The sequence below is a fragment of the Armatimonadota bacterium genome (genome assembly GCA_031459765.1).
GTDB lineage: Bacteria > Sysuimicrobiota > Sysuimicrobiia > Sysuimicrobiales > Kaftiobacteriaceae > Kaftiobacterium > Kaftiobacterium secundum.
Window position 1 is genome coordinate 337965 of sequence record JAVKHY010000002.1, and the last position, 48864, is coordinate 386828.

50 protein-coding genes (1 of these 50 cut by a window edge) are annotated in these 48864 nt (G+C 69.7%); 15 read left to right on the plus strand and 35 right to left on the minus strand.

Going from position 1 to position 48864, the window contains the following annotated elements; genetic code table 11:
• The 17 genes from QN141_04430 to QN141_04510 form a co-directional block, all read right to left on the minus strand.
• Positions 1-62: the start of an alcohol dehydrogenase catalytic domain-containing protein gene (locus QN141_04430; protein ID MDR7557717.1), read on the minus strand. It extends 985 nt beyond the left edge of the window; 62 of the gene's 1047 nt are visible here — the first part of the coding sequence; its start codon is at positions 60-62; its stop codon lies off the left edge, out of view.
• Positions 59-763 carry an ABC transporter ATP-binding protein gene (locus tag QN141_04435; GenBank protein ID MDR7557718.1) on the minus strand — a complete coding sequence of 235 codons (705 nt, stop codon included), beginning with the start codon at positions 761-763 and terminating at the stop codon, positions 59-61. Before QN141_04435 ends, QN141_04430 begins: the two co-directional genes overlap by 4 nt.
• Before the next feature lie 15 nt (positions 764-778).
• The gene (locus QN141_04440) at positions 779-1543 is read right to left on the minus strand and encodes an ABC transporter ATP-binding protein (protein ID MDR7557719.1); all 765 of its coding nucleotides are present in this window, start codon (positions 1541-1543) and stop codon (positions 779-781) included.
• Between the two features lie 11 nt (positions 1544-1554).
• Entirely contained in the window at positions 1555-2280 is a 726-nt protein-coding gene (locus tag QN141_04445; GenBank protein MDR7557720.1) for a cysteine hydrolase, read from the minus strand.
• Between the two features lie 22 nt (positions 2281-2302).
• Positions 2303-3559 (minus strand): ABC transporter substrate-binding protein, encoded by a 1257-nt coding sequence (locus tag QN141_04450; GenBank protein ID MDR7557721.1) that lies wholly within the window; start codon positions 3557-3559, stop codon positions 2303-2305.
• A 37-nt stretch (positions 3560-3596) separates the two neighbouring features.
• Positions 3597-4634 (minus strand): branched-chain amino acid ABC transporter permease, encoded by a 1038-nt coding sequence (locus tag QN141_04455; protein MDR7557722.1) that lies wholly within the window; start codon positions 4632-4634, stop codon positions 3597-3599.
• 3 nt (positions 4635-4637) lie between these two features.
• On the minus strand, positions 4638-5492 hold the full coding sequence (locus QN141_04460) for a branched-chain amino acid ABC transporter permease (protein ID MDR7557723.1): 855 nt from the start codon (positions 5490-5492) through the stop codon (positions 4638-4640).
• Between the two features lie 71 nt (positions 5493-5563).
• Entirely contained in the window at positions 5564-6823 is a 1260-nt protein-coding gene (locus QN141_04465) for a Xaa-Pro peptidase family protein (protein ID MDR7557724.1), read from the minus strand.
• Positions 6824-6825: 2 nt separating this feature from the next.
• Positions 6826-7842: an amidohydrolase family protein gene (locus QN141_04470; protein MDR7557725.1), complete on the minus strand. Its 1017-nt coding sequence runs from the start codon at positions 7840-7842 to the stop codon at positions 6826-6828.
• A gap of 11 nt (positions 7843-7853) precedes the next feature.
• The gene (locus QN141_04475; GenBank protein ID MDR7557726.1) at positions 7854-9074 is read right to left on the minus strand and encodes a pyruvate carboxyltransferase; all 1221 of its coding nucleotides are present in this window, start codon (positions 9072-9074) and stop codon (positions 7854-7856) included.
• 3 nt (positions 9075-9077) lie between these two features.
• Positions 9078-10064 carry a C-terminal binding protein gene (locus QN141_04480; GenBank protein MDR7557727.1) on the minus strand — a complete coding sequence of 329 codons (987 nt, stop codon included), beginning with the start codon at positions 10062-10064 and terminating at the stop codon, positions 9078-9080.
• Between the two features lie 53 nt (positions 10065-10117).
• A complete protein-coding gene (locus QN141_04485) occupies positions 10118-10825 on the minus strand; it encodes a GntR family transcriptional regulator (GenBank protein MDR7557728.1) in 708 nt (235 codons plus the stop codon).
• Positions 10822-11691, minus strand: coding sequence for a branched-chain amino acid ABC transporter permease (locus QN141_04490; GenBank protein MDR7557729.1), 870 nt, complete (start codon positions 11689-11691; stop codon positions 10822-10824). The genes QN141_04485 and QN141_04490 overlap by 4 nt, the downstream gene beginning before the upstream one ends.
• Before the next feature lie 3 nt (positions 11692-11694).
• Complete coding sequence (locus QN141_04495; GenBank protein ID MDR7557730.1) at positions 11695-12660, minus strand: branched-chain amino acid ABC transporter permease; 966 nt, start codon at positions 12658-12660, stop codon at positions 11695-11697.
• A 28-nt stretch (positions 12661-12688) separates the two neighbouring features.
• Complete coding sequence (locus QN141_04500) at positions 12689-13405, minus strand: ABC transporter ATP-binding protein (protein ID MDR7557731.1); 717 nt, start codon at positions 13403-13405, stop codon at positions 12689-12691.
• Between the two features lie 4 nt (positions 13406-13409).
• Entirely contained in the window at positions 13410-14186 is a 777-nt protein-coding gene (locus QN141_04505; GenBank protein MDR7557732.1) for an ATP-binding cassette domain-containing protein, read from the minus strand.
• A 111-nt stretch (positions 14187-14297) separates the two neighbouring features.
• Positions 14298-15539 carry an ABC transporter substrate-binding protein gene (locus tag QN141_04510; GenBank protein ID MDR7557733.1) on the minus strand — a complete coding sequence of 414 codons (1242 nt, stop codon included), beginning with the start codon at positions 15537-15539 and terminating at the stop codon, positions 14298-14300.
• Positions 15540-15858: 319 nt separating this feature from the next.
• Between QN141_04510 and QN141_04515 the strand changes: the two genes are divergently transcribed.
• Genes QN141_04515 through QN141_04530 form a run of 4 tightly spaced genes read left to right on the plus strand, consistent with a single transcriptional unit; the run spans position 15859 to position 19547 of the window.
• The gene (locus QN141_04515) at positions 15859-16743 is read left to right on the plus strand and encodes a xanthine dehydrogenase family protein subunit M (GenBank protein ID MDR7557734.1); all 885 of its coding nucleotides are present in this window, start codon (positions 15859-15861) and stop codon (positions 16741-16743) included.
• Positions 16733-17218 (plus strand): (2Fe-2S)-binding protein, encoded by a 486-nt coding sequence (locus QN141_04520; GenBank protein MDR7557735.1) that lies wholly within the window; start codon positions 16733-16735, stop codon positions 17216-17218. The genes QN141_04515 and QN141_04520 overlap by 11 nt, the downstream gene beginning before the upstream one ends.
• Positions 17215-18522: a xanthine dehydrogenase family protein gene (locus QN141_04525; GenBank protein ID MDR7557736.1), complete on the plus strand. Its 1308-nt coding sequence runs from the start codon at positions 17215-17217 to the stop codon at positions 18520-18522. The genes QN141_04520 and QN141_04525 overlap by 4 nt, the downstream gene beginning before the upstream one ends.
• Positions 18522-19547, plus strand: coding sequence for a nicotinate dehydrogenase medium molybdopterin subunit (locus QN141_04530; GenBank protein ID MDR7557737.1), 1026 nt, complete (start codon positions 18522-18524; stop codon positions 19545-19547). Before QN141_04525 ends, QN141_04530 begins: the two co-directional genes overlap by 1 nt.
• Positions 19548-19558: 11 nt before the next feature.
• On the opposite strand, the gene QN141_04535 is transcribed toward QN141_04530, so the two are convergent.
• From QN141_04535 to QN141_04550, 4 genes are all read right to left on the minus strand, one after another.
• Positions 19559-20836, minus strand: coding sequence for a TRAP transporter large permease (locus tag QN141_04535; GenBank protein MDR7557738.1), 1278 nt, complete (start codon positions 20834-20836; stop codon positions 19559-19561).
• A gap of 33 nt (positions 20837-20869) precedes the next feature.
• The gene (locus tag QN141_04540) at positions 20870-21427 is read right to left on the minus strand and encodes a TRAP transporter small permease subunit (protein ID MDR7557739.1); all 558 of its coding nucleotides are present in this window, start codon (positions 21425-21427) and stop codon (positions 20870-20872) included.
• Between the two features lie 65 nt (positions 21428-21492).
• Positions 21493-22518 (minus strand): TRAP transporter substrate-binding protein, encoded by a 1026-nt coding sequence (locus QN141_04545; GenBank protein MDR7557740.1) that lies wholly within the window; start codon positions 22516-22518, stop codon positions 21493-21495.
• A 99-nt stretch (positions 22519-22617) separates the two neighbouring features.
• On the minus strand, positions 22618-23304 hold the full coding sequence (locus QN141_04550) for a Crp/Fnr family transcriptional regulator (GenBank protein ID MDR7557741.1): 687 nt from the start codon (positions 23302-23304) through the stop codon (positions 22618-22620).
• Between the two features lie 381 nt (positions 23305-23685).
• Here QN141_04550 and QN141_04555 point away from each other — a divergent pair, with 381 nt between their 5' ends.
• The 10 genes from QN141_04555 (at position 23686) to QN141_04600 (ending at position 33615) form a co-directional block, all read left to right on the plus strand.
• Positions 23686-24888, plus strand: a complete 1203-nt coding sequence (locus tag QN141_04555; GenBank protein MDR7557742.1) for a Gfo/Idh/MocA family oxidoreductase — start codon at positions 23686-23688, stop codon at positions 24886-24888.
• A gap of 7 nt (positions 24889-24895) precedes the next feature.
• Positions 24896-25693, plus strand: coding sequence for an SDR family NAD(P)-dependent oxidoreductase (locus QN141_04560; protein ID MDR7557743.1), 798 nt, complete (start codon positions 24896-24898; stop codon positions 25691-25693).
• 22 nt (positions 25694-25715) lie between these two features.
• The gene (locus tag QN141_04565; protein MDR7557744.1) at positions 25716-26651 is read left to right on the plus strand and encodes a sugar phosphate isomerase/epimerase; all 936 of its coding nucleotides are present in this window, start codon (positions 25716-25718) and stop codon (positions 26649-26651) included.
• A gap of 15 nt (positions 26652-26666) precedes the next feature.
• The gene (locus tag QN141_04570) at positions 26667-27008 is read left to right on the plus strand and encodes a cupin domain-containing protein (GenBank protein MDR7557745.1); all 342 of its coding nucleotides are present in this window, start codon (positions 26667-26669) and stop codon (positions 27006-27008) included.
• Positions 27009-27216: 208 nt separating this feature from the next.
• Positions 27217-28551, plus strand: a complete 1335-nt coding sequence (locus tag QN141_04575; protein ID MDR7557746.1) for an extracellular solute-binding protein — start codon at positions 27217-27219, stop codon at positions 28549-28551.
• Between the two features lie 26 nt (positions 28552-28577).
• Entirely contained in the window at positions 28578-29537 is a 960-nt protein-coding gene (locus QN141_04580; protein MDR7557747.1) for a sugar ABC transporter permease, read from the plus strand.
• A complete protein-coding gene (locus QN141_04585) occupies positions 29538-30389 on the plus strand; it encodes a carbohydrate ABC transporter permease (protein ID MDR7557748.1) in 852 nt (283 codons plus the stop codon). It abuts the gene before it with no gap.
• 11 nt (positions 30390-30400) lie between these two features.
• Entirely contained in the window at positions 30401-31345 is a 945-nt protein-coding gene (locus QN141_04590; GenBank protein ID MDR7557749.1) for a tripartite tricarboxylate transporter substrate-binding protein, read from the plus strand.
• A 33-nt stretch (positions 31346-31378) separates the two neighbouring features.
• Positions 31379-31864: a cupin domain-containing protein gene (locus tag QN141_04595; protein ID MDR7557750.1), complete on the plus strand. Its 486-nt coding sequence runs from the start codon at positions 31379-31381 to the stop codon at positions 31862-31864.
• Positions 31861-33615 (plus strand): CocE/NonD family hydrolase, encoded by a 1755-nt coding sequence (locus QN141_04600; protein MDR7557751.1) that lies wholly within the window; start codon positions 31861-31863, stop codon positions 33613-33615. The genes QN141_04595 and QN141_04600 overlap by 4 nt, the downstream gene beginning before the upstream one ends.
• Here the strand turns inward: QN141_04600 and QN141_04605 are convergent.
• The 14 genes from QN141_04605 to hisZ all read right to left on the minus strand — a co-directional run bounded on the left by QN141_04605 (position 33602) and on the right by hisZ (position 48234).
• The gene (locus QN141_04605; protein MDR7557752.1) at positions 33602-35623 is read right to left on the minus strand and encodes a prolyl oligopeptidase family serine peptidase; all 2022 of its coding nucleotides are present in this window, start codon (positions 35621-35623) and stop codon (positions 33602-33604) included. The genes QN141_04600 and QN141_04605 overlap by 14 nt on opposite strands.
• A gap of 23 nt (positions 35624-35646) precedes the next feature.
• A complete protein-coding gene (locus QN141_04610) occupies positions 35647-36519 on the minus strand; it encodes an ABC transporter permease (GenBank protein ID MDR7557753.1) in 873 nt (290 codons plus the stop codon).
• Positions 36512-37498, minus strand: a complete 987-nt coding sequence (locus QN141_04615) for an ABC transporter permease (GenBank protein ID MDR7557754.1) — start codon at positions 37496-37498, stop codon at positions 36512-36514. The genes QN141_04610 and QN141_04615 overlap by 8 nt, the downstream gene beginning before the upstream one ends.
• Before the next feature lie 44 nt (positions 37499-37542).
• On the minus strand, positions 37543-39078 hold the full coding sequence (locus tag QN141_04620; GenBank protein MDR7557755.1) for an ABC transporter substrate-binding protein: 1536 nt from the start codon (positions 39076-39078) through the stop codon (positions 37543-37545).
• 236 nt (positions 39079-39314) lie between these two features.
• Positions 39315-40652 (minus strand): MFS transporter, encoded by a 1338-nt coding sequence (locus tag QN141_04625; GenBank protein MDR7557756.1) that lies wholly within the window; start codon positions 40650-40652, stop codon positions 39315-39317.
• Between the two features lie 53 nt (positions 40653-40705).
• Positions 40706-41320, minus strand: a complete 615-nt coding sequence (gene hisIE / locus QN141_04630; GenBank protein ID MDR7557757.1) for a bifunctional phosphoribosyl-AMP cyclohydrolase/phosphoribosyl-ATP diphosphatase HisIE — start codon at positions 41318-41320, stop codon at positions 40706-40708.
• The gene (hisF, locus tag QN141_04635; GenBank protein MDR7557758.1) at positions 41317-42087 is read right to left on the minus strand and encodes an imidazole glycerol phosphate synthase subunit HisF; all 771 of its coding nucleotides are present in this window, start codon (positions 42085-42087) and stop codon (positions 41317-41319) included. The genes hisIE and hisF overlap by 4 nt, the downstream gene beginning before the upstream one ends.
• Complete coding sequence (hisA, locus tag QN141_04640) at positions 42081-42791, minus strand: 1-(5-phosphoribosyl)-5-[(5-phosphoribosylamino)methylideneamino]imidazole-4-carboxamide isomerase (GenBank protein ID MDR7557759.1); 711 nt, start codon at positions 42789-42791, stop codon at positions 42081-42083. The genes hisF and hisA overlap by 7 nt, the downstream gene beginning before the upstream one ends.
• Positions 42791-43420 carry an imidazole glycerol phosphate synthase subunit HisH gene (hisH, locus tag QN141_04645; GenBank protein MDR7557760.1) on the minus strand — a complete coding sequence of 210 codons (630 nt, stop codon included), beginning with the start codon at positions 43418-43420 and terminating at the stop codon, positions 42791-42793. Before hisH ends, hisA begins: the two co-directional genes overlap by 1 nt.
• A gap of 11 nt (positions 43421-43431) precedes the next feature.
• Positions 43432-44013 carry an imidazoleglycerol-phosphate dehydratase HisB gene (gene hisB / locus QN141_04650; GenBank protein MDR7557761.1) on the minus strand — a complete coding sequence of 194 codons (582 nt, stop codon included), beginning with the start codon at positions 44011-44013 and terminating at the stop codon, positions 43432-43434.
• Complete coding sequence (hisC, locus tag QN141_04655) at positions 44010-45068, minus strand: histidinol-phosphate transaminase (GenBank protein ID MDR7557762.1); 1059 nt, start codon at positions 45066-45068, stop codon at positions 44010-44012. Before hisC ends, hisB begins: the two co-directional genes overlap by 4 nt.
• Complete coding sequence (gene hisD / locus QN141_04660; GenBank protein MDR7557763.1) at positions 45065-46360, minus strand: histidinol dehydrogenase; 1296 nt, start codon at positions 46358-46360, stop codon at positions 45065-45067. Before hisD ends, hisC begins: the two co-directional genes overlap by 4 nt.
• Before the next feature lie 6 nt (positions 46361-46366).
• Positions 46367-47005: an ATP phosphoribosyltransferase gene (gene hisG, locus QN141_04665; protein ID MDR7557764.1), complete on the minus strand. Its 639-nt coding sequence runs from the start codon at positions 47003-47005 to the stop codon at positions 46367-46369.
• Positions 46993-48234 carry an ATP phosphoribosyltransferase regulatory subunit gene (gene hisZ / locus QN141_04670; GenBank protein ID MDR7557765.1) on the minus strand — a complete coding sequence of 414 codons (1242 nt, stop codon included), beginning with the start codon at positions 48232-48234 and terminating at the stop codon, positions 46993-46995. Before hisZ ends, hisG begins: the two co-directional genes overlap by 13 nt.
• 185 nt (positions 48235-48419) lie before the next feature.
• Between hisZ and QN141_04675 the strand changes: the two genes are divergently transcribed.
• Positions 48420-48770 carry a hypothetical protein gene (locus QN141_04675; GenBank protein MDR7557766.1) on the plus strand — a complete coding sequence of 117 codons (351 nt, stop codon included), beginning with the start codon at positions 48420-48422 and terminating at the stop codon, positions 48768-48770.
• Positions 48771-48864 lie beyond the last annotated feature (94 nt).

Genomic DNA, 48864 nt, shown 5'->3' on the forward strand with positions numbered 1-48864 from the left:
GGCCGATCTGCGGGGACCAGCGGCTGGCCGAACCGCTCCACCACCATGCTGCGCACCGTCACACCCCCAGATACCGTTGCCTGATCTCGTCTTCGGCCTGCAGGCGCTCGGGATCTCCGTCGAAGACGACCCGCCCCTTGCTCATGACGTAGACGTGGTCGGCCAGGCGTAGCGCCAGGGCCAGGTTCTGCTCCACCATGAGCATGGAGAGGCCCTGCTGCTTCAGCTCCAAGAGGATCCGCGCCAGATCCTGGACCAGCAGCGGCGCCAGGCCCTCGGAGGGCTCGTCCATGATCAGGAATCGCGGGTTCGTCATCAGCGCCCGGGCGATGGCCAGCATCTGCTGCTCCCCGCCGCTGAGCTTGTTGCCCCGGTGGTGGGCGCGTTCCCGGAGGCGCGGGAAGACATCGAAGATATGCTCGAGGGTCCACCCGTCCCGGGCGCCGCGCCGCGCCGCCACGGTGAGATTCTCCAGCACGCTCAGGGAGGGGAAGATCCGGCGCCCCTGGGGCACGAGCCCGATACCCTGCTGGGCGATGGCGTGGGAGGGGAGCGCGGTGATCTCCCGGCCCTCGTAGTAGATGGCTCCCCGCCGCGGCGGCGTGAAGCCCATCACCGAGCGGATGAGGGTGGTCTTGCCCATGCCGTTGCGCCCGAGGACGGCGACGAGCCGGCCGGGGAGGACCCGCAGGGAGACGCCCTGGAGGATGTAGCTCTCCCCGTAGTAGGTGTGGATCTCGTCCACCTGCAGGGCCGCCGTCATCGTCCTACGCCGCGCTCACAGTCCGGCTCCAAGATAGATCTGCTGCACGTCGGCGTTGGCCTGGATCGTGCCCGGTGTTCCTTCGGCCAGCACGCGTCCCAGGTGCATGACGGTGATCACCTCCGCCACCTCGAAGGCCACGTCCATGTCGTGCTCGATGAGCAGCACCGTGATCCGGGGATCGAGCCCCCGCACGAGGCGGGTCAGCACCCGGGCCTCGGCGGGCGACAGGCCGGCCGTGGGTTCGTCGAGGAGCAGCAGCTTCGGCCGACCGGCCAGGGCCAGCAGGACCTCGATCTGCCGCTGCTCGCCGTGGGAGAGGCTGCGCACGGTCTCGCCCCGCCGTTCCCACAGCCCGGCGGTATCCAGCAGCCGCCGGGCATCGTCCACGAGGTCACCGTGGGCATGGACGGGGCGGCGGGGATCGTATTTTCTCCCGTCGGTGCCCAGCAGGGCCAGCAGGACGTTCTCCAGGACGGAGAGGCGGGGGAAGAGGGTCGTGATCTGGTAGGTCCGTCCCAGGCCCAGCGCCGTCCGGCGGTAGCTGGGGAGCCCGGTGATGTCGCGACCGAAGAAGAGGATCCGGCCCGCGCTGACCGGCAGTTCCCCGCTGATGAGATGGAACAGCGTCGTTTTGCCCGCGCCGTTGGGCCCGATGATGGCCCGGCGCTGACCCTGCTCCACACGAAGGTTGACGCGGTCCACGGCCCGCAGCCCGCCGAAGTCCTTCGTCACGGACTCCAGGACAAGGCAGGGGGCGCCCTGCGCCCCGGTGGCCATCCTCCGGCCTCCTATCCCTCCGCCGCCGCCCGGGCCCCGAGCACCTCCAGGATCTCGTCGGTGGTCAGGACCCACCCCAGGCAGCGGCTCACGTTCTCCAGCCCGAAGCGGTGCAGGTCGGGTCCGTACATGCTGGCCACGGCGTCGCGGGCCACGATCACCGCGTAATCGCGGTTGAAGGCGTCGAAGGCCGTGCACAGGACGCAGGTGTTGGTGTTGATGCCGGCGAGGATCACCGTCCGAATGCCGCGCGTGCGGAGCACGAACTCGAGATCGGTGCCGTAGAAGGCCGAGAGCCGCTTCTTGCTCCGGATCACGTAATCGGCCGGCTCCGGCCCCAGCTCGGGGAGGATCTCGGTCTGCACGCTGCCTTCCAGGTTGTGGCCGCGGATGGTGCTCCGCCGGCCCGGGGTGAGCGTCTGCGCCGCCTCCTCCACCGCCCGCCAGAAGGGGTTGGTCATGCTGTCGGCGCCGGGATACGGGATGCGCCGGTGGGTCATCACCACATGCACGACCGGCACTCCCGCCGCGCGCGCCCCCCGGACCAGACGGGCCAGGGCGCCGCGCACGGCGGGAACCTCCTCCGGTGCCACCGGCATGGTGGCCACGTCGGGATCCAGGTGGCCCCGATGCGCGTCCACCAGCACCAGGGCCGTGGCCGTCGGGTCCACGCTCAATCGGGCGCGGACGGCGGCCAGCATCTCCCGGCGGTCCGGAACGGTCTCTTCCTGTCCCATGGCGCCTCGCCCCCGCCGGGGATCAGGGCCGCAGGGGCGGATAGTCCCGGCTGTAGACGGGCTGCCTGAGGAACTCCTCCGGGTCGTATTTCCAGAACTGCGAGACGTTGGGATAGGTGAAGATCACCGTGTTCTGCAGCAGCCCGCCGCGCCGCTCCACCCGCCGGATGTAGATGTTCTGCACGGGGTTGGCGTAGGCGTCCAGCCGCACCGGCCCGCGGGGAGCGTCGGCGATCGTAACCCGCCGCAGCGCGGCGAGGAAGGCCTGGGCGTCCTCCACGTTGCCGCGGACGGCCTGCAGCGCTTCGAAGATGAACCGCGCCCCGGTATAGGCGTTCTCCGAGTAGTAGGAGGGCGAGCGCTGCGTCTTCTTGGAGTAGGCGCTGGCGAAGGCGCGGTTCTCCGGCGTGCTCAGCGCCGCGCTGTAGTGCAGGGCGGTGATCACGTCCAGGGCCTCGTTGCCCATCTGCGGGAGCACGTGCTCGTCGGTCAGCGTGCCGCCTCCGATCAGCGGGATCCGCCCCTTCAACCCGAACTCCTGGTACTGGCTGAGGAAGCGCAGCGCGTCGGCGCCCGAGAAGATGGCGTAGACGGCGTCGATGTCCCGCCGCAGCTGCGAGAGGTAGGGGCCGTAGTCCGGGGCGCCGATAGGCGGCCACAGTTTCTGCACGATGCGGCCGCCGTTTTCCTCGAAGGTCCGCTGGAACCCGCCCACGTTCTCATGGCCGAAGGCGAAGTCGTAGCCGATGGTGGCGATCCGCCGGTAGGAGGTGTTCTTGGCCACCCACTCCCCGAAGGGCTGGTTGGGCTGGCTGCTGGTCCACCCTACCCGGACGATGTAGGGCGTGCGCCGCCGCTGGGTGATGTCGTCGGCGGAGACGATGGGGAAGATCGTCGGGATTTTGTTGCTGTCCACGAAATCCCGCAGGGCCAGGCCGGAGCTCGCGGTGAGGGGACCGACGAGCATGGAGACGCGATCCTGCTCCACCAGCCTGCGCGCCTTCGTCAGGGTGTTGGCCGGGGCTCCGACGTCGTCTTCCACGATCACCTCCACCCGGCGCCCGGCCACCGCATTCCCGTGCTCCTCCCAGAACATCAGGAAGCCGTTGATCATGTCCCGGCCGTTGGCGGCGAACACGCCCGTGGTGGGCGCAATGAAACCGATGCGGATGGGACGGGGCTGTGACGCCGCCGGCGGGCCCGCCCACAGGCCGACCGCCAGGACGATCCCTATCACCGTGAGCGCGGTCAGACGCTTCACCGTCGCCTTGCTCTCCATGCTCCTTCCACCTCCTCGCCTTGGGTCTGTCCGCCCTTCATGCCCCTTCCTGTTCCGGTTCCGTGGCCTGTTCCGCGACGACGCCCCCCGGCCGCGCGCCGGCGGCTTCGGGCGTCCCCGAAGCCGCCGGTCTCGCCCGCCGCCCCGCCAGGGTGAGGGCCTTCCCCAGCAGGCCCTCCGGAGCGTGGAGGACCGTGACGATGAAGACGATGCCCAGGATGAGCAGCCAGCGCTGGGCGTAGGCGCTGACCAGGTTGCGCAGGAAGACCACGACCCCTGCCCCCAGCACGGGACCGAACAGCGTGCCGGAGCCGCCCAGGATGACCATCAATACCTGTTCCGCCGAGGCCGTGATGTGCAGGTCGGTGGGACTGACAAAGCCGTTGTAGGCGGCGTAGAGGGTTCCGGCCAGCCCGCCGGTGGCGCCGGCCAGGATGAACGCCAGGTACTTGTGCAGCCAGGTGTTGTACCCCAGCATGCGCATGCGCCCCTCCGATTCCCGGATGCCCTGCAGGGCCAATCCGAAGGGGGAGAGGGTGAGCCGGTAGAGGAGGAAGGCCGCCGCCGCGCAGACGAGGAGGATGAAGTAGTAGAGGGCGACGGGGTCGCGCAGCGGCCACCCGAATCCCAGGTCTACGGCCGGAATCCCGGGCAGTCCGTTGTCTCCTCCCGTCATCGACACCCAGCGATAGGCCAACCCCCACGTGCCCATGCCTAGGGCCAGAGTAATGATCAGAAAGTACACGGCCGTGGCCCGCATGGCCAGGAGCCCGAAGAGCGCGGCGAGGACGGCGGCGGCCAGGACGCCGGCCCCCATCGCCGTCAGGGATCCCGTCTGGAGGCGCTGCGCCACCACGCCCATGGTGTACGCGGCCGTGCCGAAGTAGGCGGCGTGCCCGAAGGAAACCAGCCCCGTGTACCCCAGGAGCAGGTCGAGGCTCATCGCCGCCAACCCGTAGACCAGCGTCAGGATCAGCAGATGGGTGAAATAGACCGGCACGAGCTGCGGGATGAGCAGCAGCGCCAGCCCCCCTCCGATCAGGAACCACGGCGCTCGACGACGCCGGTGCCTCATGGCTCATCCTCGGCCGAAGAGCCCCGTCGGCCGGAGGGCCAGGATGACCGCCATTGGGACGAACAGGGTGAAGTAGGACAGTTCGGGGAACAGGGCCTTCCCGAAGTTGTCCAGGACGCCGACCAGCATGCTGCCGACCAGCGCACCCTTGAGGCTTCCCAGCCCTCCGATGATCACAACGGCGAAGGCCAGCGGGAGGACGTCGCTGTCCAGGCCGGGGTACGCCCCCAGGAACGGGGCGCCCATGACGCCCCCGAATCCGGCCAGGGCCGCGCCGAAGGCGAACATGCCGGTCAGGATCGGGGCCACATTGATCCCCAGCCCGCGCGCCATCTCCTGGTCGTCCACGGCGGCCCGGACGACGGCGCCCAGTCGGGTCCGTTCCAGCACCAGCCAGATGACCACGGCGACGGCGGCGCCCACCAGCAACACGGCCAGGCGGTAGGCCGGAAAGAACGCCGGTCCCAGGGTCACGGCCCGGGCCAGCGGCGCCGGCGTGGCCAGGCGCTGCGGGTCTCCTCCCCACAACCACAGGGCCAGGTCGGCGAAGGCGAAGGAGAATCCCATCGTCAGCAGGACCTGGGCCTGCTCCTGCCGGTAGAAGCGCGCCAGGAACAGTCGCTGCATCACCGCGCCGATCAGGGCCAGCGCGACGATGGCCGCCAGCAGAGCCAGACCGAAGTGTCCCGTCCGCCTGACCACCGTCAACCCGATGTACGCGCCGAGCAGGTAGTAAGACCCGTGGGCGATGTTGACGATGCGCATCAGCCCGAAGATCAGCGACAGGCCGCTGGCCATGAGAAAGAGCAGCGCGCCGAAGGAGAGCCCGTTGAGGGTCTGGCCCAGCCAGAACGCCATGCCCTCACCTCACCGGCACAGGAGCCGGTCCTGCCCCGTGTGCCGAACGTGCACGCCGTCCACCCGACGCCTCACTCCCACCAGTACGCCGGATGCTCGCAGAGGGTGAACCGCTCCGCCCCCTTGTCCGTGATGCAGATGTTCTCCTCCAGCCGCACCGTCTGTTCCAGCCCGGGGAAGCCGCTGAAGGTCTCGATGGCGAAGTACATGTTCTGCTTGATCGGGGCGGGGTGTTTGAAGGAGTAGGCCCGGGAGACCCACATCCCCTCGTACAGCGACAGGCCGATGCTGTGGGCGAATTGCTGCAGGCTGACGCTGCCGTACTTGTCGTCGTCGTACTCGGGGAATTTGGCCGCGACATCGGCCGTCGTGGCCCCGGGCTTCATGGCCTCGATCCCGGCGTACAGCGAGTCGTAGCAGCGCTTGTAGAGATCCTTCTCCTTGGGGGTCGGCTTGGCCGCCACCTTCCAGCACCGGACGAAATCGATGAAGTACCCGCCCGGGCCCACGGCGTTGATGTCCACGATCATCAGGTCGCCCTGGCGGATGATCTTATCGGTGTGCCAGCGCCGGTAGGGGCTGGTGTTGCCGCCGCTGGCCACAATGATGTCGTAGACGAAGTCGAAGCCGCTGCGGTAGAGGAACTCGTTGACCCGGGCGCAGATCTCCGACTCCCGGACGCCGGGTTTCGCCCACTCGTGCATGGCCATCCACATCGCCGCGTCGCCGTGGGCCGCGGCGATCTTCAGGCACTCCAGCTCGTCGGGGGTCTTGATCACCCGCGCCGCGGACATCGCCGGCCAGGCGTTGACGATGTTCAGGCCCAGCCCGGTGAGGGCCTGATAGGCCATCATGTCCATCACGTCGATGCCGATGCGCTCTCGGGCCACGCCCCGCTCCTGCAACACATCGGCCACGCTCTGGGCCATGCGCTGGGCCATCTCGGGCTCGGCGCCCTCGGCCCACTTCCAGGTGATCGCCGGCCGAATCTCTCCCTCCAGCCACGGGGCGTCGATCTGGGCGCAGACCATGTCCGAGCCCACGGTCTCGAACAGGACCGGCTTGCCCTCCCGCGGCAGGACGCAGTACCGGATGAAGATGTTGTTCTTCCAGTTGCCCTGCCAGACGCCGGTGACGTAGCGCACGTTCTCGCCGACGAAGAGCACCATGGCGCCCAGGTTGTGCCGCTCCATCTGCTCGCGGGCCCGGGCCAGGCGGTCGGCGCGCATGCGGGTGAAGTCCACCCGCCCCTGCCAGTCCGTGGCCGTGGTGCTGAAGACACGGCGCGGCTGGTATTCGTGATACCCCTGCAGGAACTCGTGATATCCCATGGTCACCCCTCCCTCTGCACCGGAACACTGACCTGCAACAGTTTGGCGGCGGTCCCGCCCAGGACGGCTCCCGCGGCCTCGGGCGGCAACCGCAGACGCCGCACGTGGCCCACGGGATCGGTCTGGGCCATGTCGTAGGGCGCATCGCTGCCCAGCGCCACGCGCTCCGCTCCCACCACATCCACGAGGAAGCGCAGCGCCCGATCGCTGTGCGTGACCGTGTCGAAGATGAAACGCCGCAGGTAGGCCGACGGCGGCTGGGCCACGGCATCGCGGCACTCCGGTCGCCGGCTGTGGGCGTGATCGAGGCGGCCCACCACAAAGGGCAGCACGCCCCCGCCGTGGGCCAGGATCACGGGGACGTCGGGATAGCGGTCCAGGACCCCGGCATAGATCAGCCGCGCCGCCATCAGCGCCGTCTCCGTGGGAAACCCGATGGTATTGGCCAGGTGGAAGCGCCCCAGCGCCTCGGGATCCAGGTGATGCTGGGGATGGGTGAAGACCGGCACGGCGCGGGATTGGGCGAACTCCCACAGCGGCGCAAACTGCGGGTCGTCGAGGTACACGCCGCGGACGCTGCTGCCCACGTACACACCGCGCATCCCCAGCGGGCCCAGGGCGCGCTCGGCCTCGCGGAGGGCCAGCGACACGTCCTGCAGCGGCAGCGTGGCCGCCCCGAGAAAGACGTCGGGATAGGCCCGGCAGATCTCGGCGATCCCGTCGTTGAAGGCCTCGGCCAGCACCCGGCCCAGGTCCGGAGGCGCCCAGTAGACCATGGGCGGGGACAGGGACAGGACCTGGAGATCGATACCCTGCTCGGCGACCGCGGCCCGGCGCGCGTCCACATCGACAAACTGCGGCCCCAGGGGGATCGGCGGGTGGCCGGGCATGGTCAGCCGCTCCGTCCCATCCCGCACGCTCACTGTGGCCCCGTAGGGCTGTCCCCGCCGGCGCACCAGCTCAACGAAGCCCCGGGGAAAGAAGTGGCTGTGCAGGTCGATGACCGGCGTCGCGGCCATGGATCGCGCCGTCACCCCACGGCGTCGACGATGGAGCGGAACTCGTCCAGGGAGAGCAGCCCCCGGATCGCCAGCGAGCGCTCCTTCACCCGGACCAGGATCTCGTCCACCCGCGGGTCGTCGGGCTTTACGGCCCTCCCGATCTTGGAGAGGGCATACAGGACGGAGTCCCGGCCGCTCCCCTTGCCCAGGACGATCTCCGCCGGCTCGTGCCCCACCAGGTCCCAGTGGAAGGGGAACAACTCCACCGGCCGCGTCTCCTTCAGCCGCGCCAGCCAGCTGGCGATGATGCCCGACTCGACCTTGAACAGCAGGTCGCCGACCACGGGGCGATTGGGCGGGAGGTGGATGCCGGTCAGCTCCTGGACCAGCTTGGAGAGCTCCCGGAACTTCTCGGTGCGCAGCCCGACGTCCACGCCGTACAGGGTGAGCAGGGCCAACCCCAGATCTTCCAGGGCGCAGTTGCCCGCCCGTTCGCCCAGGGAGGAGACCGTCACGTGGGCCACCTCCACGCCCAGGCTCAGCGCCATCAGCGTGTTGGCCACGGCCATTCCGAAGTCGTCGTGGAAGTGGGCCTCCAGGGGCTTGTTGATCCGCGACTGGACGAAGCGGGTGAAGTACTGGATGGCGTGGGGGCTGGATCCGCCGAAGGTATCCACCAGGACCAGGGCATCCATGTGACCGTGGGTGGCCACTTCCTCGATGAGGCGCACGAACCAGTCCGGTTCGGACCGCGTGGCGTCGATGGGGAAGAACACCACCTGCAGGCCCTGCTCATGGGCGAACTTCGTCGCCTCCACGGAGAGGTCGATGGCCTTCTGCAGGGGCCAGCCGTAGGCCAGCTCGATGATGTGCTTGCTGGACGGAATCTCCACCACCACCCCGCTGACCCCGCAGTCCACGGCCCGCTGGATGTCGGGCACCATGCAGCGGGAGAAAGCGAAAATCTTCGGGCCCAGCTTCCGACGGACGATGGCCTTGATTGCCTCCTCGTCGGCTCGGCTCACGGTGGGCATGCCCGCCTCGATGCGGTGGACGCCGACCTCGGCCAGCTTCTCCGCAATGCGGATCTTGTCGTCGGTGTTGAAGACGACCCCGGTCTGCTGCTCGCCGTCGCGCAGGGTGATGTCGTGAAACTGCAACGACGGCGAGAACCGCAGCTGCGCCCGCACCTCCTCGGCGTAGTTATGGGGACTGGTGAACCAGCGATCGGTGAACCAGGGGGTGGCCATCGTCTACCTCCTCGTCTCCATCGTGGGTTGGACCCGACTGACGGCGTATCGGGGCGGCTGCCCGGTGAGGACCCGGGCCACCTCCTCGGCCGCCTTGCGTTGCAGCTCCTGCAGCGACTCTTCGGAATAGAAGGCCACGTGGGGGGTGAGCACCACGCGGTCCAGCCCCCGCAGCGGATGGTCCGGCCCCGGCGGCTCGGTGGCCAGGACGTCCAGCGCCGCGCCCGCGATCCATCCTTCCCGCAGCGCCCGGGCCAGGGCCTGCTCGTCTACGATCGGGCCCCGGGCGGTGTTGATCAGGTAGGCCGTGGGTTTCATCCTACGCAGGGCGTCCTCTCCGATCAGCCCGCGCGTCTCGGGCAAAAGCGGCGCGTGCACGGACACGAAGTCCGATTCCGCCAGCAGCTCCGCCAGTTCCACCTTGCGGACGCCCAGGCGCTTCATCGTCTCCGCGTCCACATAGGGATCGGCGGCGATGACCTCCAGGCCCAGGGCCTGCGCTTTGGCGGCCAGGGCGCGCGGAATCTTCCCCAGGCCCACGAGCCCGAGCACCTGTCCCCGCAGCCGGTGGATGGGGACGGCGTCGCGGGCGTCCCACCGTCCCGACCGGACGCGGTCATGCAGGTCCACGATCCGCCGGGCACAGGCCAGCAGGAGCGCCAGGGCATGATCGCTGACCTCGTCCACGCAGTAGTCGGGAACGTTGGTGACCACGATGCCCCGCTCCGCGGCGGCGGCGAGATCGACGTTGTCCAGCCCGATGCCGTAGCGGGCGATGACCCGACAGCGCCGCGCGGCCTCGATCACCCGCCGCGTCACCGGCGCGTAGCAGACCAGCAGCCCGTCGGCATCTCCCACCGCCGGCACCAGCTCCGCCTCCCGGCTGGCCTGCAGGGCGACGAGCTCCGCCCCGATCGCCCCGAGCACCTCCCGCTCGATATCCAGGGAGGGGAAGACGTAATCGGTCACGACGACCTTCCACTGTCCCATCGGCATCCTCCGCAATCGTCCCCAGTCGCCGGTCCCGCCCGCGGCCGAACCCGCTACGGGGCCTCGGCCTCCCGGCCGCCGGCTGCGGCCTGTCCTCCTTTGAGATAGGCGATCAGCCCCTGGGCCGCCGTCATCAGGTGCCGCTCCAGCGCCTCGGCCGCTTCCTCCTGGCGCCTCCGCCGGCAGGCGTCCAGGATCCGACGGTGCTCCCGCTGGGACTGCGCCTTGTGCTGCATCAAGGAGATGTAGATGCGGTGATACCGGTCCACGTTGGCCCGCAGGGTGGCGATGAGCGAGAGCAGCCGTTTCCGGTCGGCCGGAGCATAGAGGGTCATGTGAAAACTCCGATTGAGCTCGCTCCAGCGCCCGATGTCGTCCACCTGATCGATCTCATCCAGGATGGCCGCCGCCCGATCCAGGTCCGCCCTGGTCAGACGGGGGATGGCCAGGCGCAGGGCCAGGCACTCCAGAGTCACCCGGATCTCATAGATCTCCTCGACCTCCGCCACCGAGAGCTGGGACACGATCGCCCCGCGGTGCGGGTAGACCGTGACGAGTCCCTCCGCATCCAGCCGCCGCAGGGCCTCGCGGACGGGGATGCGGCTCACGCCGAACTGGGCGGCCAGGGCATCCTGCTGGAGTTGCTGGCCACCCTGCAACACTCCCCGCAGGATGGCCTCCCGAAGCACATCGGCCACATGCTCGGCGGTGGTGAGACGCCGCGCCCTGGCCTTGGAAGCGAGATCACCCAGGGAGATCATCGCTTCAGCAGCGGGCTCCCGTACAGCCCCGTCGGCCGCACCAGCAGGATGCCGAGCATGATGGCGAAGGGGGCCATCTGCGCCAGAGGCGCGTACACCAGGGACCCCAGGGACATGACCTGCCCGACAAGGAAGGCGGACACCAGCGTGCCTTTGATGCTGCCCAGGCCTCCGATGATCACGACCATGAAGACAAAGGCCAGGGCGCTGAGGCCCATCTGCGGGTCCACCATGATCAGCGGCGCGTGCAACCCCCCGGCCAGCCCGGAGAGCGTGCCGGCGAGTACGAAGGTGACGGTGAAGAGCCGGTAGACATCGATGCCCAGACCCTCCACGTGGTCCACGTCCTCGATCCCCGCGCGGATCGCCTTGCCGGTGATCGTCCGGTTCAGGAACAGCGCGATGCCCAGGTACACCAGCACGGAGAGGGCGACGACGATCAGGCGGTAGGTGGGGACGGGCGTTCCCCAGAGGACGACCTGGGCCTGGATCGGGATGGCCGCCGGTCGGGGGATCAGTCCCCAGATGTACTTGATCGTTCCCACGCCGCCGATCAGCACCCCGAAGGAGGTGATCATGGTGAAGGTGATGTCCCGGGCGTAGACGCGGCGAAAGACGATACGCTCGACGAGCAGACTCGCCGCGCCCGCGACGCAGGCGCCCACCAGAATGGCCGTCCACATCTGCCCGGTGGCCACCTGCACGGTATAGGTCAGATAGGCGCCGAGGGAGTAGTACAGCAGCTGGTCCAGGCTGATGATGCGCATCAGTCCAAAGCACAGGGAGAGGCCGATGGCCAGCAGGAAGTAGATGCTGCCCATGCTCAGCCCGTAGATGATTCCGGAGATCACCAGCTGGGTCTCCATCGTCTACCCCGTCTCCTGCGGCACGGGAGCGCGGCGCCCGGACCGTCGGACCCGCCGCAGGAGGGCCTCCAGCGTGCCCCACAACCCCTGCTCCCCGGCCAGCATGATGAACACCAGGAGGAATCCCACGAAGAACTCCCAGTTCACGATGATCCGGCTCAGGACATCCTTCATCCCGGTGTAGACGATGGTCCCGATGATGGGCCCGTAGAGGGTCCCTACGCCGCCCAGGATCGTGACCACCACGGGGTCGGCCGCACGGTGCGGACCGGTGATCTCCGGGCTGACAAAGCCGAAGTACACCGCGTACAGGGAGCCGGCCAGCGCCGTGGTGGTGTTGGCGATGACGAAGGCCAGCCAGCGGATGGCGAAGTTGCTGTACCCCAGGAAGCGCACCTTGTCCTCATTGATCTTGGTGGCCAGGCAGCAGGCGCCGTAGATGGTCTCGTCCAGATACTTGTAGAAGGCCCACAGCACCAGGGCGACGACAAAGGCGAAGACGAAGAACCCGGCCGGCGTGGTCAGATTCACCACCGGGGTGGCGGTCATCCGGGTCAGGAACCACAACCCGTTGTCGCCGTGGGTGAACTTGGCCAGGACCTTCTCCATGAGGTAGTACATGATCACGGCCAGCGCCAGGTTGACCAGGGCGAAGTAGTCGCTGCGCAGGCGGACGAAGAGCGGCCCGACGAGCAGAGCAACGGCCACCCCCGCGAGCAGTCCGGCCAGGATGCCCAGGTACGGGTTGGTGCCGGCATAGAAGAGGTAGAAGGCCGTGGCGTACGCTCCCACGGCCAGATAGGCCGGCTGGCCGAAGGAGATGAACCCGACCCGTCCCAGGAGGAAGTTGCAGCCCATGACGTAGATCGAAAAGATCACGACCTCGGTGGCGAAGGGCAGCGACATGAACACCCGCAGGAGGGCCACCACCAGAAAGGCGGCCAGTATGCCGGACCACCAGCGCAGCATGCCGGGGACCGACCGGAGGCCCCTGCCCTTAGAGGTAGCGCTCACAGACATTGGCCCTGATCGCCTCCGGGTCTGAGATCTCGGCCACGATCCGCCCTTCCTTCACGGCGTAGACCTTCTCGGAGATCGCGGAGACCACCGGCAGATTCTGCTCCACGATCACCAGGGTCGTCGTCCGGCTCAACTGCTTCAGCACATCTCTGAGGTGCTCCACGAGACCGGGGGCCAGCCCCTCCGTGGGCTCGTCGATGAGGAGGAGACGGGGGCGGCCCAGCAACGCCCGGCCGATCATCAGCATCTGGCGCTCCCCGCCGCTCAGGTACCCGCCCTTCCTGTCGAGGAGCTGGCGCAGCCTGGGGAAGTGCTCGAAGACCGGCTCCCAGTTCCGGTCGCCCGAGGCATGGCTGGCCAGCTCCAGATTTTCCCGAACGGTCAGGTCCGAGAACACGCGCTTGTCCTGCGGAACATACTTCAGCCCCCTCCGGGCGATCTGGTAGGGACGGAGACCGACGATGTCGCTTCCGTCGAAGATGACCGAGCCGGAGGTGGGCCGGAGGAACCCGGCGATGGTCCGCAGCAGCGTTGTCTTCCCGGCCCCGTTCCGGCCCACACACGTCACGAGCTGCCCGCGCCCGACCGTGAGGTGCGCGTCGAACAGCACCTTGGATTCCCCGTAGGCGACATTCAGCCCCCTGACCGTCAACAGGTCGCCGTCGTGCACCGCCCCGTCTCTCCCTCGGGACATCGCCTCAGCCCGGCGCGGCCCCGATCTGCCAGTAGCTCCGCCGGACCTCCGGGTGGTGCAGGGTCTCCGCGTAGGCGCCGTCGGCGATGATCCTGCCGTCGTGCATCACGGTGAGCCGCTCCACGAAGCCGGCGATCTGGGAGACTTTGTGCTCCACGATCAGGATGGTCTGCCGGCCGATGTGTCGGCGCAGCACGCCGAGCACTCCTTTGATCTCCGCCTCGCTGAGGCCCGCCAGGGGCTCGTCCAGCAGCAGCACCCGGGGATCGGCCAGCACGGCCATGGCAATCTCCAGGCGGCGCTTCTCGCCCAGGCTGAGGTGCCGCACCAGGCGGTGGCGAACGTCCCAGAGATCAAAGTTCTGCAGCGCCTCCTCGATCGGCGCCTCATCCCAGTAGCGTCGGCGGGGCGTCAGCACCATCGAGAGCAGCGAAGGGCGGTAACGCGCCCGGAAGTAGGCCAGCACCAGGTTGTCGGTGGTGGTGAGGTTGTCGAAGGTCGAGGTGAGCTGAAAGCTCCGCATCAGCCCCAGCTCGATCCGCTTCTCGGGCGGGTACCGGGTGATGTCCTGGCCGCTAAAGAGGATGGTGCCTTCATCGGGCAGGTGGTAGCCCGTGAGGAGGTTGAACAGGGTGGTCTTGCCCGCCCCGTTGGAGCCCACGATGCCCGCCACCTCGTTCTCGCGCAACGCGTAGGTGACGCCGTTCACCGCCACGAGGTCGCCGAAGCGTTTCGTGACCCCGACGGCCCTGAGCAACTCGGCCCCGCCGGGAGTGCTCACCACCGGGTCTCCCTTCTGCCTCGCGCGCCCGCAGGGCCGTGCCGCGAGGCCCCGCGGGCGCTCCCGCCCCGCCGTCTGTCGGCGGATCGTCCCACCGACACCAGGACTCCGCTAATACCCCATGGACTTCAGGTCCGGCATCACAACCTCGCCGCCCTGATAGCCCAGGACCTTGAAGAGGTCCCAGGGATGCTTCTGCTCGCCCGCCCCCTTGCCCCTGACCAGGAACGCCGCGAACTGGTAGACGGCGGCATGATCCTCGCGCCAGCGGGCCGGTCCCTTGACCGTCGTGAACTGGGGCTTGGCCACCAGCGCCCGGCCCACCGCCTTCGGTTCGAAGGTGCCCGCCGTCTCAAACCCCCTGAACATCTCGCTGAAAGCCGTATAGGCGATGGTGGCGTAGGCGTCGGGCGGTGTTCCGAACTTGGCCTGGTACGCCTCGGTGAAGGCGGCCGCGCTCTTGGTCACCCCCATGTGGCCCAGGTCGCTGAGGTCGTAGTAGAAGTAGTGCATGGCGTACACGCCCTCCAGGGCCTCCGGAGGAAGTCCCTTCGCCACAACGTTGGTGATGAAGGCGTTGAAGATGGTCATCTCCCTGTTCAGGCCCATCTGATGGACCTGCTTCAACAGGGCGACGGCGTCGGCGGCGAACTGCGCGGAGATGAAGACGTCGGGCCGGGCGGCGCGGACCTTCTGGAGCACCGTGGTGAAATCGGTGGTCCCGAGCGGCACCTCGTCGTAGCCGACCACCTCAGCGCCATGCTGCTTGGCCGCGGCGTAGACGCCGTCCCGGATGTCCCAGCCCCAGCTGTCGGCCCGGGCCAGGAAGAAGATGCGCCGCTTCCCCAGCACCTTGACGGCCGAGGTGCCGGACATGTATCCCACCGTCCACGGACTGTAGGCGACGGCAAAGGTGGTGTCGGCCAGCTTACCCTTGAGGAACGCCTCCTTCGCCATGACGCAGGTCGGGAAGTAGGGGAGCGGTTCCTTCATCACGACGGCGTTCAGGGCGTAGGCGAGGGGAGCCCACGTCTGGCCGCCGACACCTTTCACTCCCTCCGAGACGAGGTAGCGGAAGCGCCGCACACCCACGTCCAGCTTGGCCTCGTCGTCGGCCACCACCCCTTCCACCTGGACCTTCCCCCAGGGCATGGCCAGGCCGCCCTTGGCGTTGACGGTGTCGATCGCCAGCAGGGCGCCGTTCTTCTGGGTCTCCGCCACGGCGGCAAACGGACCGGTCAGGGGCAGCAGGATGCCGACCTTGATCCTGGTGGGCTGGGCGGGTGCGGCGCCGGCGGCGGTAAGCGCGCCGGCCAGGACGATGAACAGCAGCAAGATCAGCCACCTTCTCATCGGTCTCCCCTCCCGCAGAACAGGATGCTGATCTGGACCTTCCAGCGGCGGGCGGTCCGGGAACGGAACTCCGCCCGACCGTACGCGCGTGCCGGGCGCGGACGAGACGAGGACAGCGCTGGCGCGGTGATCACCCCCTGCAGGATCTGACCTTCCCAGCGTGCGCGGCCCCTCGCGGGGAGGACCGCCCGCCGGCCGAATCACCGGAAGGCGGCGGAGGGGAAACGGACGCCGCCACGAATAGCAGGATTGGATACATTATCCAATATCCTTAGTTGACGGCCGTGGCCAAAACTCCTCCTCCTCAGGGGCCGCCGCAGTGAATCCGCCCCGGTACCTGGCTCCCCCCACCATCGCGGAAGCCGTGCGGCACCTGGCGGAGGAGGGCGAAGGGGCCTACCCCCTGGCCGGGGGGACCGATCTGGTCGTGCGCATGCGGGCCGGGCTGGTGCAGCCCACTGCGCTCGTCGACCTCCAGCGGATCCCCGAGCTGGCGGTCATCGCCGTTCAGGACGGACGGGTCTGGCTCGGCGCCACGGTCACCCTGGCCAAAGTGGTCGCCTCTCCGGAACTGCGCCGCCTGACACCGGTGCTGGCCGAGGCGGCGGCGCAGATGGGTGCCGTCCAGCTGCGCAACCTGGCCACGGTGGGAGGAAATCTGGCCAGCGCCGTCCCCTCCGCGGACCTCGCCCCTCCACTGCTCGTCCTCGACGCCACGGCCCGCATCACCGGGCCCGCTGGAGAACGGGCCCTCCCCCTCGAGCAGTTCTTCGCCGGACCCCACCGCAGCGTGCTGCGGCCCGGTGAGATTCTCACCGGCCTCGAGATCCCCGCCTCGGACGGCGGCACCGGAGCGGCCTTCCTGAAGTTCGGCCGGCGCAGCGCGCAGGTCCTGGCCGTGGTGAACGCGGCGGCGCGGGTGCGTCTGCATCGCGGGGTCCTCGACGAGGTGCGCATCGCCCTCGGCGCCGTGGCGCCCACGCCGATCCGCGCCCGCAGCGCCGAAATCCTGCTCCGGGGCGCACCTCCGGACCGGGAGCGCCTCGACGAAGCCGCCCGCCTCGCCGCGCAGGAAGCCAGGCCCATCTCGGACATGCGCGCCACCGCCGGATTCCGCCGCGAGATCGCGCAGGTGCTGGTCCGGCGGGCCCTCGAGCAGGCCATCCGGCGGGCCGAACTGGAGGGTCTGCGCCATGCCCTATAACGTCAGCTTCACCGTCAACGGCGCCCCCGTCACCACGACGGTCGAAGCGGACGAAAGCCTGGCCTGGGTCCTGCGCGAGCGACTGGGGCTGTTGGGCACCAAGATCGGGTGCGGCACCGGGGACTGCGGGGCCTGCACCGTGCTCCTCGACGGCGATCCCGTCTGCAGCTGCCTGCTGCTGGCGGTCAAGGCGCAGGGCCGGGAGGTGCTCACCATCGAGGGACTGGGCGCACCGGATCGCCTGCACCCGCTGCAGCAGGCCTTTATCGAGCACGGCGCCCTGCAGTGCGGGTTCTGCGGCCCGGGGATGCTCCTTTCGGCTGCGGCGCTGCTCGCCCGCACCCCCCGCCCGGACGAGCAGGCGGTGCGGGAGGCCATCGCCGGAAACCTGTGCCGCTGCACGGGGTACGCCAAGATCGTGGACGCCATCTTGGCCGCGTCCCGGACCGTCGCCGGGCGAGCGGGCCTTCGATGACCACGCTCACCCGTCCTCCCCTGCCCACCGTCGAAACGGAAGCGCCTTCGGGCGCGGTCGGACGCCGCGTCAGCCGCCACGACGCATTGCTCCAGGTGACCGGCCGCGTCGTGTACGGGGAAGACCTGCGCGCTCCCGGGATGCTGTGGGCCAAAGCCGTGAGGAGTCCCCAGGCCCACGCCCGCATCGCCGCGATCGACCTCCTGCCCGCGCTGACCTCCCCCGGTGTCCGGGCGATCATCACGGCCTCCGACATCCCGCGCAACCGGTACGGGTTCACGCACCAGGACCAGCCCGTCCTGGCCCAGGATCGGGTGCGGCACGTGGGCGAGGCGGTGGCGGTGGTCGCCGCGGAGACCCTGCGCCAGGCGGAGGAGGCGGCGGCAAAGGTGGCGGTGCACTACGAACCGCTCCCCGCCGTGTTCGATCCCGTCGAGGCGATGCGCCCGGAGGCGCCGTCGGTGCACGACGGCAGCAACGTCGCCGCGCACATCCGCATTCGCGACGGGGACGTCGAGGCGGGCTTCGCCGAGGCCGATCTGGTCGTGGAAGAGGAGTTCACCACCACCTTCGTCGAGCACGCCCACCTGGAACCCCACGCCGGCCTGGCCATCCCCGAGCCGGACGGGGCGGTCACGATCCACTCGTCCGTGCAGCGGCCGTTCCTGGTCGCGGCGGACACGGCGAAAGTGCTGGCCATGCCCCAGAACCGCGTCCGCATCGTCGCCTCCGGAGTGGGCGGCGGCTTCGGCGGGAAGAATGAGATGACCCTCGAGCCGTGGATCGCCCTGCTGGCGCTGAAGACCGGACGGCCCGTGAAGATGGTCTTCACGCGGGACGAGGAGTTCCAGGCCACGACGGTGCGGCACCCCTACCGGATGCGCTACCGCACGGGGGTCCGCCGGGACGGGACGCTGGTGGCCCGGGCGGTGGAGATCATCAGCGACTGCGGCGCCTACGTCTCGTGGGGCGCCTCCACCCTGGCCAAGGCCGCCATCCACGCCGCCGGCCCCTATGCCATCCCCCATGTCAGGATCGACGGCTACCTGGTCTACACCAACAACCCCGTGGGGGGAGCGATGCGGGGATTCGGCGTTCCCCAGGTCGGCTTCGCCTACGAGTGCCATACCGACGCGGTGGCGGAAGCCGTGGGGATGGATCCCGTCGCCTTCCGGATGCGCAACGTCCTGCGCGACGGCGGGCGCCTGCCCACCGGCCAGGTGCTGGAGCGGGTGACTCTGGAAGAGACGCTGCGGCGGGCGCTGGAGATGGCGGAATGGCCGCGGGAAGGGAGGGCCTCCTGATGCGCCGACGGGGCCGCGGGGTGGCCTGGATGGCCTACCCCATCGGTTTCACCTCCTATGCCAATCCCAGCGCCGCCTTCGTCAAGGTGAACCAGGACGGTTCCGCCGTGGTCTGGACCGGCGCGGCCGACGTGGGCCAAGGGTCCACCACCGCCCTGGCCCAGATCGCCGCAGAAGCGCTGGGCATCCCCCTGGACCGGATCACCATGGTGACCAGCGACACCCTGCAGACGCCCATGGACCTCGGCTCCGTGGCCAGCCGCGTCACCTACATCGCGGGGAACGCCATCATGAGAGCCTGCGCCCAGGCCCGGCAGATCCTCTTCGAGGTCGCCGCCGAGGAACTGGGCGTCGGCGCGGAAGGTCTGCTCAGCCGCGATGGGTGGATTGTGGTACGCGACCTGCCGGAGCGCCGCGTGTCCCTGGCCGACATCGCCCGGAAGGCGGAGGCGGTCAAGGGCCGGCCGCCCATCGGCGCCGGCTCCTACAACCCGCCGACGACCTTCCTCGATCCGGAGACCGGTCACGGCAAGCCCTACAACACCTACGTCTATGCGGCGCAGATCGCGGAGGTCGAGGTGGACACCGAGACGGGGCAGGTGCAGGTGCTGCGCCTGGTCGCGGTGCACGACTGCGGCCGCGCCATCAACCCGCTGCTGGTCGAGGGCCAGATCCAGGGCGGCATGGTCATGGGGATGGGGTTCGCCCTGACCGAGGAGATGGTCGTCCAGGAGGGCCGCGTCCTGAACACCTCCTTCGCCGACTACCTGATTCCCACGGCGACGGATGTGCCTCCCATGGCCGTGGATCTCGTCGAGATGCCGGATCCCACCGGGCCCTTCGGCGCCAAGGGGGTGGGCGAGCCCGCCCTGCTGCCCACCGCTCCGGCGATCGTCAACGCCATCTACGACGCCGTCGGCGTCCGGATCCGCAACCTGCCCGTTACGGCCGAGCGCGTCCTGGCCGCGCTGCGCGCCCGCGACGGCGCTCCGGATGGAGGAGACCGCACTCCATCCGGCTCCTGACGTCCCGCACCCTACGGGCCGAACAGGCGAACCGTCCACAGATAACTCTGCGGGACGAACATGATCACCGCCAGAACAACGAGCAGGAGCGGCAGGAACTGGAACACCTCGCGGAAGATCGCCTCCGGCGGCACGTCGATCAGCGACGATACGAAGAACACCAGCTGGCCGAAGGGCGGCGTGACCGCCCCCAGCACCACGGTGACGATCACGACCATCCCGAAGTGAATGGGGTCGATGCCCAGCCTGGCCGCGGCGCCGGCCAGGATGGGCGTGACCAGGATCAGCAGCGTGACCCCCTCCAGAAAGCAGCCCGCGATGAGCAAGAAGACCCCCGTGGCCACGAGGAACTTCGGGACGCTGTTCCCCAGCGAGACGAAGAAGGCGGCGACATGCTGGGGCACCTGATGGTAGGCCAGGATCCACGACAGGGGTGAAGAGAGGCTGATGATCATCATAATCACGCCGGTATCCAGCGCCGTCTTGGCCAGGATGCCGGGAAGATCGCGCATGCGGAGTTCCCTGTAGACGAAGGCCCCGAGGACGAAGGTCACGATCACCGCCACGGCCCCGGCCTCCGTCGGCGTGAAGTACCCCAGGCGGATTCCCCCGATGATGATCAGGGGCAGAGTCAGGGCGAAGGCGGACTGCCTGAACGCCCCGGCGATCTCCCGCCATGAGGCCCGAGCCGTGCGCCTTCCGTAGCCGCGCCGCAGGCAGGCTAGGTGAGCCACCGTCGACATGGCCAGGGCCATGAGCAGTCCCGGGACGAACCCGGCGACGAAGAGCTTGCCCACGGAGGTGTTGGCGATAGAGGCGTAGATCAGCATGGCGATCGACGGCGGGAGGATGTTCGACAGCATGCCGGAGACCGCAGTCACGGCCGCCGAAAACGCCGCCGGGTACCCCTGGGCCCGCATCTGGGGGATGGTGACCTTGCAGTCGATGGCGGCGTCGGCCGCCGACGAACCCTGGAGGCCGCCGTTGAACACGCTAAGCGCCACGTTGACCTGGGCCAGTCCGCTGGTCGTATGGCCCACCAGCACCCTGGCGAAGTCGAACAGGCGCCGGCCGATCCCGCCCGCGGACATCAGCGACCCCGTCAGCGCGAACAGCGGAATGGCCAGGAGGATGAAGTTGTCGCTGGCGCTGGCCGTCCTGGTGGCCACGACGGCCAGGGGGAGTCCCTCCGTCGCGGCGACGCCGAGCAGGGCGGCCAGGGCGAGGGCCACGACGACGGGGACGCCCAGGGCCACCAGACCGAGGAAGAGCAGGCCGGTGAAGATCATCCCGGCGTCGGGCAGGCCGGCACGCCCCTCACCTCACGCGGCGGTCCCTTTGCTCTCCCGGGCCCCCGGCCGGGATACTGACGGCACACCCCGCAGAGCGCCCAGGCCCTGGACCGTGTACAGGATCATGAGTGCGCCGCTTGCGGGAACAACCGTCGTGAAATAGCCGGCGGAGATCTGCAGCGTCGGCAGCTCCCGTTTCATCGAAATCTGGACGACGCGCACGCCCAGGACCAGCAAGATGGCGCCCAGCAGCGCGGACGACAGCACGATGGCGCGCGCCCACAGGGCGCCGACTCGTCCCCTCCGCGCACCGCGGTCGCTGAGGAGGCCCATCCGGACGTGAGCCCGATACTTGACACCCAGGGCTCCGCCCAGGAACACAATCCACAGGAACAGGACCTTGACCACGTCCTCGGCCCACAGGATCCGGTACCAGTTGGTGTAGCGGCCGACGACGTTGGCGCCGACGATCAGAGGAAGGATCCCCGTGCAGGCCAGGGCCACGATCTCCGGGATGATTGCCCACCAGCGCCGCCAGGGGAGGGCCAGTCGGAAGATTTCCGCTTCGCCTCCCGTCATCTCAGGCATCGGCGGACGAGCGCGCCCAACGGATCGATCCCGTGCCGGCGGCGTACGCTTCGGGCGACCGTCTGTCAGCGCCTGGACGCCTCGCGGCGGATGGCGTCGATGAGCGCCTGGCCCTCCTGCCCGAAGCGATCGACATACAGACTCCAGGCGGGGGCCATCGCCCGCCGGAAGGCGTCCCGATCGGGGTCGTGGACGACCTGCATGCCGAAGCCGATCAGCTGGCGGAGCTGGCCCTCTTCGTCGCCGCTGGCCGCCTTGCGCTGCACGGTCACGGACCGTCTGACGGCCTCCCGCAGGGCCTGCTGCAGGTCCGGAGGCAGCCTGGCCCAGGTCTTGTCGCTCACGGACGTCGGCGCCGCGCCGTAGATATGGCGCGTAAGCGACAGGTGCTTCTGGACTTCGTAGAGCTTGCCCGTGATGATGATGTTGAGCGGATTCTCCTGCCCGTCCACCACGCCCGTGCTCAGGGCGTTGTAGACCTCGGTGAAGTCCATGGCCACCGGCTGCGCGCCGACCAGCGACCACGCCCGCTGGTGGACGGCGGCGGGCAGCGTCCGCAGCTTCAACCCCCGCACGTCCGCCGGCACTCGTACCGGCCGCACATTGTTCGTCAGATTCCGGAATCCGATTTCCCACCAGCCGAGCGGGTGGAAGCCGATGCCGTCAAAGAGCCGGTACAGCCGTTCGGCAAGGGGGCCGTCGAGGACGCGGTAGACGTGCTCGAAGCCGTCGAAGAGGTACGGCAGGTCCAGGACTGTGGCCGCGGGCAGCACGGCGCCCATGGCCCCGGTGCTCGGACTGGCCAGATCGATGGACCCCAGCTGCATCCCCTCGATCATGTCCCGGTCGGTGCCCAGCTGGCCGTCGGGAATAACCCTCACCTGGAGCCGGCCGCGGCTCAACTGTCGGGCCGCCTCCGACAGCGCCACGGCGCCCTTGTAGTAGGCGCTGTCCCGCCCAAGCGAGGTGGCGTAGGTCAGGCGGAAGACGGTAATCGGCGCAGCGCTCCCCGATGCAGCGAGCCCCCAGGCAATGGCCACCACCAGGAGAGCGCCGAGGACGACCCTGGATCGTGCCTGCGGTGTGCGCATGCGGGCCCTCCCCCCTGAATGCGGATACCTTCACTAAAGGCCGTCCGGCCTGTGGCGTCTGTATCGGCCGATACAGGAGGCGGCCGCCCGCAGGCGCACTCAGAACAGTCCGGCCCGTCTCAGCAGGCGCTCGTGGCGCAGGACGATCAGGTTCCGCTTCTCCTGGGCGAGGATGCCGTCGCGCACGAGGGCCCCGATCTCCCGTGTCACCGTCACCCGCGTAGCGCCGATCATCCTGGCCAGCCCTTCGTGGGACAGGCGCACGCCGATTCGCGTTCCCTTCCCTCGGGGCAGCGGGATGCCATAGTAAACGGCCAGCTTGGACAGCAGGAGGGCCAGCCGCTCCGACGCTTTCCGGAAGGATGTGGTTTCCAGCTGCACGGCGAACAGGTGGAGCTTGCGGGCCAGCCCGCGGATGATCTCCAGACTCAGGTCCGGTTTGCTACGCATCACCTCGAGCACGGCGACAAGGGGATAGATGCGGATGGTGGACGGCTGCACGGTGACGGCGGAGGTGTAGTAGGGCAACCCGCCGAAACAGGCGGCCTCGCCGAATAGCCCGCCGGGCTCCACGATCGCCAGGACGTGTTCGTGCCCCTCGGGATGTCCCAAGAAGATCTGCACCCGCCCGGATAGGAGCTGGTAGAACTGGTCGGGCAGTTCCCCCTGCTGGAAGACCAGTGTCCCGGCGCGATAGCGGCGCACGACGCTCAGATGGCCGCAGACCTCGGCCAGCCGGCCCGCCGCGTTCACGATGGGCGCCCCCGGATCGGTCCCCTCAGGCACCGCCGGCCTCGTCGGAGGACGGCGCCCGGTGGTGTGCGGCGTCCAGAGCCGACGCGGCCCGGCGGTCGCGTGTCGCGCTCCAGACCTCTCGAAGGCGAGGGCCTCCCGGATCGCCGCTCCCTGCTCCGCCGATGAGCCGTTCCGGTTCACCACCACTCACCTCCGGCAGGCCTCTCCGGTGATTGCAAAACGCTTCGCAGAGGCCGGGACAGGACCCTCCTCCCAGCCCACCTGAGGCGGCCTCGGCCCGATGACCGGTTGTATCGTCCGCGACAGATCGCCCTGATGGCATCAACGCACAATGGGCACAGACAGGAAACCGGCGAGCGGAATTGTCCCACCGGTGAAATCGTCCCACCGGTGTCGAGAGGGGGAAGCGCGGTGAACCAGCGCCGGAGCATCAACGTCGGGCTGGTCGGTGGGGGCGCCATCGCCCGCGCGCATGCCGTGGCCTATGCCACCGCGAGGGTCTACTTCGGCCCGCACATCCCGGCCGTCCGCCTCCGTCGCCTCGCCGAGGCCGACGAGCAGTTGGCCCGAACCGCGGCGGAGCGCCTGGGATTCGAGGAGTGGACCGCCGACTGGGAGGCCCTGGTGGCCAGTCCCGACATCGACGCGGTGAGCATCGCCACGCCCAACTTCCTGCACGCCCCGATGGCTCTGGCCGCCGCGGCGGCGGGTAAACACGTCTTCTGCGAGAAGCCGCTGGCGATGGACGCGGGGGAAGCCGAGCGCATGTACCGTGCCGCTGTGAACGCCGGCGTCGTGCACGGGGTGAACTTCAACTATCGAAAGGTTCCCGCCGTGCAGTTCATCGCCCGGCTGATCCGGACCGGGCGCATCGGCACGGTGCGGCACCTCCGCGCGGTCTATCTGCAGGATTGGGGCAACGATATCCGCACCCCCCGTTCCTGGAAGTTTCAGGCCGCCCGTAGCGGGGCTGGAGCGCTGGCCGGGGTCGGCAGCCACCTCATCGACCTGTCGCGCTACCTCGTCGGCGAGCTCGACCGCGTGGTGGCCACCTCGGAGATCTGGGTGAGGGAACGCCCCAGGGCGGTCGCCCCTTCGCCTTCCGACGCGGTGCGGGTCGACGCCCCGATGGAACCGGTGGATGTCGACGACAGCATGTATTTTCTCGGCCGGTTCAGTGGCGGATCCATCGGGACCTTCGAGATCAGCCGGTGCGCCACAGGCCGCAAGAACCAGCTGGGCCTGGAGATCCACGGCAGCCGCGGGTCGATCATCTTCGATTACGAGCGGCAGAACGAAGTCCACCTATACCTGGACGACAGCGAAGAGGCTCAGGGCTTCCGCCGGATTCTCATCGGTCCGGCGCACCACGACGCCGCCCTGCTGGCCTTCCCCGGCATCGGGATCGGCTTTGCCGAGACGGTGCTCTTCCAGGTCCGGGACTTCCTGGCGGCGATCGCCGGCGGCTCCCCCATGTCGCCGGACTTCTATGACGGGTGGCGGGCGCAGATGGTCGTCGATGCGGTCCTCGACTCGGCCCGCGGGGGACGCTGGGTTGCGGTTCCCCCGCTGCCCGCCCGCGGATCCACGGCGCGGTTGGAGACCGGACGGTGACGAGGAGGTGACGACCACCATGCGGTTTCGGGACCGGACGGCGATTGTGACCGGGGCGGGCGGGGGGTTGGGAGCCCTCTATGCTGCCGCGCTGGCGCAGGAGGGCGCGGCGGTGACGGTCGTCGACCGCCTCGCCTCCGGGGTCGCGGAGACGGCGGCCGCGGTGGCCGCCGCGGGCGGCCGGTGCCTGCCCGTCACCGCGGACCTCACCGACCCGGGGCAGGTGGAGCATGCGGTCGCCTCGACCCTGGACGCCTACGGTCGGATCGACATTCTGATCAACAACGCCGGCGGAGGATCCAGCGGACCGGAGACGGCGGGCACCATCGTGGACGAGGACCCGGCGGCCTGGGACGTCCTGATCGCCATGAACCTGAAGACTGCCTTTCTCTGCACGCGGGCCGTCGCCGGACCGATGCAGCGCCAGCGCTACGGGAAGATCGTCAACGTCTCCTCGCGGGCCGCCCGGATTGCCGACCCGACGGTGCATCAATCCCCGGCCTATGCCTCCGCCAAGACGGCGATCCTGGGCCTGACCCGCTTCGCCGCCCGGGAGCTGGGGCCCTTCGGGATCACCGTGAACTGCCTCGTCCCGAGCCTCACCATCAGCGGGCCGGTGCTGCAGGCGTATTGGGACCGTATGTCCGACACCGCCCGCGAGCGCTACCTGGAGCAGATCGCGCTCCGGCGCCTGCCGCGGCCCGCCGAGATCGTGTCGGCCGTGCTCTTTCTCTGCAGCGACGACAGCAGCTATATCACGGGGGTCTGCCTGGATGTCAACGGCGGCTCCTTCATGGCCCCGTGACGGGCGCGGCGCCCCGCGACCGATGATGGCCGGACGCCCTCCACTGTACTCCGTCTCGGTCTGGTCCACGCCCCACAACACGATCCGAGAGGACCTGGATCAGATCGCCCGGTCCGGGGCCCGGGGCGTGGGCCTCTGGGAGGGGAAGTTCGCGGGGCAAAGAGACTACGACGGCCTCGCCCAGACGATCCGCCGCTACGGCCTCCGGGTCACTTCCTGCGCACCGCGGATCTGGACGATCTTTCCCGTCCCGTGGGCCAGTCCGACCATCCCCAGGCTCAACCTCGTCGCGGAGGAACGCGACCCCCGGGTCAGGATCCGGTTGATCTGCGACAGCCTCGGCCGGCTGGCCGCGTTCGCCCCGGAGTGCATTCTGGTCTCAAGCGGGGCTCCCGACGGCGCCCTGCCGCGGACCACGGCCCTGGAGATCATCGCCGAGGGGCTGGCCCGGATCGCCGACGCCGCGGCGGAGGCGGGGCTGAAGATCGGCTTCGAGTTGACCTCCGCGCGGCGCGGATCTCCGGTGCACACCCTCACGGAGCTGGCCGGCCTCATCGACGATGTCCGCCGCCCCAACGTGGGCATCATTGTGGACATCTTCCACAGCGCGCCGGCTCCCGGCATTCAGGAGGAGGTGCGGGAACACGTCCCCCGCCTGGTGGGGGTGCACGTCAACGACGTCCCCTGGACCGAGCGCGGGCCCTATGACCGCCTCCTGCCCGGCGAAGGCAGGAACTTGGCGCCTGGCTTCATCGCCGCCCTGTTGGCGGCGAGATACCGCGGATGGTATGAGCTGGAGGTTTTCTCCGACGACGGCACCTTCGGCGTGCCCCTGGCGGGATCGTTGTGGGCGATCCCGCACGAGGAACTGCTCCGGCGCGGCAAAGAGGCGTTCGAGCGCGTCTACCGGACCGCCGCGGCGGCGGCCGGAGTGGCCGACGCGTCGGACAGTGGCTGAGGAGGTGATACCACCGTGCCGTTCTTCGATCTGGACGCCATCCAGGCGGAATACGTGACGCCGAAATACTCCAGCGCCTTCGGGCCTCTCGTGACCGGAGAGCAGATTGAGGTGGGACGCCTGCGGTTCGCGGCGGGCGAAGGGTCGATCCGGCACGCCCATCCGCAGGAGCAGATCGTGGTGATCCTGCGGGGACGGGTCCTGGCTACGCTGGAGGGTCAGACCAGGGAACTGGGGCCCGGTCAGGGATTCCTGGCCCCGCCCAACGCCCCCCACGAGGTGAAAGCCCTGGAGGCCGCCGAGGTGTTGAGCTGCAAAGGTCTGGTGGCCGGGCGCGGCCACCGGATCACCTCCTGAGCCGTTGGTATCCGTCGCTACAGACCGCGGGACGCCGGCGAGGTAGGGTGGGCAATGGCGTCGGAGCCGCATCGGTTCGGCCATCGGGCTGCGGTGACCCCCGATCGGTGCTCATCTTCGGCCCTCGCTGACCTCCGTCGTTCCGGCGCACCGCCCGGTGGGCCGGCATCCTTCGACAGCCCATCATCCACCAGAGGAGGCGCGGACCATGGAGTCCAGGCGCATGAAACGGCGGGATTTCCTCAAGAAAGCCGCCGGAGTGACAGCGGCGGCCGCCGGCCTGGGAGGCCTCACAGGGATCCTCAGTGCGCGACGCGCTCCAGCCTACGCCCAGCGCCGGAGGCTGCGCATTCTCCGCTGGAACGACTTCATCGCCCAGGCCGACGAAGTCCTGAAGGCACAGGCCGCAGAAGCCTCCCGGGCGCTAGGGGCGGACGTCACCTTCGAGTTCGTGAACGTCGCCGACCTCCAGGCTCGCATCACCGCAGCGATCCAGTCGGGATCGGGGCCGGACATTGTCCTCATGCTGTGGGCCTGGCCGCAGCTGTATGCCAACGCCCTGGTGGACGTCTCCGATGTGGCCGAGCCGATCGGTCGGGTCCAGGGAGGGTTCTACGATATCTTCCAGGCCACGGCCAGGTCCGGAGACCGATGGCTGGCCATGCCCCACAGCGTGGGCGGCTTCTTCCCCCACTACCGACGGTCGTGGCACGCTGAGGTCGGCGCGGCGGAGTTTCCGAAGACGTGGGACGAATGGCGGGAGGTCGGCCGGCGGCTGAAGGCCAGAGGGAAACCGGTGGGTCAGTCGCTCGGGCACGGGTTGGACGCCTCCACCTTCTCCTACCCCCTCCTCTGGTCGTTCGGCGGGGCTGAGGTGGACGCCACCGGGAAGCGCGTCGTGCTCAACTCGCGGGCGGCGGTGGAATCCGTTCGGTTCCTGCAGGCCTTCTGGCAGGAGGCCTGCGACCCCAGCGGCCTGGCCTGGGACGACACGGCCAACAACCGGGCCTTCCTGGCCGGAGAGCTCAGCGCCACCGCCAACGGCCTGTCCGTGTACATCGTCGCCAAACGGCAGCAGAACGCGCTCCGGGACGAACGGGGCCAGCCCCTGTACCAGGACATCGAGACGGCGTTGATGCCGGCGGGACCGGCCGGGCAGTTCCACCTCAACACGCCGTTCCAGCACGCGGTCATGCGCTACTCCCAAAACCAGCGCCTGGCCAAGGAGTTCTTGCGGTGGATGCACCGACGGGAGGTCTATGAGCGCTGGTTCACCGTCAATGAGGGGTACAGCGTGGGACCGGCCAGGGTGTGGGAAGAGCACCCGATGTGGACGCGCATCGACCGGCCCATGCAGACCATGCGGCGCGCCACACGGATGAGCCTGATGATCGGCCATCCGGCCCCGGCGTCGGCCCGCGCGACAGAGGCCTACTCCAAGTACATCGTCGTGGACATGTACGCCAAGGCGGCGCAGGGGATGAGGGCCGAGGACGCGGTCCGGTGGGCCGAGGGCGAGCTGAAGAAGATCTACGAGACCTGAGCGGCGGGACGCCGCTGGCTGGTCCGATGGAGAGCAAGGATCGGCCGGGATCCGGCCCGGGGCCGGGGCGCCTCCTCCCTTCCCCCTCCGACCGTCACGCCCTCCCGGGCCGTCTCCTGGACAGCGAACGGTCTCTGGCCTTCCTGTTGCTTGCTCCCGCCGTGGCCATGCTGCTGGTCTTCATCGCCTATCCCTTCGCCACGGGTATCTGGTACGCGCTCTCCAGCGTCAGAGTGGGCGATGCCGGGCACTTCGTCGGCCTCCAGAATCTGATCGCGGCCTGGCATGACTCAATCTTCCGCACGGCCCTGAGGAACACCATCCTCTACACCTTTTGGGCCAACCTCTTCAAACTGATCCTCGGCATGGGGCTGGCGCTGCTGCTCAACCATCCCTTTCGCGGCGTGCGCCTCGTGCGGGCCGCGGTGCTCCTGCCCTTCATCGTCCCCACCGTCCTCTCCGCCCTGGCCTGGCGCTGGATGTTCGACCCCACCTTCAGCGTCCTCAACTGGCTGCTCTATCACGGCGGCCTGATCGCCGAGCGGCTTCCCTTCCTCTCCGACGCCCGGTGGGCACTGTGGTCCGCGATCGCCGTCAACACCTGGCGCGGCACGCCGTTCTTCGCCGTCACGCTGCTGGCCGGACTGCAGACGATCAACCCCGAACTCCATGAGGCGGCCGCCCTGGACGGCGCCGGGAGCTGGAAGCGATTCTGGCACGTCACGCGGCCGCTGCTGCGACCGGTCATCATCGTCGTCGTCGTCTTCTCCATCGTCCAGACTTTCTCCGATTTCCAGCTCGTCTACGTGCTCACCGGAGGCGGTCCCGCCAACTCCACCCACCTGGTGGCCACCTACGCCTACCAGGTCGGCATCGGGGCCGGGCTTCTGGGGGAGGGGGCGGCCATGTCGTTGTTCATGTTCCCCGTCCTGCTGACGGTGGTCTGGAGCCAGCTCCGCCACCTCCGGCGCCTGGAGGGAGTCTAGGTGACCGTCGAACGGCGGTGGCGGCGCTGGCTCCTGGTCTACCTCCCCCTGGCCGTCCTGATCGCGGGCCTGCTCTTTCCCTTCTACTGGATGCTCATCACGTCCATCCGGCCCGATGCGGAGCTCTACCGCTCCTGGCGCTCCCCCCAGAGTGCGCCGCTGTGGACGCTGGCCCCGACGGGACAGCACGTCCTGAACCTGCTGACGCGGACCGCGTTTCCCCGGTGGCTCTGGAACACGCTCCTCGTCGCGGCGGCCTCGACGGGGATTTCCCTGTTCTGCGGGCTCCTGGCGGGGTATGGGCTGGCCCGGTTGCGGTTCCCCGGCGCCGGCCCCCTCGGCATCGGGATCTTCGTCAGCTATCTCGTCCCGCCGACCCTGCTGTTCATCCCGCTGGCGGGGATGGTCCGGAGCTTCCGGCTGGGCGACACCCCGTGGGCCCTGATCCTGACCTACCCGACCTTCATGATCCCCTTCTGCACCTGGCTGCTGATGGGGTATTTCAAGACGATTCCGCGAGAGCTGGAGGAGTGCGCGCGCGTCGACGGCGCCTCGCGGTTTCAAGCCATGGTGCGCATCGTCTTCCCCGCCGCGGTCCCGGGCGTTCTTTCCGCGGGCATCTTCGCCTTCACGCTCTCCTGGAACGAGTTCCTCTACGCCCTCGTCTTCCTGTCATCGCCGGAGAAGAAAACCGTGGCCGTGGGCGTGATCTCCGAACTGGTCCGCGGCGACGTCTACTTCTGGGGCGAGCTCATGGCCGGGGCCCTGCTCGGCGCGCTCCCCGTCGCCCTGGTGTACTCCTTCTTCGTCGAGCACTACGTCGCGGCGCTTTCCGGATCGATGAAAGGGTGAGGGCAGTGACGATGCCGGAGAAAAGTCAGGGCGCCATGGTGGAAGGACGGGAGTATCCCCGGGGTCCGATCAGGTTGCTCGTCCCCTTTCCGCCCGGGGGGTCCACAGACTTCACCGCAGGGACCATCGCCGGCGCGATGGCGGAGGTACTGGGCCAGCCCGTCATGGTGCAGCACCGGCCCGGGGAGTTCGGGATTGCGGCGCTGGCGGAACTGGCCCGGGCCGATGCCCACACCTTGCTCGTGGGGAGCGTGATCACCAACGCCATCACCCCCATCGTCCACCATCGTCGAATGCCGTTCCGCGTCGAGAACGTCGTTGCTCCGATCTCCAGACTGGTCGAATTTCCCAGCGTACTGATCACGCGGACGTCGGTGCCCGTCCACACGCTCCAGGAGTTTCTCGAGCACGCCAAGCGCACCTGGGGGCGGGTGCGCAACGGGACGGACTGGATCGGCAGCTTCACGGACCTGGATGCGGCCCTCCTGGGCCGGCAGGCCGGAGTCGACGTGGTGCAGGTCGTCCGGGCCGGCGGGGCCGATGCCCTGGTCGGGGCGGTGGTCAGCGATGAGGCCGACATCTTCTTCGTCAATGCGCGCACGGCGATCCGTGAGGTGCGTGCCGGACGGGTCAAGGCCCTGGCGGTGACAGGCCCCGGGCGCCTGGCGAGCCTGCCAGAGGTTCCGACGATGGAGGAGTCGGGCTTCCCCGGGGTCGGCACCCCGCACTGGCATGGGCTCTTCGCGCCCCGCTCCGCGCCGCAGGAGGTGGTCCGCTTGCTGCATCGCGCCGTCGTCCGGATCCTGCGCGACGATCTGGTTCGATCCGCCCTGGAAGGCGCCGAAGCCCGCCTCGTCCCCAGCGCTTCACCGGAGGCGTTTGCGGCGGAGCTCGAGGCGGAGATGGTACGCTGGCGGACGCTCGTCGCCGAGATCAACCTGACGGAGCTGGACTGAGGAGTACCGACAACACCGACGGAGAGGGTACCGATGGACGAAGAGAGGAAAGCGGACAGGCCGGAAGAGAGGACGACCCGCACGGCGGGAGCGATCAAGGCGGGACGGGGACGATACGTCTTCGATCCCCGCCGCCTCGCCGGAATCGCTGCCGGGCCGGGGTACTCTACGGCCCACGGTCCGGTCGTGGAAGGGGAGCGTATCCAGGTGGGACTGATGCACATGCCCCGCGGATCGGGGGGGCGGCCGCACAGCCATCCCAACGAGCAGTGGATCTACGTCCTCCAGGGGACGCTGGAAGGCGAGGTGGAAGGCGTACCGGTGCGCGCCCCGGCCGGGTCGCTGATCTACATCCCGGCGAATGCGGTCCACTGGGCGCTGGCCGGAACGGATGAGGATGTGGTCTTCCTGACGGCCAAGGACACCTCCCACGGCATTGCGGGCACTCCCGTCGATCCCTCCACGTCCGCCCCGCTCTACGCCCCGGGATTCGGGCCGGCGGCGAAGGAGGAACCATGAGTGGCCAGTCTGCGGGCTCCAGCCGGGTGGACGCGGCGACGACGAATCGCATGCGAATCGACTACGATGTGCCGATCCCCATGGACGACGGCGTGGTGTTGCGGGCCGACGTCTACCGTCCCGATGAGGGCCGTCGGTATCCGGTCCTGCTGAGCTACGGTCCCTACGGCAAGGGATTGCCGATCCAGCTCGGATATCCGGACCAGTGGGGTGCCCTGGTCCGCAGTTTTCCCGAGGTCGCGGAGGGGTCCTCGTGCCGGTACGCCAACTGGGAAGTGGTCGATCCGGAGAAGTGGGTCCCGGACGGCTATGTCTGCGTCCGCGTCGATTCGCGGGGCGCCGGCCGCTCCCCGGGCGTGCTCGATGTCTACTCCCCCCGCGAGACCCGAGACCTGTACCAGTGCATCGAGTGGGCCGCGGGTCAGCCCTGGAGCAGCGGTAAGGTGGGGCTGAGCGGCATCTCCTATTACGCGATCAACCAGTGGCTGGTGGCCGGCCTGCAGCCGCCGCACCTGGCCGCCATGTGCGCCTGGGAGGGCGCGGCCGATTACTACCGCGACTTCCACCGCCACGGCGGGATCCTGTGCACCTTCACCGGGTCGTGGTTCAAGGCCCAGGTGGAGACCGTGCAGCACGGAGTCGGGGTGCGGGGGCCCGTCGATCCCAACAGCGGCCTGCTGGTGGCCGGCCCTGAAACCCTGGCCGAACATGAACTGGCCCGACGGCGGATCGATCCGATGCAGCAGGCCCTGGTGCGGGTCCTCGATGATCCCTGGTATCGGGAGCGGTCGGCGGACTGGTCGAAGGTGACGGTACCGTTCCTCTCGGCCGGCAACTGGGGAGGGCACGGGCTGCACCTGCGCGGGAACGTGGAAGCCTTCGTCCGGGCGGCCTCGCGCCAGAAGTGGCTGGAGATCCACGGCCTGGAGCACTGGACGCACTACTACACCCACTACGGCCTCGATCTCCAGAAACGGTTCTTCGCCCACTTCCTCAAGGGCATGGACAACGGGTGGGACCGCGAACCGCCGGTTTTGCTCAACATCCGCCGTGTGGACCGGTTCGTGCTCCGCCGGGAACAGCAGTGGCCGCTGGCGCGGACCCGGTGGACTCCTCTGTACCTCAATCCGGCTCGGCGAAGCCTGGACTGGGAACCGCCGGCCGCCGGCAGTGAGGTCACCTACCGTCCCCTGCAGGAAGGCGTCACCTTTCGCACACCCCCTTTTGCTCAGGAGACGGAGATCACCGGCCCGATGGCGGCAAAGCTCTTCATCGCCTCCGCCACCATCGACGCAGACCTTTTCCTGGTGATCCGCCTGTTCGATCCCGGGGGGCAGGAGGTGACCTTTGCCGGCGCGGTCGAGCCGCGGGCGCCCATCGCCCAGGGGTGGCTGCGCGCCTCTCACAGGAAGCTGGACCGGACGCTCTCCACCCCTTATCGGCCGTACCACACCCACGATGAACTGCAGCCCTTGGTTCCGGGCGCAGTGTACGATGTCGATGTGGAAATCTGGCCGACGAGCATCGTCGTGCCGCCGGGATACGTGCTGACCCTGACGGTGCAGGGGAAGGACTTCGAGCGAGAAGACACCCCCGCCGGGCTGGGGCCGTGGAGAGCCCTGCGGGGGAGCGGGCCCTTCCTCCACAACCATCCCTGGGACCGGCGCCCGGAGATCTACGGCGGTGCCGTGACCGTGTACGGGGGCGGTACGCGGAGTTCGTTCCTCTTGCTGCCCGTCATCCCCGGATGACCGCTGGGGCGTCCTCCGGCGTGTACCCCAGATACCGCTGCAGCGCTCCCTCCACCTTCCGCAGCGCGTCCCGCCAGGTCGTTCGGCGCGTGAAGAGGTGCGTCTCCTCGGGGTAATAGTGGGCCTCGAACACCTTCCCGTGCTCCACGCAATCCTTCACGATGAGGTTCAGCTGCTCGAAGGGCACGGCCTCATCCTTCGTTCCGTGCAGGTTGATCAGGGGGGCGCGCAACTCCGCGACCAGGTGGCGCGGCGAGGCGTTGCGCCAGACCTCGGGACTCTGCTCCCGGGAGCCGCGGGCCCGTCCCAGGAAGTAGTCGTAGGCCGGCCGGAAGGCCTCCCGGGCCCAGGCCATCCACCGGTCGAAGTCCCAGATGCCGGCGATGTTGATGCCCAGGGCAAAGGTCTGCGGTGACCGGACCAACGCGGCCAGAGTCAGCCAGCCCCCGTAGCTCAAACCCCAGACGCCCACGCGCTGCGGGTCCACGAAGGGTAGGGTCTTGAGCCACTCGCCGGCCCGCACGCAGTCCTCGCACTCCACCACGGCCAGGCCGCCGGAGTTTCCCTGCTCGAAGGCCTTCCCGTATCCGATGCCCCCGCGGTAGTTGATCAGATACGAGACCACCCCGCGCTCCGCCAACCACAGCGACACGGCGTAGAAAAAGGCGTAGGCCTTCAGCGGCGGGAACCCTTCGCGCATCTGCCGCATCCCCCCGCCGTGGATGTAGAGCAGCGCGGGATACCGGCGGCCCGGTTCCAGGTCGGGAGGGACCAGCAGGTACCCCGGAATCTCCAGCCCGCCCGCGCCCGGCGTCTTCGCCGGCTGCGGGAGGGCGAAGCGAGATGGCGCCACACCCTCGGGCATCGAGCCGACGAGACGGCGCAGACCGGCGCCGTCACGGCCGACCACCCAGAGTTCGGGCGCGTGGTGAACCGTACTGTGGCGGAAGGCAACGAGGCGGCCGTCGGGGGACCACGCCGCCTCGACGCTGGTGCCGGGGGTGTCCACCAGGCGGCGCAGCACGCCTGAACCCAGGTCGACGCAGAACAGGTGGCGCATCCCGAGGTTCTCCCGGTTGGTGGAGAAGACCGCCTCGCGACCGTCCGGGCTGATCCGCGGAAGGTCGTAGGCGTGCCCGACATCCTCCCCGGTCCCTTCGGTGAGCACCCGCAGGCGGCCATCCTCCGTGTCCAGCAGGTAGAGATGCCACCAGCCCTCGTGACGCAGCACGAGCAGGGCCTGCCGGCCGTCGGGATGGGGCTGCGCGGCAAAGGGCGCGCCCAGGCCCTCGGGCTCGTCTTCGCGGTGCAGCACGCGCACCGTGCCGTCGGGCAGGTCGAGGACGCACCACTCCCGGGCGGTGTACGCCACCGACGGCCGGGCAAAGATCAACCGGCCCGGGCGCAGCCAGGTGAAGGGCCCCTCCAGGTTCTCCGTCTCCGAGCGCCACAGGACGTGTCCCAAGGAATCTGTCACGGCCAGATCCCAGCGCCCGCGATCATCCCGGAACGTCACCGCGATGGCCGATCCGTCCGGCGCCCAGGACAGCGTCGGCTGATGGTCCAGCCCCTGCACGCGACCGCCGACGTCGAGATGACGCAGCGACGGTTCCGCAGGATCCCAGAGCCACAGCCGACCGCCCGTGACGAAGGCCAGCGCCGGAGGGGCGGGCGACCACTGCACCGCGGTGACGGGATCGGGGCCGGCGTAGAGGACGCTGGGGCGCCAGCCGTCGTCCGAGGGCGCCTCCCCCTGACCGGCGGTGAGGAGGCGCCCGCCCTGCAGGTAGGCCAACCGCCCGTCCGGCGCCCAGTCGAAGGCCGTGACCGGGAGGTCGCCCCGGGAGATTTCCAGGCTCTGCGCAGTGCGGACGTCCACGACCCGCAGGGAGTAGCGGCCGCCGTCATCGAGAATGTAGCCGATCCGTCTCCCGTCGGGGGCCCAGGCATGGGCGGAAAAGTACGTGATGGCCAGCACCTGCTCCAGCGTGATGGCCGGCGATCCCATCGGCCCCACCTCCTTTCGTCTCGTTACAGCCTGGGATCCAGCGCGTCCCGCAGGCCGTCGCCCAGGAAGTTGAAGCCCAACACGGTGAGCATGATCGCCAGACCCGGGAGCGTGGAGATGTGCGGCGCGGTGCGCAGGAAGGCCCGTCCTTCGTTCAGCATCGTGCCCCAGGACGGAGTGGGGGGCTGCACCCCCAATCCCAGGAAGGACAGCGCCGCCTCGGCGATGATGGCCGCCGCCATGCCCACCGTGGCCAGGACGATGATCGGCGCCACCACATTGGGCAGGATGTGTCGGAGGAGGATCCTGACGTCACCGGTCCCCAGGGCCCGCGCCGCCTGCACGAAATCCAGTTCGCGCAGGACCAGGACCTGCCCGCGCACGACCCGGGCATAGGTCGTCCAGGCCACCAGGCCCAGGGCGATCATCACGTTCACCAGGCTCGGCCCTAGCACGGCGATGATGGCGATCGCCAGGACGATGACCGGAAAGGCCAGGAAGACGTCCACCGTCCGCATCAGGATGTTGTCCACGACGCCGCCGTAGTACCCGGCGGTCAGTCCGACGACGGTGCCCAGGCTGGCGGCGATCCCCACCGCCACGACCCCCACCTGCAGAGAGATGCGGGTGCCGTAGATCAGGCGGGCCAGGATATCGCGGCCCACGGCGTCGGTCCCCAACAGGTGGCCGGGAGCGCCGGGCGGTGCGGCGGGATGGGCGTAGTCGATGGCCAGCGGGTCCGCGGGGGAGACGTAGGGCGCGAAGAGCGCCAGCAGGACGATCAGGGCGATCATCCCCAGCCCCGCCATGGCCAGGCGGTGGCGGCGCAGCCGCCGCCAGGCGGCGCGCCAGTAGCCCTCGTGCCTGGCTGTCGCCTCAGCGGCGGCCCTAGGCATAGCGGATGCGCGGGTCGATGAGCGCATAGATGACGTCCACGGCCAGATTGGCGGCGATGCGCACCACCGCGATCATCAGCACGACCCCCTGGACCACGGGGAAGTCGCGCTGGACGATGGACCGGATGGCCAGCCGGCCGATCCCCGGCCAGGCGAAGATCGTCTCGGTGATGACCGCGCCGCCCAGCAGCGCGCCGAGGTCCAACCCGATGACCGTCACCACCGGGATGAGCGCGTTGCGCAGGGCGTGGCGCACGACGACCCGGCTACCCTGCAGCCCCTTGGCGCGGGCCGTACGGATGTAGTCCTGGCCGATCACCTCCAGCATGCTGCTGCGGGTCAGCCGGGTGACCACCGCGGCCAGGGCGCTGCCCAGCGTCACGGCCGGGAGGATCAGGTGGACGACGGCGGTGATGAGGCCGGCGGGATTGCCGGAGGTCAGCAGCATCCACAGGCCCGACAGGACGGGCTCCCCGCGCCCGGAGGCGGGCAGCCAGCCCAACCGCAGGGCGAAGAGGAAGATCAACATGACCCCCAGCCAGAAGTTGGGCATGGAGATACCCAGCATCGCCGCCACGGTGCCCGCCGTGTCCAGCAAAGAGTATTTGCGCACCGCCGAGATGACGCCGACGGGGATGGCGATGGCCAGCGCGACGACGACCGCGGCCAGGGCCAGTTCAATCGTCGCCGGGAGCCGCTCGGCGATCAACTGGCGCACGGGTTCATCGGAGGACAGGGAGGTGCCCAGGTCGCCGGTGACGAGCCGACCCAGGAACTTCAGATATTGGACGGGGAGGCTGCGATCCAGTCCGAGGACGTGACGCAACCGCAGGATCTCTTCGGCCGTCGCGTTCTCGGCACCGATCATGATGACCACCGGGTCGCCCGGGATCAGCCGCAGCAGGCCGAAGATCACCAGGGAGACCCCGAACAGCACCGGGATCGTAGCCAGGAGGCGCTGCAGGATGTAGCGGCCCACGGAGAACGGCGCCTATCCCATGCGCCGGCGGATCGGACCGCGGCCTAGCGACCGGTTCCCATCTTGACGTCGATGCCGTAGGGGGTCTTCAACACGATCCACCCGCTGACGTGCGGTTTGAACCCCTGCACCGCCTTCCGCGTGGCGTAGGTGCGCTTCTCGTGGAAGAGGAACACCATGGGCGCCTCCTGGACGATCAGCCGCTGCGCCTCCCGATAGATCCGGATCCGCTCCCTGGCATCGGTGACGGTGCGGGCGCGGTCCAGCAGCTCATCCACCCTGGCATTGCGGAATTTGGTGAAATTGAATCCGCCGATGGCCGAGCTGTGGAACGGGCTGTAGAGCAACGAATCCGGCTCCGGGTTCGTCGTCCAGCCGACCCGGAGGGTGTCGTAGTTCGTCTTCAGGAGCCGGTCCAGCAGCGTCGGGAAGTCTACCGCCGTGACCTTCACGGTGACGTTGATCTGCTTGAGCATGTCGATGATCAGCGGCACCTCACGCTGGAGCTCCTCCGTGGCCGAGATCAGGTAGTTCATCTCGAAGCCGCCCCCCTGGCCGGCTTCGGCCATGAGCTGTCGGGCCCGGGAGAGGTTGTAGCCCAGCCCCTTGAAGCGCTCGTCGTAGGCCCAGGAGGTGGGCGGGATGGGACCTTCGGCCACGACGCCGCGCCCGGGCCAGACGACGTCCACGATCTTCTGCTTGTCGATGGCGTGGGCGATGGCCTGTCGGACGCGCACATCGTCGAAGGGCTTCACCGACGTGTTGAAGGCCAGAAGGCGGTAGTTGGTCCCCACCACCTCGTGGAGGTTGACGAGCAGACTGACGCGCAGCCGTCGGAGGTCCTGCGCCGGAATCCCGGCGATGAGGTCCAGGCCCCCCGACTCCAGCTCCGCCAGACGGACGCTGGCCTCCGGAATGAAGCGGAAGATGAGCCGATCCAGGGACGGCCGTCCCGCGTAGTAGTCGGGGTTGGCCTCCAGCACAATCCGCTCCTCGGGCACCCACTCCACCCACCGGTACGGCCCGGTACCCACGGGACGGCGGGCGAACTCCCGGCCCAGCCGGGAGTGGGCGGCTCTGGGCAGGATGTAGGCGGATGTGGCCAGGTTGGTGAGAATCGGCACGAAGGGGGCGCGGGTGGTGATGCGGACGGTGTGCCGATCCACGGCCTCCACCAAGGAGATCTGCGCCAGCGACCCGCGCTGCGGCGAGCGGGTCTCAGGGTTCAGGATGCGGTCGATCGTGTATTTCACATCGTCCGCCGTGAACTCCGTCCCGTCGTGAAACCGCACATTCTGCCGCAGTTTGAAGGTCCAGATCTTGCCGTCGGCCGACGGCGTCCACGACTCCGCCAGGGCGGGCTGCAGGCCTCCCTGGGGATCGAGCATGACCAGCCCTTCCAGGACGTGGGAGTACACCTGCTGGGAGTAGAGGTCGGTGGACAGCGCCGCATCCATCGTGGTCGGCGCCGACTCCATCCCGATGCGCAGCGTTCCCCCCGACGTCGGCGCGGGCGCGGCGGGGACGCGCCAGCTCAGCACCACGACTGCGGCCAGGGCCAGGCTGATCCGCCACTTCATCTCACCACCACCTCCTGCCCGTGTGGCGCGGGCGATCGCGGGCGGGGACCGATCCACCGGCGTGAGCGCTGCCGCGCCTCGCGGCTCCTCCGAGGCGGGAGGCCCCGCACTTCGATGACCCCTCGGAGGCTCGCGCTACCGTTCGAGGCAGGCGAGGCGGTATCCTCTGCCCAGGCGTCGATGGCGTGGGAACGTGCCGGGTGCGCGGCCCGCCGTTGCCGTCTCCGCGTTGCGGCTCACGGCGCCGGCGTCGCCCGTCGCGCCTCCCGGACGTGAGGCAGGTTGAGGACGATCGCCAGAGACAGGAGCGCCAGGAGCGCCGCCAGGGCCGGAACCCTCCAGAAGACCCGGAACAACGCCGTGCCCCCGGCGCTCAGGGCTCCGCCCAGCACCGCCCCCATCAGCGCGGCGCCCACGGAGCCGCCGAAGTTGCGGGCGAACTGCAGCAAACCGGTCACGATCCCCAGGACCTGCGGGCCGGCCTCCTCCTGGGCGCTCACCAGCAACGCCAGCATGATCGCCCCCATACCCAGGCCGGCCAGCAGACCGCTGCCGCCCAGGACCCACAGGGCGCTGCCCGGTGCCGCCGCCCACAGGCCGAATCCGGTGACCATCGTTGCGGCCCCGATCACGGACAGCGGACGCGGCCCGAGGTCCGGCAACCACCGCGCCGACCAGATACTGGCCACCGTCCATCCCACCGTCATCGGCGCCAGCAGGGCGCCGGCGCCGGTGGCGCTCTGCCCGCGCGCCGCCTGCCCGAACAGCGGCAGAAAGGCCGCGCTGCCGAAGAAGGCCATGCCGGCCAGCAGATTGCCCGCCAGGGCCCGACCGATCAGCGGGTGGCGGACGGCGTCGAAGGGGATCAGCGGCGTGACCCGGCGACCGTCCAGCAGGAAGAAGACTCCCAGCAGAACCACTCCGATCAGGTCGAGGAGCGGGACGTGCCTTTGGATCCCGTACACCAGCAACCCGGCGCCGCAGGCGAACAGCACCGCGCCGGCGAGGTTCAGCTCGGAGGGCCTGCGCGGAATCTGATCCCGGTAGGTGCGCGCGATCAGGGTCATGGCGACGAGGGCGAAAGGGATGTTGAGGTAGAATACCCATCGCCACGACATCCGGTCGGTGATGAATCCGCCGACCAGCGGGCCGACCAGACCCGAGATCCCCCACACCCCGCTGATGAACCCCTGGACGCGCGCCCGCTCCCGCATCGGGTAGAGCTCTCCAATCATGGTGAAGGTCAGCGCCAAGAGACCGCCCGCGCCCAGACCCTGGAGGCTGCGGGCCCAGATCAGCTGGTGCATCGTCTGGGACGCGCCGCTCAGGGCCGACCCGACCAGGAAGCCCCCGGTGGCCACCAGGTACAGGCGGCGGCGGCCGGACAGATCTGAGGCGCGTCCCCACAGGGGGCCGCTGACCGTGGCCAGCAACAGGTACAGGGAGAAGGGCAGACTGTACAGCTCCTGGCCGCCCAGGTCGGCGATGACCCGGGGCATCGCCGTCGCCACCACGGTGGCTTCGATCGCCGCGAGGAAGAGCCCCAACAGCAGGCCGAGAAACGTCCGGTTCATGCTGGATGGATGGTGTCTTTGAGGTCCGGCGCGTGGCGGACCAGGCGGCGGATCTATCCCCGACGCCGCCGGGCCAGCTCCCGCCGCACCTCGTCCAGCCCGACCCCGCGGGACGCCAGCAGGACCATGGTGTGGAAGACCAGGTCCGCCGCCTCCTCGACCACGCGCTGGCGGGACTCCTGACGGCCGGCGCGGATGAGCTCCGCCGACTCCTCGGTTACTTTGGCGGCGATCGCCTCCTGTCCTGCGGCCAGCAGCGCTGCGGTGTACGACCCCGCGGGACGCTCTGCGGCCCGTGCGCCGATGACCGCGAACAGGGTATCGAAGATGTCGGCGGCCGGCGCCTCGCGCACGCCACCGTCCAGATCGCGGAAGAAACACGCGGGATGGCCGGTGTGGCAGGCCGGGCCCTGCTGGTCGACCACCAGGAGCAGCGCATCGCCGTCGCAGTCGATGCGGATCTCCCGGACGCGCTGCGTGTGACCGCTCTCTTCCCCCTTCCGCCACAGGCGGCCGCGAGACCGGCTCCAGTACCAGGCCTGGCCCGTGGCCACCGTCCGGGCCAGCGCCTCCCGGTTCATGTAGGCCAGCATCAGCACCCTCCCGGTCGTGGCCTCCTGGGCCACGACCGGGACCAGACCGCCGGCGTCGAAGTGGACCTCCCTCACGCCAGCCTCACCGGCACGCCGCACCCCCGCAGGTAGCGCTTGACCTCCGCAATGCGCAGCTCTCCCCGGTGGAAGACGCCCGCCGCCAGGGCCGCATCCGCCTGCCCATCGGTCAGCACCTCGTAGAAGTGGGCCGGCGTCCCGGCGCCGCCGGAGGCGACCACCGGGACCGGCACCGCCGCGCTCACGGTCCTGGTCAGCGCCAGGTCGTAGCCGTCCCGTGTCCCGTCCCGGTCGATGCTGGTGAGCAGGATCTCGCCCGCCCCGAGTTCGGCGGCACGGACGGCCCAGTCCTCGGCATCCAGGCCGGCGGGGATGCGCCCGCCGTGGGTGTAGACCTCCCAGCGCGGGCGCGAACCGTTCAAAGACGCCTTCGCGTCGATGGCCACGACGACGCACTGGCTGCCGAACCGCTCCGCGGCCTCCTGGATCAGCGCGGGCCGCCGCACGGCGGCGGTGTTCACCGCGACCTTGTCCGCCCCCGCCAGCAGCAGACGCCGAATGTCCTCCACCTCGCGGATTCCCCCGCCCACGGTCAGGGGGATCCGGAGCACCTCGGCCGTCCTGTGGACGACCTCGAGCATTGCGGCCCGGCCCTCGACCGACGCGGTGATGTCGAGAACGACGATCTCGTCCGCCCCGGCCCGATCGTAGGCCCGGGCCAGGGCAACCGGGTCGCCCGCGTCCCGCAGGCGGACGAAGCGGACGCCCTTGACCACCCGGCCGGCGGCCACATCCAGGCAGGGGATGATCCGTCTGGTCAGCATGCCGGCACGCCCCACCGCCCCAGGGCGCGGTCCAGATGGATGCGTTCCTCGTACAGCGCCCGTCCGACGATGACCCCCTCCACGCCGGTCCGGGCCACCGCCTCCAGGTCCTCTTCCGACGCCACGCCGCCGGCCGCAATGACCGGCGCGCCGGCCGTCGAGACGAAACGGCGGAGCGCCTCCACATCGGGCCCGGACAGCGCGCCGTCCCGGGCGATCTCCGTGTAGACGAAGCGCCGGATCCCCCGGGCCCGCAGGTGCGCGGCCAACGCCGCGGCGTCCGTGTCCGTCTGCCGCCGCCATCCCCGCAGGGCCACCTTCCCCTGCCGGACGTCGATCGAGACGGCGACCCGCTCGCCCAGGGCAGCGAGCCTCGGGGCGAGCCGGACGGCCGCCGTGCCGACCACGACGCGGGCGGCTCCGGCGGCGAAGGCGGCCTCGATGTCGTCCATCGTCCGGAACCCCCCGCCGGTCTGCACGCGGGCGCCGAGCCTGCAGATCTCCTGCAGCAGGTCGAGATGCACGGGCCGGCCGGCGAAGGCCCCGTCCAGATCGACCACATGGAGCCAGGGAGCGCCCGACGCCACCCACCGCCCGGCCCAGGCCACCGGGTCGTCGCCGTAGTCCAGGCGCCGAGAGGCGTCTCCCTGCACCAGCCGCACCGCGCGCCCCTTCCGGATGTCGATCGCCGGAATGACCAGCATCAGGAGCCGAACCCGGAGGCCGCCGCAACGCTGCGGAGCACGTTGCGGAGCAGCCGCTCGCCCGCGGCCCCGCTCTTCTCCGGGTGGAACTGCAGCCCGATCAGCCGCCCGCGCTGCACGATGGCGGGGACCTCCATGCCGTAGGACGTCACGGCCACGACGTCGGCGGCATCGCCGGGAATCGCCGCGTAGGAGTGGACGAAGTAGACGTGGGTGCCGGCGGCCACCCCGTCGACCAGGGGCGACGCACGGCGGATGAAGAGCTGGTTCCAGCCCATGTGGGGGACCTTCACGTTTCCGGGCAGGCGCCGGACGCTGCCCGGGAGCAGACCGAACCCGCGCACCTCTCCGCCTTCTTCACTCCCCTCGTACAGCAGCTGCATCCCCAGGCACACACCGACCAGCGGCGTCCCCAGCTCCACCTGCGTCCGGATCCACTCCGCGAGGCCCGTGGCGACAAGCCAGCGCATCGCCGCGGCGTACGCTCCGACGCCGGGGAGCACCAGGGCGGTGTACTCGCCCTTGGCCGGAGGGCGATCGATCAAGACCGCCTCGGCGCCCGCCGCCCGCAGCGCCCGCGAAATGCTCTGCAGGTTTCCGGCTTCGTAGTCGATAACGCCCACCCTCATCGCGTGGCTCCTCAGAGCACGCCCTTCGTCGAAGGAATGGCTCCGCCGACGATGCGTGTGGCCCGGTGGAGGACGACGCCGGTCCCCTTGAACGCCGCCTCGAGGATGTGGTGCGCGCTGCGCCCCGCGACCCGCACCAGGTGCAGCGTGATCGCGGCGTGTGCGGTGAAAGCGCGGAAGAACTCCTCCCCCAGATCGGCGGGGAAGGTCCCCAGCCGGACCGGTCCGAGGGCCAGGTCGTAGCGGAGGAAGGGGCGGCCGCTGACGTCCAGCGCAGCCAGCACCAGGGCGTCGTCCATGGGCGCATGCAGCGAGGCGAACCGCGCGATCCCCTCTCCCGTCCCCAGGGCCCGGCGGAGGGCCTGCCCCAGAACGATGCCCACGTCTTCCACCGTGTGGTGGGCGTCGACCTCGAGATCCCCCCGCCCCTCCACCTGCAGATCGAAGCGGCCGTGGCGTCCGAGCTGTTCCAGCATGTGATCGAAGAAGGGCACCCCCGTGCGGATGGAAACGTCGCCGCCGCCGTCGAGATCCAGGCGGATGCGGATCGAGGTCTCCGCCGTCTCGCGTTCCACCTCCGCCCGCCGCGTCACCGCAGATCCTCCAGGGCCCGGGCCAGCGCGCCCAGGAATCGATCGTTGTCCTCGGGGGTACCGATGGTGACCCGCAGACAGCGATCCAGCAGGGGCTGGCCGGAGACGTCGCGGACCAGCACGCCGTCCCCCAGCAGGCGCTCGAACACCATCGCTGCCGGCCACGGCGTCCGGAACAGGATGAAATTGGTCTCGGACGGAAACGGGACGACGTCCTCCAGCCGGCTCAGGGCCCGGGCCACGCGCTCCCGCTCGCGGACGATGAGCCGCACCCGCTCGGCCACCAGGTCGCCGCGTTCCAGCGCCGCCAGGGCCGCCTCCTGAGCAAAGAGGTTCACGGTGTACGGCGGCAGCGTCTTGCTCACCGCGGCGACGACCTCCTCGCGGGCGACGACCCACCCAATCCGCGCGCCGGCCAGGGCGAAGGCTTTGGAGAACGTACGCAGCACCACCAGGTGGGGGTAGCGGCCCAGGGCGGCGACGAGCGAATCACCCCCGAACTGCACATAGGCTTCGTCGACGACGACGGGCACCTGCGCCCCGTCCAGCACAGCCTCGAGGTCCCGGCGGGCAAACCGGTTGCCGGTGGGGTTGTTGGGCGAGGTGAGGTAGACCATCGCCGCCCCGGAGGCGGCGATCTCGCGGAGCACGGCCGGTGCGTCCAGCGAGAAATCCTCGCGCAACATCACCGGACGGGCTTCCGCCCCGCCCACCAGGACCAGCGTCCGCGACAGCGAGTACCCGGGTGCGGTGAGCACCACCGGCCGCCCGGTGGCGAAGGCCTGGATCACCGCCAGGATGGCTTCATTCGAACCGTTGGTCACGGCGATCATTTCGGGGGCGACCCCGGCCTCGCGCCCGAGCGCTTCCCGCAGCAGCCCGCCGTCGGCGGGAGGGTAGCGGTGCCAGGGACGCCGGGCCAGCCGGGCGAGGACGTCGGCCTTCATCTCGTCGGGCCAGTCCAGGGGGCTCTCGTTCTGGTTGAGCCTCACCGGCGCCTCCCGGATCAGGCGGTACGCCCCCAGCTGCTCGATCGCCCGGCGCGGCCGGATCATCGGTCGGTCACCGCCATAACGTGGGCGGGGAACCCCTCGTACGCCCCCAACGCCTCCACCACCGGGCGCACGGCGGCCAGCCCCCGCTCGTCGAGCGCCGCCACCGAGGAGGTTTTGAGGAAGCTCAGCACCGTGATCCCCGAACTGACCCGCGCGCTCCGTCCCGTCGGCAGCGCGGCGGGCACGCCGATGGCGTAGTTGCCGGCGGCGAAGGGGGTATGCTGCCCGAGCAGGATCTCTCCCGCGTGGACGATGCGCGCCAGGGTCTCCTCCGGGCGGCGCGTGGCGAGCAGGAGGTGTTCCGGGGCGTAGGCGTTCACGAAGGCGACGGCCTGGTCAAAGGAATCGGCCACGAGGATCCCCCCGTACCTGGAGAGGGCGGATTCGGCGAAGACGCGGCGGTCGTCGGGAAGGCGGCGCAGGTATTCGTCCACCAGCAGGGCCACCTCCCGGGCCAGCCTGTCGCTGTCCGTCAGGAGCAGCGCGGCGGAGTCGGTGCCGTGCTCCGCTTCGTTGATCAGATCCAGGGCCACCCGGCGCGGGTCGGCCGCGTCGTCGGCCAGCACCACCGCCTCGGTCGGGCCCAGCAGGGCGAGCGTGCGGAGGCCGTAGGCCTGCGCCTCCAGCTGCACCGCGGCGACGTAGGGATTTCCGGGGCCGGCCAGGGCGGTCACGGCCGGGATGGTCTCGGAGCCGAGAGCCAGCGCCGCCACGCCGGCGACACCGTTGCAGCGGAAGATCTCGCGGACCCCCAGGAGGTCGCAGGCCGCCAGCACGGCGGGATCCGCGCTGCCGTCGGCCCGCGGGGGGAGGACGACGCGGATCTCGGGGACGCCGGCGACCACGGCCGGCGTGAGGATGGTGACCGCGGTGGAGGGGAACCGGCCCTTGCCCGAAGGGATGTACACGCCCAGGCTGGCCAGGGGCGTGTACTTCACGCCCACCGTCACACCCGGCTCCATCTCCTGCAGCCAGTCCGCCGGACGCAGCCGTTCGTTGTACCGCCGCGCCCGGGCGATCGCCGCCTGCAAAGCGTCCAGCAGGCCCGCGGGAAGGAGGCCGTAGGCGGCGTCGATCTCGGCGTCGCTGACCCTGAGCCGGCTGCGGTCCATTGCCGCGCCGTCGAACCGCGCCGTGTAGTCCAGCAGCACCTGGTCTCCGCCGGACCGCACCGCCTCCAGCGCCTCCCGGGCCGCCCGCCGCACGGCCGGAGCGAAGACGGCCTCCCCCGCGCGTTCCAGGATCTGGCGCCGACGTTCGGCACTGAGGGCGGACAACCGGAGGATCTCCATCGACCGCTACCGCGCCGCCGGGCGCGTGAGCGCCTCGATCTGTTCGAACACCGGACGCAGGTGCGCGGCCCGCGTCCGCAGGCTGACGCGGTTGACGATCAGGCGGGCCGTGGAGCGGAAGACTTCGGCGGCTTCCACCAGCCCGTTCTCGCGCAGGGTGCGTCCGGTCATCACGAGGTCCATGATGCCGTCGGCCAGCCCGGCCCGCGGTGCGAGTTCGACGGACCCATGGACCGCGACGATTTCCACCGGACGTCGCTGGTGCGCGAAGAACTGCGTCGTGACCTGCGGGTACTTCGTCGCGATCCGCAGCAGCACGCCCGGCCGCCAGGCCGTCTCCAACCGGTCCTCCGGCAGGGCCACGACCCCCCGGCAGGCCCCGAAGCCCAGATCAAAGAGTTCGTACACGTGTCGTCCCTGCTCCAGCAGGACATCCTTGCCGACGATCCCGGCGTCGGCCGCCCCGTACTCGACGTAGGTGGGAATGTCCGCCGGCTTGACGATCACCAATCGGAAGCCGTTGCGACCGGGAACGACCAGGCTGCGTTCCGCGGGGAGGTCGTCCAGCACGTCCAGGCGGCGCAGGAGGGCCACCGCATCGTCGAAGAGGCGGCCCGTCGGGAGCGCCAGTGTCAGTGGGTCCACGACACCACCCCGGGCCGGCCCCGGACCTCGGCCACAAACTGTTCCCGGTCCAGCACCCGCGCGGTCGGTGCTTCCGCGTCTTCGATGCGCACGAGTCGCCCGTCCAGACGCACGGTTGCGGCCGCGCCGGGATGCGGCCGTGCGGAGATGACCACCGCTTTGCCTAAACTGCGGAGCTCGCGGGCGAGGGCGCAGCCGGCGGCCCGCGTCCGCTCGTCGATGAGGATCAGGAAGTCCGCCGGGGGCCGGAGGGGCGCGGGCGCGACGGCGAGCACGCGCTCCACTCCGATGGCGAACCCGGTGGCCGGACAGTCCACGCCGAAGCGGCCCACCAGCCGGTCGTAGCGCCCTCCCCCCAGCAGCGGATAGCCCGTCCCCGGCGCGTAGGCCTCAAAGACCGCGCCCGTGTAGTACGCGAAGTCCCGGACGAGGCTCAGGTCCACGGCCACCCGGCCCGGAGGCCCGTACGCCGCCACGGCTTCCAGGATGGTCACCAGACGCTCCAGCGCGGCGCGTCCGCGGGCCGTACGCGCGAAGGGCCGGGCCCGGGCCACGGCCTCCGGGCCGTGCAGATCGGGCAGCGTGCGCAACAGGAGGGCCACGGCGGGATCGGACGGCGTTTCCTCGATGCCGGCAAACTGCTTCCCGGCCAGCCGGAGGCGGAGGATCTCCCGCTCCTCCTCGGGCACCCCGGCCAGGACGTCGTCGAGGAACTCGAGATCGCCGACGTGGACCACCGGATCCGGGACCCCGGCCCGCGACAGGCTCTCCAGGGCCAGGGCAATGACCTCGGCGTCCGCGTCTGCTCCCGCCTCGCCCAGCAGCTCCACCCCGGCCTGGGTGAACTCCCGGAGACGCCCCCCGCCGGCGTCCTGCCCGTGGAAGACCGCGGCGACATAGCTGATCCGGAGGGGACGGACGCCTTCCGGGAGCAGGCGCGTCGCCGCCAGCCTGGCGATGGGCACGGTCATCTCGGGTCGCAGCACCAGCAGCTCGCCGCCGGCGCCGACGAGCTTGAGCAGACGATCCTGCACGCCGGGCCCGGCGCCGGCCAGAAAGGTCTCCAGGAACTCCAGGGTCGGCGTCCTGACCTCGCGATACCCCCACCGTCGGAACTCCTCGCGGAGATCCCGCAGCAGGGCGGCGCGGCGCTCGGCGTCGGCGGGGAGGAGGTCGCGCGTCCCCTCCGGGACCTGCCGCCATCGGGAAGAAGGCTGTCCCCAGTGCATCTCTTGTTTATCTGTTTATCAAGTTAAAGTGCTAGCGGGGGAAAACACCGTCCAGCGTACCAGAGGGACCACGGCACTGTCAACCCCCCGCATTGCCTCAGAATAAATCCAAGCGAGGCCGGGGCCGTTGCCTCATAGAAAATCTGAGGCAACTTCTCGCCACCTTTGGAGGTCCGACCGGCCCCATGACCCCTCTCGCCAAGCGCCAACTGGCCCAGGCCCTGCACCCCCACTACCGTACAGCCCGGCGAGCCGAGAAGACCCAGATCCTGACCGCTTTCGTCAAGGCCACCGGCTACCATCGGACGTACGCCATCACCCTCCTCCGCCACGGGCCACCCCGCCGCCCGGGCGAGCGCCGAGGGCGACGGGTCCGGTACGACCGTCCCGTCGTGGAGGCCCTCCACCGCCTCTGGGAGGCTTCCGGCTATCTGTGCAGCAAGCGCTTGCGCCCCTTTCTGGCGCCCTGGCTCGAGCCTGCGGCGGTGCGGCGAAGTGCACCTCCCCGGCGGTCGAAGCCGCGCTGCTGCGGATGAGTGCCGCCACCATCGACCGGAAGCTCGCCCCCTATCGACGGCAGCTCAAACCCCGAGGCCTCACGACCACCCGCCCGGGACGTCTGCTCAAGCC

Coding starts and splice junctions, on each gene's coding strand:
- QN141_04485 (MDR7557728.1), bottom strand. CDS start 10,825: ATGATCTCCCTGGGTGATCTCGCTTCCAAGGCCAGGGCGCGGCGTCTC.
- QN141_04620 (MDR7557755.1), bottom strand. CDS start 39,078: ATGAAGTGGCGGATCAGCCTGGCCCTGGCCGCAGTCGTGGTGCTGAGC.
- QN141_04490 (MDR7557729.1), bottom strand. CDS start 11,691: ATGGAGACCCAGCTGGTGATCTCCGGAATCATCTACGGGCTGAGCATG.
- hisD (MDR7557763.1), bottom strand. CDS start 46,360: ATGGAGATCCTCCGGTTGTCCGCCCTCAGTGCCGAACGTCGGCGCCAG.
- QN141_04565 (MDR7557744.1), top strand. CDS start 25,716: ATGATGGCCGGACGCCCTCCACTGTACTCCGTCTCGGTCTGGTCCACG.
- QN141_04435 (MDR7557718.1), bottom strand. CDS start 763: ATGACGGCGGCCCTGCAGGTGGACGAGATCCACACCTACTACGGGGAG.
- QN141_04500 (MDR7557731.1), bottom strand. CDS start 13,405: ATGTCCCGAGGGAGAGACGGGGCGGTGCACGACGGCGACCTGTTGACG.
- QN141_04470 (MDR7557725.1), bottom strand. CDS start 7,842: ATGGCCGCGACGCCGGTCATCGACCTGCACAGCCACTTCTTTCCCCGG.
- QN141_04590 (MDR7557749.1), top strand. CDS start 30,401: ATGCCGGAGAAAAGTCAGGGCGCCATGGTGGAAGGACGGGAGTATCCC.
- QN141_04535 (MDR7557738.1), bottom strand. CDS start 20,836: ATGATCTTCACCGGCCTGCTCTTCCTCGGTCTGGTGGCCCTGGGCGTC.
- hisZ (MDR7557765.1), bottom strand. CDS start 48,234: ATGCACTGGGGACAGCCTTCTTCCCGATGGCGGCAGGTCCCGGAGGGG.
- QN141_04440 (MDR7557719.1), bottom strand. CDS start 1,543: ATGGCCACCGGGGCGCAGGGCGCCCCCTGCCTTGTCCTGGAGTCCGTG.
- QN141_04575 (MDR7557746.1), top strand. CDS start 27,217: ATGGAGTCCAGGCGCATGAAACGGCGGGATTTCCTCAAGAAAGCCGCC.
- hisC (MDR7557762.1), bottom strand. CDS start 45,068: ATGATCCGGCCGCGCCGGGCGATCGAGCAGCTGGGGGCGTACCGCCTG.
- QN141_04675 (MDR7557766.1), top strand. CDS start 48,420: ATGACCCCTCTCGCCAAGCGCCAACTGGCCCAGGCCCTGCACCCCCAC.
- QN141_04520 (MDR7557735.1), top strand. CDS start 16,733: ATGCCCTATAACGTCAGCTTCACCGTCAACGGCGCCCCCGTCACCACG.
- QN141_04525 (MDR7557736.1), top strand. CDS start 17,215: ATGACCACGCTCACCCGTCCTCCCCTGCCCACCGTCGAAACGGAAGCG.
- QN141_04510 (MDR7557733.1), bottom strand. CDS start 15,539: ATGAGAAGGTGGCTGATCTTGCTGCTGTTCATCGTCCTGGCCGGCGCG.
- hisH (MDR7557760.1), bottom strand. CDS start 43,420: ATGAGGGTGGGCGTTATCGACTACGAAGCCGGAAACCTGCAGAGCATT.
- hisF (MDR7557758.1), bottom strand. CDS start 42,087: ATGCTGACCAGACGGATCATCCCCTGCCTGGATGTGGCCGCCGGCCGG.
- QN141_04595 (MDR7557750.1), top strand. CDS start 31,379: ATGGACGAAGAGAGGAAAGCGGACAGGCCGGAAGAGAGGACGACCCGC.
- QN141_04480 (MDR7557727.1), bottom strand. CDS start 10,064: ATGGGACAGTGGAAGGTCGTCGTGACCGATTACGTCTTCCCCTCCCTG.
- QN141_04445 (MDR7557720.1), bottom strand. CDS start 2,280: ATGGGACAGGAAGAGACCGTTCCGGACCGCCGGGAGATGCTGGCCGCC.
- QN141_04600 (MDR7557751.1), top strand. CDS start 31,861: ATGAGTGGCCAGTCTGCGGGCTCCAGCCGGGTGGACGCGGCGACGACG.
- QN141_04580 (MDR7557747.1), top strand. CDS start 28,578: ATGGAGAGCAAGGATCGGCCGGGATCCGGCCCGGGGCCGGGGCGCCTC.
- QN141_04540 (MDR7557739.1), bottom strand. CDS start 21,427: ATGCCTGAGATGACGGGAGGCGAAGCGGAAATCTTCCGACTGGCCCTC.
- QN141_04475 (MDR7557726.1), bottom strand. CDS start 9,074: ATGGCCACCCCCTGGTTCACCGATCGCTGGTTCACCAGTCCCCATAAC.
- hisA (MDR7557759.1), bottom strand. CDS start 42,791: ATGCTGGTCATTCCGGCGATCGACATCCGGAAGGGGCGCGCGGTGCGG.
- QN141_04495 (MDR7557730.1), bottom strand. CDS start 12,660: ATGCTGCGCTGGTGGTCCGGCATACTGGCCGCCTTTCTGGTGGTGGCC.
- QN141_04530 (MDR7557737.1), top strand. CDS start 18,522: ATGCGCCGACGGGGCCGCGGGGTGGCCTGGATGGCCTACCCCATCGGT.
- QN141_04625 (MDR7557756.1), bottom strand. CDS start 40,652: ATGAACCGGACGTTTCTCGGCCTGCTGTTGGGGCTCTTCCTCGCGGCG.
- QN141_04450 (MDR7557721.1), bottom strand. CDS start 3,559: ATGGAGAGCAAGGCGACGGTGAAGCGTCTGACCGCGCTCACGGTGATA.
- QN141_04610 (MDR7557753.1), bottom strand. CDS start 36,519: ATGCCTAGGGCCGCCGCTGAGGCGACAGCCAGGCACGAGGGCTACTGG.
- QN141_04465 (MDR7557724.1), bottom strand. CDS start 6,823: ATGGGATATCACGAGTTCCTGCAGGGGTATCACGAATACCAGCCGCGC.
- QN141_04605 (MDR7557752.1), bottom strand. CDS start 35,623: ATGGGATCGCCGGCCATCACGCTGGAGCAGGTGCTGGCCATCACGTAC.
- QN141_04545 (MDR7557740.1), bottom strand. CDS start 22,518: ATGCGCACACCGCAGGCACGATCCAGGGTCGTCCTCGGCGCTCTCCTG.
- QN141_04455 (MDR7557722.1), bottom strand. CDS start 4,634: ATGAGGCACCGGCGTCGTCGAGCGCCGTGGTTCCTGATCGGAGGGGGG.
- QN141_04460 (MDR7557723.1), bottom strand. CDS start 5,492: ATGGCGTTCTGGCTGGGCCAGACCCTCAACGGGCTCTCCTTCGGCGCG.